The sequence below is a fragment of the Rheinheimera sp. 4Y26 genome (genome assembly GCF_025245835.1).
GTDB lineage: Bacteria > Pseudomonadota > Gammaproteobacteria > Enterobacterales > Alteromonadaceae > Pararheinheimera.
Map to the genome: position 1 here is coordinate 57,672 of NZ_JAOBWS010000002.1, position 57,671 is coordinate 115,342.

Sequence of the window (57,671 nt, forward strand, 5' to 3'; positions counted from 1 at the left end):
GCTGGCGCTCGGCCATTACCTGCATAGTCCATAACATAGGTTCGGCCAGGCTGGTGTATAAACTGCCCATATGATTATTCACACCCACAGCCTGAGGCACTTCGGCCAGAGCTTTTTGCAGCGCCTGTTGCACCTGTGTTTTTGACATTTGTCTTCTGAGTGCACCTTTGCCGAGCAAGTGATTTTGCGCCACAGCTTCCATCGGCATATGCAACATCACTTCTTTTTGCTGGGCTCTGGCCAGCTCCGCCATTTCTTTACCCTGCGGGGTAAAAGGCATCACGGCAAAAGTGAGCTGATAGGGCAGTTTGATCAATAAAGGATCGGCTTTCTGAAAGCCGATATCGTCAATAATAATGGCAACTTTGGGCGGTAAAGTCTGGGCTTTGGCAGCCACACAGAAAAACGCCAACAGGCAGAAAAAACGGAATTTACGCACAGAAGGTTATTTCACCGCCAAAAGGCTGCAAGGCTGCAGCAAACTAAATGATACGGGGCCTATTATGCCTGACTAAGGGGCCCGCAACCAGCGTAAAGGATTGACCGCAGACCCTTTTTGCCGGATTTCAAAATAAAGTCCGGCGGCATTTTGTCCACCGCTCTGACCGACCAGCGCCAGGGTATCGCCTGATTTCACCACTTCACCCGGTGTTTTTAACAAAGTCTGATTATTGCCATACAAACTCATCAGGCCGTTGCCGTGATCGACCACTGTAACCCAGCCATAACCTTTGAGCCAATCGGCGTAAATCACCTGACCGTCGGCTACAGCTTTTACTGCTGTGCCTGTTGGCGCTTGAATAATCACACCGCTGGCGGTCATGCCGCCGCCTTGCTGCGCACCAAACTGCTGGCTAATTGCGCCTTTCACCGGCCAGGGTAAAGAGCCGGTTTTGCCGCTGTGCTTTAACCGGCGATTGGCGGCCTGAGCTTTCAGTTTGGCAATAGTGGCTTGCAGGCTTTGTTCGTTACTCTTTAAGTATTCCAGCTGTTGTTTTTGATCCTGCAATAACGCCTGCAGTTGTTGGACCGAAGCATGCTGATTTTTGCGGGCTGCAGCCAGTTCCTGCTGCTGTGCTGTCAGCTGCGCCAGGCGCTGTTCCTGCTCCAGCCTGTTGCTGTCGGCTTGTTGCTTCAGTGTGGCCAGTTCATCTACAGTGGTTTTCAGCGCCGTCAGCTGCTGCATTCTGGCGTTATTAAAATATTGGTAATAGGTGAGCAAACGCTCGAGTTTGCTGGCATCCTGCTGATTTAACAGCAGCTGAGTGTAATCGTGGCCACCGACCTGATAAGCGGCTTTGACCTGAGCAGCCAGCAATTGTTGCTGCTGTTGCCGTTGTTGTTCCAGTTGCTGCTGCTGTTGTTCCAGCTGCTGCTGTTGTTGCTGTAAAGTCTGCAGTTTGTCCTGTTCTGCTCTGACAGCCTGACTGGCTTCAGCCAGCACCTGGTCGGCTTTTTTCAGCTCAGCTTCAGCCCGCTTCAGCGCCTGACGCTGGTCGCGGCGCTGACGTTCGGTTTGTTTAATTTCCTGCTGCAACGACTCCAGCTCTTTACGGGCACTGGCGGTGCTTTGTTGTGCCCAGGCTGTGCTGCCATACACTGTGCTGAGCAGAATCAGGCTCAGCAGCAGTGGTACAGAAAATAACGAACGCACCGGCATACTCAATTGAGTTTAAACAACAATTTGCCGGTCATTTCGGCCGGAACCGGCATGCCCATCAATTGCAGCATGGTTGGCGCTATATCACTTAAAATGCCGCCTTCAACTGCTGTGGCACTGCGGCCAACATAAATTAATGGCACCGGGTCGCTGGTGTGCGCTGTATGCGCCTGGCCCGATTCATGGTCAACCATTTGTTCGGCATTGCCATGGTCGGCTGTGATAATACATTCACCCCCCACCTCGGCGAGTGCTTCAACCACCCGGCCGATACAGTGATCAACGGCTTCCACAGCTTTAATAGCGGCGGATAAAATGCCGGTATGGCCGACCATGTCGCCGTTGGGGTAGTTACAAATAATGACGTCATATTTGCCACTGTGAATGGCTTCTACCAGTTTGTCGGTGAGCAAAGTGGAGTTCATCTCAGGTTGCAAATCATAGGTGGCGACCGCAGGGGATGGCACCAGAATCCGCTTTTCCCCTGGGAAGACTTCTTCTCTGCCACCACTGAAAAAGAAGGTGACGTGTGCGTATTTTTCGGTTTCTGAAATCCGCAGCTGGGTTTTCTGATGCTTAGCCAGCCATTCACCCAACACGTTATTCAGACTGGTTGGTGGATAAGCAACAGGGGCTTTGATATCGGCAGCATATTCGGTCAGCTGGACAAAAGCGGCCAATTGCGGCTGGCGGTTTCTGACAAAACCATCAAAATTGCTGTCGGTGAAAGTGCGGCTGAACTGACGGGCACGGTCGGCGCGGAAGTTCATAAAAATCAGCGCATCACCATCCTGCAGCAGCACAGGTTTGCCATCTTTGCCCAGAATCACACTGGCTTTCACAAATTCGTCGTTTTCATCACGCTGGTAGGCTGCATTTAATGCACTGATGGCATCGTTAAACTGATAATCGGCCTTACCATCTACAATCAAATCATAAGCTTGCTGTACCCTGTCCCAGCGTTTGTCGCGGTCCATGGCATAATAACGGCCAATCACAGAGGCAATCTGACCCAAACCAAGCTCAGTAAATTTTGCGGCCACTCTTTTGAGTGAGGCTTCGGCACTGCGTGGTGGCGTGTCGCGGCCATCTAAAAAGGCGTGCAGGTAAATGGCTTTGGCGCCTTCGCGCGCGGCCAGTTCTATCATGGCAATCAGATGATCTTCATGGCTGTGCACGCCACCTGGTGATAACAAGCCCATTAAATGCACGGATTTGCCGGCCTGAGCCGCGCTGCGCACTGCGTTCACCAGCACTGCATTCTGATAAAAATCACCATCCTGAATGGCTTTAGTGATGCGGGTAAAATCCTGGTAAACCACCCGGCCTGAGCCCAGATTGACATGGCCCACTTCGGAATTGCCCATTTGGCCGTCTGGTAAACCAACGTCCATGCCAGAGCCGGAAATCAGGCTGTGCGGATAATCGCGCCACAGTCTGTCCATCACCGGGGTGTTTGCCTGAACTATGGCGTTGTCTGTTGGATCTTCACGATAACCCCAACCATCTAAAATCAGAAGTACCAAAGGTTTCAGCGACTTTGCCATTACAACTCCACGTCTTGTTGCTTGATCATCATTTTGAATTCATCTTACCGAAATTTAGCTGCGACTCCAATCGTCCTTGTTCAGATATTGTGCAACCGGGGGCAAAGAGTGGCAATTTCAGTCCGGCGCGGCAGGTGCAGGGCTGTTTTTGGCCCTGAAAGCCGTTATACTCGGCGCCAAATCATCGGATAACGGAAGCTAAATTGATGCAACAGTACCTCGAATTTGCCGGTAATCATCCTTATCTCAGCCTGGCTTGGGCAGGTATTTTAATTGCGCTGCTGGTCAGCTGGGTGCAGTCTTTAGTATCAAAAATTCAGTTTGTGACCCCCACAGAACTCACCATTAAAGTGAACAGAGAAGATGCGCAGCTGGTGGATATCCGCAGCGCTGACGATTTTAAAAAGGGTCATATTACCGGTGCACGCAATATGCCACTGGCACAATTTGCCAGCCAGATAACCACCCTTGAAAAAAATAAAGACGCACCCATTATTGTCATCTGTCAGGCCGGCATGTCGGCTCAGGGCGCAGCAAAACAGCTGATCCAGGCTGGTTTTAGCAAGGTTGCTGTACTGCGTGGTGGCATGGGCAAATGGCAAGAAGCTAATTTACCTGTGGTGAAAAAATAACAGGATTTGCAGTAATGAACCAAGCCAGTGTCACTATTTACACTAAAGCCTATTGCCCGTATTGTGTTCGCGCAAAAGCATTATTAACCGCTAAAGCTGTGCAGTTTCAGGAATTCAAAATTGATGAACAGCCAGAGCTTCGCCCGGAAATGATCAATAAAGCCGGTGGCCGCACTACAGTGCCGCAGATCTTTATTGATGAACAACATATTGGTGGCTGTGACGATCTCCACGCGCTTGAAGCGCAGGGAAAACTGGACACTCTGCTTTTTAAATAACAACAATCAATTCAGCTAGGACACATCATGGCCGACGAACAAAACAATGTAGCTGCAGACGCGCAGCAGGCTCAGTTTGCAATTCAGCGTATTTACGTGAAAGACGTTTCATTTGAAGCGCCAAATTCTCCGGCAATTTTCCGCAAAGAGTGGACGCCGGAAGTGAAGTTAGACCTGGACACCCGCAGCGAAAAACTGGATGACAATACTTTTGAAGTGGTGTTGTCGCTGACAGTCACAGCAACTATCGGTCAGGAAACGGCGTTTTTATGTGAAGTGCAACAAGCCGGTATTTTTTCAGTACCAGCATTAAATGATGCTCAAATGGCGCACATGCTGGCAGCATTCTGCCCGAACATTCTGTTCCCGTATGCCCGTGAAGCAGTATCAAGCCTGGTCAACCGTGGTACTTTCCCACAACTGAACCTGGCACCGGTAAACTTCGACGCCCTGTTTGCACAATATATGCAGCAGCGCCAGGCTGAAGCGCAAGCTCAGCTGCCAAACTAATACAGCTTTTGTTATGTCTGCGGCTATCACAGTTTTAGGCGCCGGTTCATACGGCACAGCGCTGGCTATTTGTCTGGCGCGTAATGGTCACCAGACCCTGTTGTGGGGCCGCAGTAAACAAGATATTGCTGCGATGCAACAAGATCGGATCAACCATAAGTATCTGCCGGATATCAAACTGCCGGATACTTTAGCGGTAACATCCGATCTGCCATCGGCCGTTGCAGCCAGCCAGAACGTGCTGGTGGTGGTGCCGAGTCATGCTTTTGCTGACACCTTAAAACAAATTAAACCTTATTTGTTACCACACGCCCGTGTGGCCTGGGCAACCAAAGGTTTAGAACCCGATACCGGTCGTCTGTTGCAGGATGTCGCCCGCGATATTCTCGGAGATGAGGTGTCGCTGGCGGTCTTGTCAGGCCCGACTTTTGCCAAAGAGCTGGCGCAAGGTTTACCAACGGCAATTTCGCTGTCGTCCACTGATCCTGAATTTATCACTGTGCTGTCGGATTTATTGCATTGTGGCCGTACTTTCCGGGTTTATACCAATCCGGATTTTATTGGTGTGCAGCTGGGCGGGGCAGTGAAAAACGTTATTGCGATAGGCGCCGGCATGGCCGACGGTATTGGTTTTGGTGCCAATGCCCGCACTGCGCTGATCACCCGGGGTTTGGCAGAAATGTGCCGCTTGGGTTGTGCCTTGGGTGCTCAAAAAGAAACCTTTATGGGCATGGCCGGTTTAGGCGATTTGGTTTTAACCTGTACCGACAACCAATCCCGTAACAGACGTTTTGGTTTGTTGCTGGGGCAAGGTGCTGGTGTGGAAGAGGCAATGACTTCGATTGGCCAGGTGGTGGAAGGTTACCGCAATGCCAAAGAAGTATTTAATCTGGCTACCCGCGTTGGTGTCGAGATGCCCATTACCGAGCAAATTTATCAGGTGTTATATCAGGGTAAAGATGCCCGCGCAGCTGCTATTGACTTGCTTGGCAGGGAAAAACGCGACGAATAAAAAAATCAGCCGTTGTACGGATGATTTTAAAGCAATAAAAAACCGGCTATTTAGCCGGTTTTTTGTGTCTGCTGCTCAATCATTAAAATCTTGCTGATTTGCCCTGCATTCTGCGCCTGGCCAAATAACAGGCCGGTGCCAAGCTGACATCCCATCACATGCAATAAATAGCCTTGCATTTCGTTATCAATCTGCAGCGCAGACACTCTGAGCTGTTGTGATGCTGCCAGACGGATCAGGCAACTGCACAAATGGCGTTTTTGGTCGTCATTTTCCAGTTCAGCTACGGTACTTGCCGCCAGAATAACGCCGGTCCAGTAGGGTTGTTGTAATAAAAACAGCGGGGTCTGGCCGCTGCCGAAATTCAACCACCATAACGAAAAACCGGCTTTGGCCAGTGCTTCCATTTGCTTATGGGCAAGGCCTGGTTGCTCCAGATAATAAGTTTCGTCGATCATCAGCGAAAACAACGCCGGATCCAGCGTCCATTCCTGCAGATGATGCAGCAGATAAGCCACTAAATCGGGTTGTTGTAATTGCAAAGCTGATAATTCCAGCCGGATGCCAGGCACCGTCACGCCTTGCTGGCGCCATTGCCACAGTTGCTGGCACAGTTGCTGAAATTGCCAACGTTCAATCGCCAATAACTGATGGCTTTGTGCGGCCACAGCGGCAAAATCCTCTAACCACAATAAACCCCTTTTGGGCGAATGCCAGGCCAGTTGCACTGTTAAAGCAGTCAGCAGATGTTGCTCCAACTGATAACAGGGTAAATAACAAAGTTCAAACTGATACTGGCGCAACGCTTGTTCCAGTTCATCCGCGGTTTGCCAGTCGGCAGGAGCAGCCAGGCCCGGTTGTTGCCAGAAAGTAATAGGTTGTTGTTGCTGCATGCCTTGTTGCAGTGCCCAGTTGGCATGTTGCAACAAAGCATCGCTGTCAGTACCGGATTGTGGATACACTGCAAGGCCAATATAACACTGCAGTGATACTTCAAAGTCGGTTAAAGGGCAGGGGTTTTGTAAACAGAGCTGCAGCTGCCGTGCCAGCTGCCACAACGCCAGTTCAGTTTGTTGCTGGCAATGTTCAGGTTTAAAAATAAGCGCAAAACGTCGTTCGGAAAATTGCCCCAATACGGCGGCTGGCGGTAAATGTTGTTGCAGTTGTTCGGCGACCCAACATTCGAGGATCAGTGCCTGCTGATTACCAAATTGTTGTCTTATTTGGTTCAGCTCAGTCAGCTCCAGCAGTGCCACGGCGCAATGGCGCTGGCTGGCCTGACACTGTTGTAACACGGGTTCCAGTTGCGCCAGCCATAAAGTCCGGTTTGATAATCCTGTTAACGCGTCGTGGGTGCTGAGTTGTTGCAGCTGCGCCTGTTGTTGTTGCTCTGCGCTGATGTCATGTTGCACCACCAGATAAAAGGTTGATTTGTTGTGTAATAACCTGGTGATCCAAAGTTGCATGGCTTTAGGTTCGGTCTCGGTACTGAGCCAGACCATGCCGTGCCAGTGCGATTGATGCTGTAATTCAGCGCTGATATCCGGCCAGGCTGACTGCTGACAATATTTACTTTGATAATATTGTGGTTTGGAGCCAGGTAGCCAATTTAACTGTTGGGCTGCCGGGTTCGCCTGCAGCAATTGAAAGTCTGTGTCGGCCAGCCAGACTACACAGGGGCAACTGCTGAAAAAACTGTCCAGCGACAGATGTTGCACCGGACTGCGCTGCAGTTGAGCGCGGCGTTGGATCAACACCCAGGCCAGCAGCAGAACTAAACCCAAACCAGGGACAGATAATACAAAAGAGCTGGCAAACTCTGTGTAGCTGCTGTGTAACATCATGGCTTCCTTGCTTACATATGTCCCGAAATTATTGGTGAAGCCTGGCCAAATTACCAGCAGTCTGGCTTTTTTATCCTTGGGCTTTTTTGTGTCCGTATTATAAATTTCGGTATACTGCCGTTTTTATCTGATTGTTTCTGAACAAGCTGAAGTTCAGAAGCTGCCATGCCAGGCGCTGGCAAAAGCGGAAGTTACCTTTATGTTTCATATCGCATTATTTGAACCGAAAATTGCACCAAATTGTGGCAACATTATCAGGCTGGCCGCCAATAACGGTTGTGCTTTGCATTTAATCGAACCTTTAGGTTTTGATTTTGAAGAAAAAAAACTGCGCCGTGCCGGACTGGATTATCATGATTTAGCCAGAGTAAGCCGCCACGCCAATTACGACGCATTTTTACAGGCGATGAATGGCAGGCGTATTATCGCCTGCACCACTAAAGGCAGCCGTCCTCATACCGAAGTGGCGTATCAGGCTGGTGATGTATTGTTGTTTGGCTCCGAAACTCATGGTTTGCCAGACGCAGTGCGTAATGCCATAGCGCCTGAGTTTCGTATCCGAATCCCGATGATGGCCGATGCCCGCAGTTTAAATCTGGCCAATGCAGTGGCCATTATCAGTTATGAAGCCTGGCGGCAGCAGGGGTTTGCCGGCGCAGTTTAACCACAGGAGTGTGTCATGAGTCATGCGAATTATCAGTTGTGGGTGCGCCGTTCCGGCTATCTGACCCTGCTGACGGCTTTGGTGATTGTGGCGTTAAAACTGACTGCCGCTATTATGACCAACGCCGCTTCGGCACTGGCATCTTTTATGGATGCTTTGCTGGATGTGCTGGTGTCGACGCTGAATTTTATTGCATTACGTTATGCGCTCAAGCCTGCTGATCAGGAGCATCGTTTTGGTCATGGCAAAGCCGAAGCCATTATGGCGTTGTTTCAGGCCGCCTTTTTAACCGGCGCTGCTGTGTTGTTGTTATATCAGGGCGTCAGCCGTTATTTTAGTCCTGAACCTGTGGGTGCCCTCAATAGCGGCATTCTTCTGACGTTCATTTGCACAGCTCTCACCCTGATGCTGGTGCTGGTACAGCGCTGGATCATCAAAAAAACCAGCTCTTTGGCGGTCAAAGCTGACTCTGCACATTACAGCGGTGATGTGCTGTTGAACCTGTCTGTGATAGCGGCGCTGTGGCTGGTGAATAATTCTGTACTCTGGGCTGATGCGGTGATGACGGCGCTGATAGCGCTGTATTTGTTATGGACAGCCTGGCAGCTGGCACTGGAGAGTTTACGGCATTTACTTGATGAAGAGCTGACCGACGCTGAGCGCACCCAAATTGTCGACGTCCTGCATCAACTGCCGGAAGTCTATGGTGTGGATCAGCTGAAAACCCGTCAGGCCGGTTTAACAGTCTTTGTACAGCTGAGGTTACTGTTGTCCGATCAGCTATCGTTGTTACACGCGCATGACATTGTGGATCAGGCCGAACATAAAGTGGCAGCCTTATTCCGTGATGCCGATGTGATTATCCATGCCGATCCGGTTTCTGTGGTGCCTGTGCCTGAATATCCAAAACCCCGGACAAAAACTGATTCACAGCGCTGAACCACTGGCTGCGGACCTCATCCGTTTCTGTGAGTAATTCATGCCGGGCGCCCTGAATTGTCAGGGCGTCCGGCAGTGGCTGTTGCCGGCGCCAATGCTGCCACAATAACAGCTGCTGGCGGTTATCTACCACAGTATCTTCTGCACCTTGCAATAGTAAACAAGGCATAGCCGGCGCCGGTCCGCTGTGAAGCTTTTCGCAAGCCGCTAAAGCTTCAGCCAGCCAGTGCCAGCTGACACCACCCAGCTGATATGCTGGATATTGCTGATATAAATCACGAAACCATTGGTAGCGCTCAGCACTGTGGCTTAAGTCATTGCCCTCAAAAGCTTTGTGCTGGTAAGGCCCCTGACCTGGCACATACCAGGGCTGCTCGCTGCATAGCCGGTTCAACCCACGCATAAAATTGGCCATGGCTGCTGCAATACCTGCCGGTATCGGGTTGGTGTGAATGCCCCACATCGGTGAGCTGAAAATAGCCGCCTGAATCAGGCCTGGTCTTTGTTGCTGTAAATACGCGGCCAGAATGGCGCCACCCATCGAATGGGCAACGGCCAGCAGGGGTAAGCTGCAGCAACCTGGTATGATTTCTTCAATAAACAGCTGTAAATCAGCAACATAATCGGAAAAATCTTTGACATAACCGCGCTGTGGGTCAGCCAATAAACGCTCTGAAGCACCCTGACCCCGATGATCCAGCACAAACACCTGATAACCCGAATGCAGCGCATCGGCAATAAACTCGGCATATTTATGGCCAGCTTCGATGCGGCCCGGTACCAACACTAAAGCGGCAGTGGCCTGTGCCGGTTGCCAGCTGCTGTAGTGCAGTCGACAGCCGCCCGTGCCGGTAAAATAATGGTGTTGACCTTGTTGCCACAGTTGCTGCAAAGCGACAGTGGCGGTGCCTGAACTGAAATCAGCCTGAGTTAAACCAGGCTTCAGCATTGGGAATAACGTCAAACCGGACTGCTCCTGTTGGCGAAAGTGAATTCTATACATAAACCGCCGCTATCCGGCAGGCTGGCGCTGATGCTGCCGCCATGTTGTTTTGCCGCTTGTGCTGCAATGGCAAGACCCAGGCCTGTACCGCCTGTTGCGCTGTTGCGGCTGTCAGACACCCGGTAAAAAGGCGCAAAAATCTGCGTCAGGCAATCTGGTGGAATACCCGGGCCCTGATCGCAGATGCGAAGTTTGGTCTGGTTTTGCTCTTGTAACAGGCGTAGCTGAATGTTGCCGCCTGGCGGGCTGTATTTAATGGCATTACGCAGCACATTTTCAATAGCACGGGCCAGCAGCCTGCTGTCACATTGCAGCAGGCAGCGCGCCGGGCTGTCGCGGTGCAGGCTTAACTGTTTTTCGTCGGCATCCAGCCTGTTTACTTCAAAAATTTCTTCAATCAGTTCAACGAGGTCCAGCTCCTGCAATTGCAACTGATACTGACCGGCATCCAACCGGCTGAAAGTGAGTAACTCTTCCAGTAAAGCGTCGATCCGCTCCAGCTCCTGTTGTAACCTTGGTAATTGCTGGCCGCCGCCCTGACGTTGCTCCAGGGCGATGGCAAGCTGCGCCCGGGTTAAAGGTGAGCGTAGCTCGTGCGACACATCTCTTAATAATCTTTGTTGGTTTTGCAATAAATCACTGATTTTACTCGCCATAAGATTAAAACCGCGGCCAAGCTCGCCTATTTCATCCTGCCGGCGGGCCGGTGCTTCGGCACGGGCCTGTAAATCGCCGGCGGCAAAGTCGAGACTTTTTTGTTGCAACAGCCGAAGCGGTTTGGTGATGCTAAGCGCCAGCACAATACTGGCCAGTGCTGACACTGCAAATAACAGCAGCGGTAACAAATACTTAGGCAGTGCCATTAAATCAAAGCCCGGGTTTTGTGGCCTGGCGCGTTGTTGATACAGCGCCAGTGTTCTGCCGTTAAAATTCACCAGAAAGGGCCCGGCCAACAGCGTATTGCGATGCAGCAATAATCTGGGTTTATCCAGTTGCGACAACTCGGTCAGCCAGTTTTGATCAAAGTTACGCGGCAAAATTTCGCTGTTCAGCACCTGATTGGTGTCGGGGTCCACCACCAGCCAGCGGTTGTGATCACGCCGGTTAATGCGTTTTGACAATTCTTCAATTGAATCCGCTTTTTGCAGCGATTTCAGCAAAGGTTGTAATTGATGGCTGATGTCGTGCGGCAGCCGGCGGATTTCGGTGTTGTCATTAAGCCCTTTGGCCAATAACCAGGCACCGGCCATCGTCAGCAATAACACCAGCCAGAACCAGGCAAAAATCCGTACCGCAAGATAACGGAGTGGATTCAGTGCTGCGAAGGTCATGCTTGCTCCAGAAATAAATAACCACTGCCACGCAACGTCTGAATTTTTTCACCGGCATCGGCCACACTGAGTTTTTTGCGGATATTGCTGATATGCACATCCAGGCTGCGGTCGTACAGTTGCAGTGTGCGGCCCAGTACTTCTTTACTTAAGTCTTCTTTGGTAATAACGCTGCCGGCATGGCTCATCAGGTAATCCAGCAGCTGAAACTCAGTCGCGGTCAGCACCACAACACTGCCTGCGCAGTGCACCTGGCGGTTTTGCCGGTTTAGCTGCACATTATTCAGCTCCAGCAGATTGTGTTGCTGCGGCGCAGCAGGTTGTTGGGCAAGTTCGACCCGCCGCAGGATGGCGCGCACCCGGGCACTTAGTTCTCTGGGATTAAAAGGTTTGGCCAGATAATCATCGGCGCCAAGTTCCAGCCCGACAATACGGTCGATGTCATCACCACGCGCTGTTAACATCAGCACAGGGCAATAACTCGATTGCCGTAGCTGGCGCAGCAAAGATAAACCATCCAGCCCAGGCAGCATCACATCGAGCAAAATCAGCTGATACTGGCCGCTTTGCGCCCGAAGCAAACCGGCCGGGCCGTCGGCTGCTCTGTCCAGATGAAAACCATCCAGCGTCAGGTAATCGATCACCAGCTGACTCAGCTCATCGTCATCATCAATCAGCAGGATTTTTGGGGTCATGGCTTATCCTCAAGGCTGGCTCAGGTGCAGTTTATCGCTGTGACACAAAGCGACAATGCTCTTTACACAACCTTTACCCTGGCTTGGCGTTGCTTTGCATAACACAGAGTATGCTTGTTTCATCGCTGCTGAGTCCAGCGCAATCAATGTAAAACAACCCCAGAGTCATGGAGCTTAAAATGAAAAAATTCAATCTGTTAGCTTTAGTTTTGTCCTCAGTTCTTGTGGCTGGTGCCAGCACTGCAGTTTTGGCTGGTGATCGCCATGGTGGTCACGGTAGCCATTTATTGGCCGATGGCAAAATGTTTAAAGGGCTGGATTTAACCGACGCACAAAAAACGCAGGTGGATGCGCTGTTAAAAGCCCACCGCGAACAAATGCTGAATAAAGCTGAACGTTATGCCATGCATGAAGAGCTGCAGTCGGTGTTAAACAGTGACACTTTTGATGAAGCCGGTGTGCGGGTCATTCTGGAAAAACAGCAGGCGAAAAAACTGGAGCAGGAAGTCGCGCAGCTGAAGTTACAACACCAAATCCGGGCTTTATTAACGCCGGAGCAAAAAGCCAAACTGGATGAACGTAAAGCGAAAATGCGCCAGCGTATGCAGGAAAAAATGGCAGAGCACCAGGGCAAAGCAGGCACTGAATAAACAAAGCCGCAGTTCGCGTTTTGAAAAGCGCATACAACAAAGCCGGATTATTCCGGCTTTGTGTTGTCTGGCTGGCAGCTATTACGCAGAATTACGCCGATATAGCGGTGAAAAGCTAAAAAAATCATCAGTCTGGAAAAATAATTGGAGTAATCACTTTAAACAGCGATACACAAAGATCGGCGTAAATGCGCTGGAGGCCGGGCTTTTATATCAGCAGTTACTTAACCATCTCAGATTTTTATCTAAAAAATATTTAAACAACACAGTGTTATTTCTTGTGTTTTGTTAACAAATTTACCCAAAAGCTTTGGTTGTGTTCAGCCTTTTTTACTCTATCTTGGAACCCTGACGGGCTGTGCCTGACTGCTGTAACAGGTAATTCCCGAACATAATCAATAACAAGATGGGGATAGACGATGAAACTTTTATATTCGCTGGCGGCTTTAGCAGCCTTCAGCTTCCAGGCGCAGGCTGCGGTGGCCGGTTATCCGGTGGTGCTGATCCACGGTTTTCAACCAGACCAATTAAAAACAAAACCAGCAGCGGCCGATGTCACCCGCAATGGTGAGTCTTACTGGCAGAACTACTGGAATGCCAGAGCTGATGTGCGGATTGACTGGCCATCCCATGAGCGTATCAAAGGCAAAATTGCCACCGACTATGTCTGGCCCAAACTGAAACAATTATCACTGAATAACACCTGTAAAAACGGCTGCATTATTGTCAGTCACTCGACCGGCGATTTAGTCAGCCGTTATCTGATTGACAATCAGGCGCTCTGGCTGCAAAACGCCGGCTTAACACCGTTAAATATTGTTGCGACCTTTGACTTTGCCGGTGCCGGCGGTGGTTCAGAGCTGGCTGATTTAGCGGTGAATGTCGCGACAGGCGGCGGTTTAATTGATGCTGCACTCAAAGCCGCTTTGTCTTTGTGGCTGGGCGAAATTCCAAATGCTACCAATGTGGGGGTGTTGCAGGATTTAAGAGTCAATAGCGCCAGGCAGCTCGCGCCAATGCCAGGTAGCCGGGTGCCGCGGTTACGTTTTGCCGGTGCCTCTTCTGCCTTTTTAGGCCTGACCAGCCCGTTTTTACCAGGTAATGACGACGGTGTAGTGGCGCCGCATTCCAGTTGTGGTGCTTCAGCAGCAGCATCTTTTGACAGCTGCTCAGGCTCAGTGGCTTTTGATGGCAAACTGACCAGCCAGACCGGTGTCAGCAACTTTATGCCTTATCACTATCCGATGCTGATGAGCCAGGACTACAGCCACAGCAATCTGATTGACGCGGCCAGGCGCGGTAATGTTACGGCAGTGTACAGCAGCAGAACTTATCTGAACGGCAAGGCGCTGAGTTTTACTACTTATGATGAAAGCCGTGGCTGGTGGATCTTTGCCTCGAAGTACCGGGTGGTCAAAGGGTCGGAAACTTACAGTATGTCTGACTTGTTATACCGCACTGCCAATCAGGGTTAATGATGAGAGGGCGTCATAGCTGGGCATTTATTGCACTGACAATACTGGCAGGCGTCTGTTGGTGGTGGTTGAGCCGACCAGAGGTTCAGCCGCAGCCACAGCTTCAAAGCGAAGCTGTGGCAGAACCGCCTCCAGCTCAGGCGGAAGCTTCAGCGGGCATTACAACGCAGGGTACTGAGGTGGTTGAAGTGAAAGAACAACTGCCGGAGGAGCTGCAACAAAGTTTTGCACTGGTGGCACAAAGTTATGCAGCTGAAGTGGCAACGCCGGCTTATTCAAGGCCGCTGAGCAGTGCTGACACTCAGTTGTTGGCGCCCAATCAGTTTTTTGCCCAGACCATTCCACTGACAGAAGGCGGTAGTATTCGCCTCGAAGCCAGTCAATACAGGTTCAGTTACCCGGAGCCGGTGCAGGTCAGCCTCATCAGCCAGGGTATTGAATTAAATAGCGTGCAGGTGCAATTGCTGTCGCAGCACAACGGCGAGCTGTTAGCCAGTCAGGCTCTGACAGGGCAGGACGGCCGTTATGATGCGGTATTAACGCCACAGGCCCCTGATCAAGGGCAAGGCTGGGATGGTGAGCTCGAAGTGCGTTTTGTGTTTGACGCCCGGGGTGAAACACAGCAGCTGCAAACTGCCATTGAATACAGCCAGCCGGTGGCCGAAATTACTGCTGTCGACAGTCCTTCGCCTGTTGGTGCCGATTTGGTGATCCCGCTGCAGTTAACCGTCAAACAAGCGGGCTTTTACCGGCTTCGCGCCAACTTATTCACTGAGGATGGCCGACCACTGGCACAGCTCACCGCGACGGACAAACTGAGCAGCGGCGCACAACAATTAAAACTAAAGGTGCATAAGTCGGTACTGGCAGGACGCAGTGGCCCTTATTGGCTCAGGACCTTTGTGCTGGAGCAAATGTCGGCGTCACCCTCAGAGCCAACCCGTTATGGCAAAAGTGCAAAGCCTGAATATCAGGTGGAGTATATGTCGCTGGATTCGTTGTCGGATGAACCGGCACAGCTTTCGGACGAAGAGCGGCAACGGCTGGAGCTATTACAAAAACTGGCTGGAAAACAATAAGCTGCAGCTTTTTTGCAAAGGCTGCGTCTTATTTTCTTCCGGGTTTTATTCAAGGTATTCATCAGCGCTCTGGTCAGAGCTTAACTTGCTGCAAAGAACAGGCGCCAGAAGTGAGCAGCTTAAGTTGCAGGCCTAATTCGCCGGCATAAGTTGCCCTCTGCAGTTGGCGCCAAACCTTATTCCATATCCAACTCTTTTAGTTTACGCGTTAATGTATTGCGGCCCCAGCCAAGGCGTTTGGCAGCGTCCTGTTTATGACCATGGGTAAACTGCAAAGCTTGTTTGAGCACAATACGTTCAAATTCCGGGCCGGCTTCTGACAAAATATCTTCTTCACCGGCATTTAGTTTTTGTTGCACCCAGGCGGCCAGCAACTCTTGCCAGCTATGATGCTGCTCACCATTGGCGGCACTGTACACTTTGGGCGCGGCGGTCAGTTCAGGTGGTAAATCTGATAATAATACCTGCTTGCCGCTGGCCATCACTGTTAACCAACGGCAGGTATTTTCCAGCTGGCGCACATTGCCGGGCCAGTCGAGTTGACTGATGTATTTTTCAGTGTCACTTGCCAGGCTTTTGGCTTCTACATTCAGCTCTTTGGCGGCTTGTTGTAAAAAGTGTTGCGCCAGCTTTGGAATATCCTGTTTGCGATCTTTCAGTGCCGGGATATGAATGCGGATCACGTTGAGGCGGTGGAATAAATCTTCCCGGAATTTTCCTTCCGCCACCAGTTGCTCCAGATTCTGGTGGGTGGCGGCAATAATACGCACATCCACATTGACGCCCTGATGACCGCCGACCCGGTAAAACTGACCATCGGCCAGCACCCTTAATAACCGGGTTTGTACATCCAGCGGCATATCACCAATTTCATCGAGGAATAAAGTACCGCCATCGGCCTGTTCAAAACGGCCTTTACGCAGATTGGCGGCACCGGTAAAAGCACCTTTTTCATGGCCAAACAGCTCAGATTCAATCAGATCTTTTGGAATGGCGGCCATATTGAGCGCAATAAAAGGCTGCTCTGATCTTGGGCTGTGTTTGTGCAGCGCATGTGCCACCAGCTCTTTGCCGGTGCCGCTTTGACCATTAATTAACACGCTGATGCTGGAACGCGACAAACGGCCTATGGCACGAAACACCTCCTGCATCGCCGGTGCTTCACCAATAATTTCAGTGAGTTGTGTGCTTGCAACTTGCTGTTGTTTTGGTTTTTTGGCGCTGGCGTGCTCCAAAGCACGGCTTATAAGCGCCACAGCTTCGTTAATATCAAAAGGTTTGGGCAAATATTCAAAAGCGCCCCTTTTAAAAGCATTGACCGCACTGTCTAAGTCGGAGTGCGCTGTCATAATAATCACCGGCAACTCGGGGGCAAGCTGTTGCAGTTTGGACAGTAACGCCATGCCATCAGTGCCCGGCATGCGGATATCGGATACCACCACAGCCGGTTGATCATATTCCAGACGCTGTAACATTAAATCCGCTGAGGCATAACTTTCACAGGCAATGCCGGCGCGGGCCAGCGCTTTTTCCAATACCCAACGGATTGAGTTGTCATCATCAATAATCCAGACATCCTGATGCATGCTTAAGCTCCTGCGTGATGGGCCGTGCTGTTGATCGGCAGATATAAAGTAAATTCGGTGCGCCCGGGCCAGCTGTCACAATCAATCCAGCCGCCATGTTGGTGGATCAGGGTTTGGGCTATGGATAAACCAAGGCCGGTACCACCCGGTTTACCGCTGACCATAGGGTAAAACAGCGTGTCTTTAATCTCAGGTGGAATACCTGGGCCGTTGTCGATCACTTTGATGGTGGCCACTAAACGGTGGCGGCGGCCATGAATGGTATGCTGATGCAAAATACGGCTTTGCAAAGTGATATCGCCGCCTTGTGTCAGTGCTTGCTGCGCGTTACGCACTATATTCAGCAGCGCTTGTTCAATCAGCTCCGGATCGAGTAAAAAATCCGGAATGCTGGGGTCGTAATCGCGGCAAAATTGCACGTCAGAAGGGTTATCCATTTGTGCCAGCTGACAGACCCGCTCGATGATCTGATGTAAATTGGCCAGACTACGTTGTGGCGGTTTATAAGGGCCAAGCAGCCGGTCCACTAAATTTCTGAGCCGGTCGGCCTGAGCGATAATCAGCTGGGTATATTCTTTTTGCTCATCATTGAGCGATTCTTCAAGCAACTGTGCTGCGCCACGCAATCCACCCAAAGGGTTTTTAATTTCATGGGCCAGACCACGAATAAGCTCCCTTGCCGCTAAATGCTGATGCTGCTGCAAACTTTCCATACTGATTTTGCGTTGTTGATCAACTTGCTTCAGTTCCACCAACACTGAAGCTTGTTCTGTCTCCAGGCTGCTGGCGGTAATGTCCAGCAGAATATGACGGCCGTCGGGCAATACGGTATGCACATCGCTGATGCCAAAACCTTGTTTGGTCGACAATGTGCTGAGCAAACGGCTGGCATGCAGTTCGCTGAATTGGAACAGGGCAGGAAAATATTGATTCAGCAGCCGTTTTTCACCAATGCTGAGTAATGCACAGCAGGCGGTATTAAAATATTGCACCTGTAACTGAGCATCCAACACCATAATGGCGGTGGTCAGGTGATTGGCATAATCAATGCCGGCTAAATTTAATGCTGGTTGAGTCAAGCTGCTGGCCCTCTGCACCACTTTAGTGCATCAAAACCGGCAGTGTAGCGGTTGCGGGCTGAAAATTCAGCCCTGATGCACTATTTTGGTGAAATTATCGAAGCTCTATGTAAATAGAAGGTCGTGGTAGGACTAGTTGCAATAACCTTGCCGCTTTCGTTCAGGAGTTCCAGCATTAATTGATGTTCGCCGCGCTCCACATCATGCAGAATAAAATTGGCATTGCCGGTTGGGCCCGCCACCTGCTTGCCATCCAGATAAAGTTTGACCCTCAGGCCAGTGGCAAACATAGGTTTGATCTGCCCTGACACATACACAGTACCGCTGTTTTCGCGCACTGTGCCTTGTTGTTCCGGCTTGGAAATGGCCACTTCAAATTTGGTATCTTCCTGCACCACAGGGGCTGGTAGCGGCGCGGACGAAGCAGGTGCCATGATGGTGGCATTGTCTTTGACTGTGACCTGAGTAGCGCCCGGGCTTGGACTGTCAGAAAATACCAGATTGTTGTTTTTGTCTTTTGTTACAAAAACCTTTTTGTCATCTGCCGCCGACAAAGCCAATGAAGTGATTAACAACAACCAAACTGCTTTTTTCATTTTATACCTATAACAACAAGTGAGTCGTTTAGTAATTTTTTGTTTACTCTATCGTGCTTTATTGCATTTGACCAGAACAAAAAGCCCGCAAATGCGGGCTTTTTATGGTACGACTTATTGTCATATGTGAAGAGGTTTCGCGACTGCGATTTTCCTCTTAAACGCTGTAATACAGTTCGTATTCCAGTGGGTGTACAGCCATAGAAACCCGTTTGGCTTCAGCACGTTTTAATGCGATATAAGCATCGATCATCGCGTCTGACATCACGCCGCCTTTGGTGAAGATAGCGCGTGATTTGTCCAGGTTGTCCAGCGCTTCGTCTAAAGAACCACAGACCTGAGGGATCAGTGCTTCTTCTTCCGGTGGCAGGTCATACAAGTCTTTATCCATGGCATCGCCTGGGTGGATCTTGTTCTGGATACCATCCAGACCGGCCATCAGCTGCGCCACAAAAGCCAGGTACGGGTTGGCCGCCGGATCCGGGAAACGCACTTCAATACGACGCGCCTTGGCACTTGGTACCAGTGGGATACGCACAGAAGCAGAACGGTTACGGGCTGAATAAGCCAGCATCACCGGCGCTTCATAGTGTGGCACCAGACGCTTGTACGAGTTGGTTGACGGGTTAGTAAAAGCGTTGATTGCTTTGGCGTGTTTGATAATACCGCCAATGTAATACAAGGCCATTTCTGACAGACCGGCATATTTATCACCGGCAAACAGGTTGACGCCGTCTTTGGCCAAAGACTGGTGGCAGTGCATGCCTGAACCGTTGTCACCGACAATTGGTTTTGGCATAAAAGTTACAGTCTTGCCGTACATGTTGGCCACGTTATGCACTACATATTTCAGCTGCTGAATTTCGTCGGCTTTTTTGGTTAAAGTGGCAAAGCGGGTGGCGATTTCGTTCTGACCAGCGGTTGCAACTTCATGGTGATGCGCTTCAACGACCTGACCCATTTCTTCCAGCACCATACACATGGCGCTACGGATGTCGTGGTGTTGGTCTACCGGTGGTACCGGGAAATAACCACCTTTAACACCAGGACGGTGCGCCAGGTTGCCACCTTCATAACCTTTGTCTGAGTTCCAGGCAGCTTCTGTTGAGTCAATTTTGAACATAGCGCCAGACATGTCGTTTTTAAACTTCACGTCGTCAAACATAAACCACTCTGGTTCAGGTCCGAACAATACGGTGTCGGCAATACCCGTTGATTTTAAGTATTCTTCTGCGCGTTTAGCGATAGAACGCGGGCAACGGTCATAACCTTGCATAGTGCTTGGTTCAATCACGTCACAGCTGATCAGAATAGTGGTTTCTTCAAAAAACGGGTCCAGCACCATAGAAGATGCGTCTGGCATCAGGATCATGTCCGAGTCGTTGATACCTTTCCAGCCAGCAATTGAAGAACCGTCAAACATTTTGCCGTCTTCAAAAAAGTCTTCATTAATCTGGCTGGCAGGAATAGTGACATGCTGCTCTTTACCCTTGGTATCAGTAAAACGTAAATCAACAAACTTCACGTCGTTTTCTTTCATAAAACTCAGAACGTTCGATGCAGACATGCAATCCTCCGGATGAATCGGGTTATCAATCAGGCTGTTTTCAGGTTTTCGGTTGAACCGATAAGTTGCGCTAACAAAGCCAGTTTTATGCCAATAATATAACTATTTGATTTATATGATTATATCATGAGGCGGTATCCAGCTGTGATTTAGTTGTGCACCAATGAGGTGCATTGATGCATCAGGCTGGTGCGCAGTTAACATCCTTTGCACCAAATTTGATGCAGCGCTAACGATAGCAACTTTCATCGGGCTGTCACGCTTTGGCGGTAAAAATTCAACAAAATGAAAAATAACGCTCAAAGCTTGCACTGATGTTTTTCTTTCTGGCAAAAAAAAGAGTAGAATACGCGCCCTTAATTTCAGAGAAACTTACGTTGTAGACCCCTGGCTGATATTCCGTCGGCTGGCGCTACAGAGGATATAAATGATGAGCGTAAACGCTTCAGCTATCGAAAAACTGCGTAATGTCGCCATTATCGCGCACGTTGACCACGGCAAAACCACCCTGGTTGACAAATTACTGCAACAGTCAGGCACTTTTGATGCCCGCGCCAAACTGCAGGAACGTGTAATGGACTCTAACGCGCAGGAATCCGAGCGCGGTATTACTATTTTGGCAAAAAATACCTCAGTACGCTGGAACGGTTACCACATCAACATTCTGGACACACCAGGCCACGCCGACTTCGGTGGTGAGGTTGAGCGTGTTCTGTCAATGGCAGACTCAGTATTACTGCTGGTTGACGCCGTAGAAGGCCCAATGCCACAAACCCGTTTTGTGACGCAAAAAGCCTTTGCTCACGGTTTAAAACCAATTGTTGTTGTAAACAAAATTGACCGTCCTGGTGCACGTCCGGATTGGGTGATTGATCAGGTATTTGACCTGTTTGATAACCTGGGTGCCACTGACGAGCAGCTGGATTTCCCTATTGTTTACGCATCAGCTATCAATGGCTGGGCAACATTAGATTACAACGAGCCAAAGGACAACATTGACGATCTGTTTGCCGCTATTATTAAGCACGTTGCACCACCAAAAGTAGAACTGGACGGTGACACTCAGCTGCAGGTTTCTCAGCTGGACTACTCAAGCTACCTCGGCATTATCGGTATCGGCCGTATCAAACGTGGTTCGTTAAAACCAAACCAACAAGTGACTATTCTGGGCGCTGACGGCAGCAAGCGGAATGGTAAAGTGGGTCAGGTATTCAGCTACTTAGGTTTAGAGCGTATCGACACGCCGGAAGCCACTGCAGGCGACATCGTTGCTTTCACCGGTTTGGGCGATCTGAAAATTTCTGACACTATCTGTGCACCAACCACACTGGAAGCTTTACCAGCCTTACAGGTTGACGAGCCAACAGTAACTATGACTTTCCAGGTCAACACCTCACCATTTGCCGGTAAAGAAGGTAAGTTTGTCACTTCACGTCAAATTCTTGAGCGTTTAACCCACGAGCTGAAACACAACGTGGCGCTGCGGGTTGAAGAAACTGAAGACGGTGACAAGTTCAAAGTGTCTGGCCGTGGTGAACTGCACTTAGGCGTATTAATTGAAAACATGCGCCGTGAAGGTTTTGAACTGGCGGTATCCCGTCCTGAAGTGATCATGAAAGTGATCGACGGTCAGAAGATGGAACCAATGGAAAACGTGACCATTGACGTGGAAGAGCAGCACCAGGGCTCTATCATGGAAAAAATGGGTGAACGTAAAGCCGAAATGACCAATATGCAACCAGACGGCAAAGGCCGCATCCGGATGGACTTCCTGATGCCAAGCCGTGGTCTGATTGGTTTCCGTACTGAGTTTATGACGTTAACTTCAGGCACTGGCCTGATGTATAACAGCTTCGACCATTACGGCCCTTATAAAGGTGGTTCTATCGGTCAGCGTATGAATGGTGTACTGATTTCAAACGCCATGGGTAAAGCTGCCGGTTATGCCATTTTCTCGCTGCAGGAACGTGGCCGGATGTTTATCGGTCATGCCGAAGAAGTGTACGAAGGCCAGGTGATCGGCATTCATAGCCGTAGCAACGACTTGACAGTGAACTGCTTAAAAGGCAAACAGCTGACAAACGTACGTGCTTCAGGTACTGACGAAGCCATCAACTTAGTGCCGCCAATCCGTTACACCCTGGAACAGGCACTGGAATTTATTGATGACGACGAGCTGGTGGAAGTAACACCACAGTCGATCCGTATCCGTAAACGTCACCTGACTGAAAACGATCGTAAACGCGCCAGCCGCGCTGAAGGTTAAGCAGCGTTTAGCCTGACACAAAAAAGACCGGCTTTTGCCGGTCTTTTTTTTGGCTGTTTTTCGCTGGCTAGCTGTACAAAGCAGACAAAAATGATGGCAAGTCGGTACAGAGCTGTGTATTGTTCGGCTGTTTAACGGCAAGAGGCAGCTAAGTTTGCAGGAGCAGCATGACGTCGCGGCGCGCTTTTTATAAAGACAAAACAGTGTTGGTGGTGGACGATTCAGATCAGATCCGCAGTTACGTGAAGAGCATGTTATTGCTGATTGGGTTTGATGATGCTGTGCTGGCGAGGGACGCCGATATGGCATTGAGTTACTGCCGCCGGATGTCTTTTGATTTTATTCTGTGTGATTTCCACCTGGGGCAGGGCCGTAATGGCTATCAGCTGCTGGAAGTGCTGCGTACGGAAAAATTACTTAAAGCCGATTGTTGTTTTCTGGTGGTCAGCGCCGAGCGCCAACGCCAGGCAGTGCATGGCATGATTGAATTTCAGCCCGCCGATTATCTGCTCAAACCTTTTAGTTATGCTGAGCTTGAACGTCGTATTTCCAGAGCCTATCACACCCGCCATACACTGCAGCTGGCCTATCAGGCGATTAGTAGCCAGGACTATGAAGACGCCATTCTCGCCTGTGACCATGTCATTGAATATAAGAGCCAATATGTGATGCATGCCAGCAGGCTTAAAGCTGAACTGTTATTAAAACTGGAACGTTTTGACGAAGCTGAACATTTATATCTGTGGGCACTGACCGTCCGTGAATTTGGCTGGGCCAAACTGGGGCTGGCCGTCACTTATGGTTATCAGGGCCGGGCCGGTGAAGCCGAAGCTTTGCTACTGGAATTGTCACAGCAGGCGGAAACCAAAGTAGAAGCGATGGACTGGCTAACCCGGTTATATATCAGCCAGAGCAAAGCCAAAGAAGCGCTGGATATTGTCGAACAGGTGGCGCGTTATTCACCAAAAAATTATTTACGTCAGCATGTAATGGCGCATTTAGCCGTGATCGACAATCAGAAACAGCTGGCAGCGAATATTCACCAGAAGTTGCTGAGTTCAGCCCGTTATTCAATGCATGACACTGCAGACAATATGCTCAATTACGCCAGAGCACTGTTGGAGGTGGCGCGGGATCAGCAGGGCAAAGAGCAGCAGGAAACCTTTGGTAAAATTGATAACTTTATCAGCACCATTAAAAAACGCTTTCACCCGGCTAGTTTTGAACATGACAGACTGGTACTGGAAGCGCGGATGTTGTTCCTGCAAGGCAAAACGCAAAAAGGCCTGGTGCTGCTGGAAAGTAGCGAGCAGTTGTCGCTGGAAAAAACCTTATCTGTGGCTGGTATGCTCGACAGAGCCAGGGCGTATTTTGAAAGTGACAATCTGGCGATGTGTGAACACTATATGGCGGCTATCGCCACAGTAGCACACGACGATGATCTGTATTGCAGTGCGCTGAACCTGATGATGCAACACGAAAAACAAAAGCAGCAGCAGTTACGGCAGCAAGCAGAGGTCGAGGGCCAGAGTCATTATTCCAAAGCTATCGACTATTTCCGTTATGCGCTGGAACAAACGCCGGGCAACGTCAACATTGCGTTAAACCTGTTGCAAGCTATTAGCGCCCGTGAGCAACTGAATGCGGATTTAACAGCACTGGCACAACATTGTGTCGAAATTATTGAAAGTGGCTGGTTGCCGGCAGAACAACAAAAACGCTACCAGGTGATTTTAAGCCACATCGAGCTGCCCGCCGCTGACTGACCCTGTACTGGTAATTGTGGGCGGCATTTTGTAAACTTGCCGCCAATTCTAAGACAGGAAACCGCTTATGTTATCTGCATTTAACCGGGTTGTGCTGCTTTTTTCGGCTGCAACATTATTCAGCTGCACACCCGCCGATCCTATCCAGAAGTTTTCCGGTCCGGCACAGGGCTCCACTTACAATATCAGTTTTTGGTCAGAACAACCGGTGGACGCCGCTGCATTAAAAAAGCAGGTTGAAGCCGAGCTTGAACGGATTGATCTGGCTATGTCCAATTACCGGCCTGACTCGGTGATTGAAAAATTTAACCAGCAACAAAGTACTGAAGCAGTGGAAGTCGGCACTGAATTGGTGCAACTGGTAGAACAGGCCCGTTTTGTGTCGTCACAAAGCCAGGGTTGTTACGACTTAACCGTCAAACCTTTATTTGAACTCTGGGGTTTTAAAGCCGACAAGTTTAATCAGCCGACCGCACAACAGCTTGCCGACACGCTGGCGCTGATCGGCATGGAAAAAATTCAGCAGCGCAGCCCTTCGATGCTGGCCAAACAGGTGCCCCAGCTGCGCGTCGATGTGTCCTCGATAGCGCAGGGCTGGACAGTGGCACAGCTTGCCAAAATTCTGGAGCAGGCCGGGGTGCAGAATTATCTGGTTGAAGTAGGTGGTGAGTTGCAGGTTAAAGGCAAAAAACCACAACAGCAGGCCTGGAAAGTGGCGATAGAAAAGCCGTTGCCTGGTTCACAAACCCTGCAAAAAGTCATTACGGTGCAGCAGTCTGAGCCTATGGCGGTGATGACTTCCGGCACCTATCGTCATTATTTTGATGCTGATGGTAAAAGATATAGCCATGTGCTGGATGCGCGTATTGGTGCGCCGGTCAAACACAATACAGTCTCTACTACTGTGCTGATTGAAAACCCGACTTTGGGGGATGCCTGGTCCACTGCCTTTTTGTGTATGGGCAGTCAGGATGGCAAGGCAGTGGCAGACCGCCTGGGTATGAAAGTGTTGTTTATTGACCAGATTGATGATGAACTGGTTGAGATCAGCAGCGAAGCGCTGAGCAATACCAAAACAGTAACCATGCAATAACGCAATCAGGCGGCAGGCAATGTTGCAAGGTGGCGCGGGCTGCAGCAAAAGTCGGATGACGGAACGGGATGTCTGAGGTGAAACTGAGCAAAATCACTGCAGTGCTGCAGCAGAGCTGGCGGCTGGTGCAGCTTTATCTGCAGCGCTGTCAGCATGATCAGGTGGGCATGATCGGCGGTTATCTGGCTTATATCTCGTTATTGTCGCTGGTACCACTGTTGGCCGTAGCCTTTTCTGTGTTAAACGCCTTTCCGATGTTTGCCGGTCTGCGCCAACAAATCGAAAGTTTTTTATACGCCAATATAGTGCCGTCGCGCGGTGTTGAAATTCAGACCTATATCAATGGTTTTGTTGAAAATATCGGTCAGATGACCACTGTTGGTGTGATGTTCCTGGTGGTGGTGGCTTTAATGCTGATCCACAACATCGACAAAACCCTGAATAAGATCTGGCGGGTGCAAAAACGGCCCAGAGTGATGATTTCATTATCTATTTACTGGATGATTTTAACTCTGGGGCCGATTTTACTCGGCAGCTCAATCGCATTAACCTCCTATTTAGTGTCTTTTACCCATCTGGCCGATAACTACACGCCTTGGTTATCCACTTTGATGTTGCGACTGGCACCTTATGCTTTTTCGTTGCTGGCATTTTTTATGTTGTATCAGCTGGTGCCGAATATCAAAGTGCGGTATAGCCATGCGCTGTGGGGCGCGCTCTTTAGCTCAGTGTTATTTGAAATGCTGAAAAAAGGTTTTGCGTTATATATTCAGCATTTTCCGTCTTATCAGGCAATTTATGGTGCGCTGGCGCTGGTGCCGATTTTATTTGTCTGGGTCTATTTATCCTGGCTGGTGGTGTTATTAGGCGCTGAACTGACGGCTTTGTTACAGGAGCTGGAGCACAGGCAACTAACAGCACAACGTCATCATCAACAGCAGGCACAAGTTTCGGAGTCAACTGATGTATCGCACTGAACCAGTGGAAACTTATCAGACGTTTTTTCTCGACCGGCCTGATGGCCATCGTATATACGTGGAACAAAGCGGTAATCCACAGGGCATTCCGGTGCTGATGTGTCACGGCGGTCCGGGTGGCGGCAGTTCACCTTTTCAGCGCACTTTATTTGATGCCAGTCGTTATCGCATTGTGTTATTTGACCAGCGCGGTTGTGGCCAGTCCACCCCTTTTGCCAGCCTTGAAGCCAATACCACAGCCACCCTTTGTGAAGATATGGAAGCAATACGGCAGCATTTACAGATTGAGCGCTGGGTGGTGGCCGGCGGCTCCTGGGGCAGCACACTGGCACTTTATTATGGTCAGCAGCACCCAGAGCGGTGTTTGGGTTTTATTTTGCGTGGCATTTTTCTGGCAAGGCCACAGGATATTGACTGGTTATACCGGCCGGGCGGTGGCGCCAGTCAGTTATTTCCCGATTATTTTGCCGATTTTATGGCGCCTATCGCCGGCATGGCGGGGCTTGATGTACTGGTGGCATACCAGCAGTTATTACAGCACCCGGATGCTGCTGTGCAGCTTGCTGCAGCACAGGCCTGGAGTTTGTGGGAAGCCAGAGTGGCGACTTTATTACCCAATCAGAATATGCGCGCCGGCGCAGTGGAAGCTGAATCGGCACTGCCGCTTGCCCGCATCGAAAACCACTATTTTTTACATCACTGTTTTATGGCCCCCGATCAGCTGCTCAGAGATTTAAACCGGGTTCGCCATTTGCCCTGTTATATAGTGCACGGCCGTTATGACATTGTGTGCAAAATGGAAAATGCCTGGACTTTGTCACAGCAGTGGCCGGGTTCAGTGCTGAAAATAGTGCAGGATGCCGGACATTCCGCCAGTGAGGCCGGCATTTGCCGGGCTTTATATCAGATGTCTTTGTTGTTGGCCGACCGTTTAACTGCTCAGGAAGTATAAATGATTGCGTTGTTACAAAGGGTGCGTCGCGCCAGCGTAGAGGTTGAAGGGCAGTTGGTAGGGGATATTGGCACCGGTCTGCTGGTGTTGCTTGGGGTTGAGGCCGGCGACGATTTGCAGAAAATGCAAAAACTGGCAGATAAAGTGCTGAAATACCGCGTTTTTAACGACGAAAACGGCAAAATGAACCTGAATGTACAACAAAAAGGTGGTGCTTTGCTGGTGGTGTCACAGTTTACCCTGGCGGCAGATACCAATTCAGGCTTGCGACCCAGTTTTACGCCGGCTGCTTTGCCATCAGTGGCTGAACCTTTATATCTGGCATTTGCCGGCTATTGCAAAGCCCAGGGGCTACAGGTGGCCACAGGCCAGTTTGGTGCCGATATGCAGGTGAGTCTGGTCAATGATGGCCCTGTGACCTTTTGGTTGCAGGTGTAAGTTATTGTTATTCAGCGCGCAGCTGTAGAATTTTATTCAGATAGCCTTCCACCTCAAAGATCTGCAGCCGGTAATTGACCTTGTTGGCAAAAGATTGCACTAATGGCAAAAACTCCGGTGCCGGCAGGTTCAGCAATATCACGCCAGGTGGACTTTGCAATTGCATTAATTGATGTAATAACCAGGCCCAGTCTGCGGGCCAGGGGTACAGGTCAACAAAAATCACTTCATAACACAGCTGCTTTGCCAGTGCCTGCAGACAAAATTGTTGGGCTGTTGTGCACAGTAGTTGTTCGGTTTTTACCGGTAGAAAAAATTGCTGATAAACCTCAACGATAATGGCGTTTTGTTCCACAGTACTGAGTTGCCGCTCCGGCCAGCGGCTGGTTACAGCGCGGCTGAATTCACCGGCGCCAAGGCCGAGTTGTAATAAATGCCGCCAGCATAGAGATTCCAGTAACTGCAGCAGCAATTTCAGATGAGGGTAGGTTACAGCAGCGGGGTTTTGCAGTTGCATCTGGCCCTGACGCTGACCATTTAACAACAGATAACGGCAGCCGTGATCCTGCAGCACCTGAATGCTCAGCTCTGGCTGTGCCTGATGTGCCGGCAAGCGCCGCCAGTACAGTATGGCTTGAGTTTCATTGTTGCTTTGCTCCACAATGCCCCCAAATTGCTTGGACAGCTGAACGCCGTACTGGCGAATAAAGCTGTTTTTATAGAAGGAAAAACCGATGAAATGGCAGCTTATCGCGCCGCAGACTGAAGCTCAATGGCAGGCCTATTTTCAACTGCGTTATCAGGTGCTCAGGGCGCCCTGGTTACAACCACCCGGCTCTGAGCGGGATGAGCTGGAAGATAAAGCAATACACCGGATGATCATAAGCTCAGGCGGTGAAGTTCTGGCCGTCGGGCGTTTGCATCTGGTGGATGCAGAAAAAGCCCAGGTGCGTTATATGGCGGTGGCCGAGCAGGCGAGAGGGCAGGGACTCGGGCTTTTACTGCTACAGGAGCTGGAACAACAAGCGGTAGCGCAGGGTGCCAGTTTGTTGATCCTTAATGCCAGAGAAAGTGCCATCGGGTTTTACCAGCAAGCCGGTTATCAACATGGCGCTGAGCAACCACCGCTCTATGGTATTGCCCATCAGCAGATGTGGAAAACCCTGCGTGTAGCGGGTAACCCGCAGAGTTATCAACAAAGCTGCGACACCTTAGTGGCGCTGTGGCATCAAACTATTCCGCTGTCGGCTTATATGCAGCTTGGTATTGAAAAATTTGATGGCAGCACACTTTATTGTCAGGCGGCATTAGCGCCTAATCAGAACCTGCACCACACCATGTTTGCCGGCAGCATTTATGCGCTGGGCACCCTGACTGGATGGGGACTGGTGTATCTGCAATTGCAGAGTCTGGGATTAGACGGTGACATAGTGCTGGCCGATGGTCGTATCCGCTATCTGGCACCACTGAAAAATCAGCCCAGGGCCAGAGTGAGTTTGTTGCAGGTGCGCGGCAGTCTGCAGGCCTTGGCTCAGGGCAAAAAAGTCCGGCAAAGCCTGAGTGTCGAATTGCTGGATGCTGATCAGGTGGTGGCGGAATTTGAAGGCCGTTTTGTGGTGTTGCCAAAACATGGGAACTGATTTGATGCGCGGTAAAATTGTGATCGTCGGCTGTGGCTGGTTGGGGCAGCAATTAGGCGTCAGCCTGGCCAGGGTTGGTTATCAGCTGTATGGCAGCCGTCAGTCAGAGCAGGCTTTGTTGCAGTTACCGGTAGAAATCACGCCTATGCTGCTGCAGCTGCCGCAGCTTTGTTTAAGCAAAGCACAACAACAAATCTGGCAGGATGCCTGGGTTATTTGTGCTTTGCCACCCTCGGCTAAAACACGCAGTGAGGAAGACTATCTGTTGCTGTTACGTAACGTTGCTCAGCTTGCAAATCAGGCCGGGGTGCGTGGCTTGATCCATTGCTCCAGTACCGGTGTTTATCAAGGGTTGGCAGGAGAAGTAAGCGAAAAATCAGTGTTGGCGGACGATGCCAAATCGAGGTTTTTGCGCCTGGCAGAACAGGAATTACAGCAGGTAAACCCTTGTGTTACGTTACGTCTGGCCGGTTTGATTGGCCCTGGTCGTCACCCTGCCAGATTCTGCAGCGGACGTGTATTGCAAGGTGCTGAGTTGCCGGTGAATATGGTGCATGCGGCCGATATTGCCGCTTTTATCATCCAGTTACTGCAACAGCAGCCTGCGACCGATTGTTTTAATTTGTGCAGCCCTGAACATCCAACCAAACAACAGTTTTATACCGCCGCAACCCAAAGTCAGGGCTTAGCTGCACCGCAATTTGCATCAGGCAGTGAGGTGGCAAGAGTGGTTTCAGCCGCTTATAGCCAAAGTGTGCCCGGTTTTTGTTATAGGTTTTCATCACCGGTACATGCGCTGCCATATTGTTGATCTTTATGATTTATCAGTTTTTTATCATGTAGTAATAAAGTCTCGATCTTCACACCAAAGCATACTGTCAGCCTATTCTGATCTGGGTGGTAGTATGTCAAATCAATGGATGCTAGGCCTGACTCTTGTGGTGCTGCTGGGACTTTTTAGCGGATCTGCCTATGTATTGTTGCAGGAGCAAGTCAGATGGGACTGGCTTGGCAGCCTTTGGCGGGCAGACTGGATTTGGTGGGTTTTTATGCTGGCTACGGCGCTTGCGGTATTGCTGAATTTATTGTTATTTGTGGCGACACCTTCTGTCATAAATATACTAAAACGCAAGCCTTTTCAGTCCGATGCTGAGAGGCAGTTGCAGTTCTTGACTGCACAGCAGCTGTTTTTCCGCCAATATGCCGGCTTATTACAACCGCTCAGTGGCAGCAGTGGCAGCAGCGAGCTTTATCTGTATAACGATGGCGGCTACCGGTTCTTGTTGCAGCTTTACCCTTGTCTGAATACTGAACCCGGACTTGATCAGTTGTGTCAGCTGTTCCAGCTGATGTTAATCCATCAGTGTGATGGCGCTTTAGTCATTTCATTACAGCCGATGACAGCACAAGCCAAAATATTTGCCCGTGAGGCCAATATCCGGGCCACTGATTTTTCGAGCCTGGCCCGGCAACTTGGCAGTGACGATTTTAGTACGGCAATCTGCTGAGAAGCTGACAATATCAAGTTTTCGTCAGGTTTTTTTTGTCTCTATTTTGGCAATATGCAGAGGCGTTATCGATGAAAGGAACAACATAAATCCAGGGTTGGATAAAAAACGTTTCCTGCCTGGCTGGACTCAGTCCAGCCTTTTTCTTTTGAATCGCTGAATTTTACGTGATCGGTGTTTTTGCCGTTTTGACTGGTGTGAGCAACTACCTGTCATGTAAATCTGCGTTAAATCTAATCTTTAAAACTCAGCCGGTTTTTTATTTTGTTGCCTGGAATAAGCTGCCGCATACTGTATTTGGCATCAAAAAGTTGCTGGTACCATTGCTGCTCCCGATGTTCGAACAACCAGCTGATGGAAAAATAACCGGCAGCAGAGTTGTTGTTGTGGCAGAGAACAACGGGTAGCAATCAGTATCAGGTGATGACACAAAATAGACAGCAACACATGGGGTGCGGTATCTGATAAAGCTGGGGTTGAGCAGAAGCCTGAATGTTATCTGGCAGTTTTTATGCTGTGCAGCCAGGTTGAATTTAACACCTGGCTGTCTGATGAGATAACAACCACCTTCAGCCGACGTGCTGTATTCCATCTCTGCCCAAATGAACCCGCGTTGTTTTGTTACCAGCTTAAATTTTAAAGGTTTGAATGGACTGCTGCAGTGTGTCGGCGCTTTGTGCCACCGCATCACTGTGATTTAAAGTCCGGCTGGCTTTGTCGCTACTTTGTTGCGCCAGTTCGACCATCCGGCTCATATTCTGCCCAATGGCAGAGCCGAGTTGCAGCTGATTGTCGGTGGCATCGGCAATCACTGCACTAATACCATGCATCTGGGTAATCGCCTGATTAATTCCCGTTAATGACGCCACCAGTTCGCTGTTATGGCCAACACAGGTATCAGCAGCAGTTTTACCTCTGCTAATCGCCTGCACAGCGGCGGTACTTTGTTGTTGCAAGGTTTGAATCATCTGGCGGATTTCATCAGTGGCACCCTGACTGCGTACAGCCAGCGAGCGCACTTCATCCGCCACAACGGCAAAACCACGGCCTTGTTCACCGGCTCGGGCCGCTTCAATAGCGGCGTTCAGTGCCAGTAAGTTGGTCTGTTCGGCAATGCTGCGGATGGTGGCCAGAATGCTGCCGATATTATTGGACTGATCATTTACTTTCAGCATGATATCGGCCGTTTCAGTGAGTTGGCTGGCCAGGCTGGTGATCAGGTTGCTGTTTTGGCCTGAGATGGTGTCAATCAGTTGGCTCTGGCTTAATGCATGTTGCATTTCACTGACCGCCAGTTGCGCCTGACTGGCAATTTGATGGGTATTTTCTTCCAGCTGCATTGTGGTGTGATTCACCGCAGCAATTTGTTGCTGTTGCTGCGCCAGTGCCTGGTGAATTTCATTCACTTCGCTGCGTGACAAAGCTGAGCTTTGTTGCAGTTCACTGGCGTTGGCGCTGATGCCATAAATAAGCTCACGCAGCGCCAGGATCAGGCTATTCACTTTGGCTGACAAAGCGCCAAATTCGTCATCCTGTTCAATTTTCAGCTGACGGGTTAAATCACCGGCCGCCACTTCACCCAGCACCTTGTTAATGCTGCCCAGCGGTCGCAACATGGCATTAATAGTAAAGTAAGCGGCGGCGCCGGCCAGTGCAATCAACACCAGCATCAGCACAAAGGTGCGGGCTGTGCCAAAACTTAAGGTGTCTGACATTTCCGCCTGCAGGCTGTTAAATTGTTGGCCTGCACCTGTCAGTACCTGATCCAGCGCTGTGACCGCCTGAGTTACCGCCTGCTCGGAAGCCGCCAGTTGTGCTCTGGCTTCAGCCAGTGCTTTCAGTTGTTGCTGTTTTTGCACCACCAGGCTGTCGGCGGCCGCAATGCGGTTTTTAAAATCGCCAAGCTGGGCGTTAAAATCGTCCCACAGCTGCTGCGCACCCACCTCGGCGACCAGATTATTGATGTAATCCAGATTGCCCTGCATATCACTAAGCGCAAACTCAATGTTTTGCTGGCTTTCGCTCAGTTGCGACAGGTCGGTATAAGCACCGGTTTCGCGTAAGGTTTGCATCAGTGCCAATAATTGGCCATCAACCCGTCCGGCAGCGCCGGCTATCAGTTCCATCTGTTGTTTTTTTCCGGCAACTTCCAGATAAGAGATATCGAGCAAAGTCGCGCCGGCATCGTCAATCAGTTGTACCAGGGTGGCAAGCTCAGCTGCGGCGGTTCTCGCCTGTTGCAGGCTTTGTTGTTTAGCCTGAAACATTAAAGTCACGGCGGCTACATAATTGTTGTAGTCTTTGCCGGCTTGCTGCAATGGTTTATTCAGCTGCGGAACTTGTTGTAATAACTGTTGCAGTGCTTTGAAACTCTGCTGATATTGCTGTTCTGCCTGATTAAAATCGGCCTGATATTTACTGATGTCTTTTTCCTGTTCGGCGGTAAAACCAAGGGCGGATAGTTTGGCGAGTTTCAGTAATTGGATCTGGGCATTGTTACTTTGTTGCTGCGCTGGCACTGCAATCTCGTTCACTCTGCCGCTGGCGTCAGACACCACGGCAAAACTCCAGAGTGACGACAAACTGGCGATTAACAACAACAAGGCAATAAAGCCAAAGCCAATGCTCACTTTGTGCGCAACAGTTAGTTTCATGTGTCTGTTTACCCTGATCTTGATCTTTATCGTTATGTTTTTATGAGCGGCATTGCCATTTTGGTCAAAAACCGGCCTCGGAAATTAACAGAGTTACCAACGCTGGTCTAGCCAGTTGATTAGAAAAACTGCAAACAGCAGCAGTGTCTTGTGGGCTAAAACCAGATTTTTTGTTCAGATTGACGAAGTTAGAAACAAGCATAGCCTGAGCGCCGGTTTTTTAAACCCGGTGATCTGAAGAAATGGGAACAGATTGATTGCCGTACCGGTTTTTGTTTAAGGCCGCCAGAGCTTAAGGAAAGAGTATTCAGCAGTGCTTCAGCGGCTAAAACGGCCGCCATGGCTGAATGTTCCGGTTAATTTTTGTGGTTAGGTTTGATATTCAGATGACCACCCAGCCGGTAACGGCTGCCGGCTGAAGTCAGATAAGCAAAACTCACAGCGCCACCACGACTGAAAGTGCGGCGGGTTAACCGCAGGCAAGGTTCAGTTTTTTGAATTTTCAAATACTTACAGGTGAAGTCATCGGGCAAAACAGCTTCAACCAGGTGGTCGGCTTCAGTTAAAGGTGCCACTGCACTTAAATATTCGTGCGGGGTTTGTTGCACAAAATCCTGCTTTAAATAATCAGGAATTTGTTGTGGATTGACATAACGCGCTTCTAATTGCAGCGGTTGCTGGTTGTCATAATGCACTATTAATGAAAAAAATACCGGGTCGTTGCGGTTTAATCCCAAAGCTGTGGCGACCACTGCCGGGCAGGGTAGCTCAGTTAATTGCACCAGTTCAGCAGAGTGAAAATGACCACGCGCCTGAATATCGTCGGCAATATTGCGGATTTCCAGCAGCGCCGATTGTGATTTCGCACTGGCGACAAAACTGCCAACCCCCTGAGTGCGGTATAACACCCCTTGTTCTGTCAGTTCCTGCAAGGCGCGCCTGGCGGTCATCCGGCTAACGCCAAACTGGGTGCATAATTCGTTCTCTGAGGGAACCCTGCTGTGCTCAGGCCAGCTGCCTGATTCTATCTGACTGAAAATAAACTCTTTAATAGCAGCGAATTTTGGTGGATTGCGCTCCTGGTTATTTTGCATCGCGGCAGCCTTATATTGCGTCGTCTTGATTCAGTGCTCTGGTAACGGAAAAAATAACTGCTGTTGATTGTATATACAAGAGCTTCAGGTTAGATTATTTGCTGTTAAATGAATGATGAGCGCAGCAGCATATGACGTACTGCCTGGCTTTTGTTTATGGTTCTGTGCTATGGAGTTTTTATGTCTGCACCCCATCAGTTTGATGCCATCTGGCACAATGTTCAGCTTGCCACTATGACTGACAATGGCCAGCCTTACGGCACTATCAGCGACGGCGCTTTGGCTGTTAAAGACGGCATCATTGCCTGGTGTGGCCCTAAAGCTGAGCTGCCACCTTGTGATTTACTCAGCACTCCTTTGTATGACGGTCAGGGCCAATGGTTATTGCCGGGATTTATCGATTGTCATACCCATCTGGTGTATGCCGGCAGCCGTGCCAATGAATTTGAAATGCGGTTAAATGGTGCCAGTTACCAGGATATCGCGGCAGCAGGAGGCGGCATAAAATCAACTGTCGCCGCCACCCGCGCCGCCTCTCATGAAGAATTGTTTGTGCTTGGCAAAGACCGCCTGAATGCACTGCTGAGCCAGGGGGTGACTACTGTTGAAATCAAATCAGGTTATGGTCTGGACCTGGCGAGTGAGCAAAAAATTCTTGAAGTGGCCAAACTGCTGGACGAACATCATCCCATCGCTATTGAAAAAACCTTTTTAGGCGCCCATGCCTTGCCTGCTGAATACGCCAACAACAGTGACGGTTATATCAAACTGGTGGTTGAGACTATGCTGCCGGCGTTACATCAGCTTGGTCTGGTCGATGCGGTGGATGTGTTTTGTGAAGGTATTGGTTTTTCAGTGGCACAAAGCCGGTTGTTATTTGAAAAAGCGCAAAGTCTGGGCTTGCCGGTCAAAGCACATGCTGAGCAATTATCGGCTTTGGGTGGCGCTTCGCTGGTGGCTGAATTTGCCGGTTTGTCGGCCGATCATATTGAATATCTGACGGAAAATGACGTGAAGGCGATGGCTGCTGCCGGTACTGTTGCAGTGCTGTTGCCTGGCGCTTTTTATTTCCTGCGTGAAACCAAAATGCCGCCTGTTGGTTTATTGCGCCAGTATCAGGTGCCGATCGCGATTTCAACCGACTTAAACCCGGGCACTTCGCCGCTTTGCAACCTGCCGCTAATGCTGAATATGGCCTGTACTCTGTTTAAGTTAACACCGGAAGAGGCGCTGAAGGGGATAACAGTACATGCCGCCAAAGCGCTGGGTAAAACAGACAGAGGTGTGCTGGCGACCGGTAAAAAAGCCGATTTTGCCCTTTATGCTATCAGTCAGCCGGCAGAACTTTGTTACCAGTTTGGGGTTTCTCAGCTTAAGCAGTTGATTGTTAATGGTAAAATTACAGCAATGCCGCGCTGAGCGCGGCTTTACAAAATAAGCAAACAGAGTAAGCTGAAAGTATCAGCGTCTGATGAGAAGTAAATTTTGAAATTTGTCTGGCTGCTCCTTGCCTTTTTTGCTGCGCCGGCCTGGGCTTTGTCCGGCTTAACTGCTTATGCCGACTGGTTATTGCCGCTGTTGCTGCTGACATCCTTGCTGTTGTTATTTTTGCTGCTCAGAAGTCAGCGTCATAATCGTAGTCTGCAGGCTTATATCAAGACTGTGCAGCAACTGCCGGATCCATTCAGGATGCTGCATGACGAAATCACCGGTTATCCGAATAAACTGGCATTTGAGCAGCAAATCAAACTCTTACTGCAACGGGATCCTTCGCAACACTATTCGTTATTATTATTAAAAATCAAAGATTTTGAGCATATCAACAAAGCGCTTGGCCGCAGTAACGCCAACCTGTTATTAACCCAAATTGCCGCCCGCATCAATCAGCAGCTGGTCAATGATCCCGATGTGCTGAAACTGGAATGGCAAAGCCAGCACGCAGCTGTTGCCCACTTGGGCGGCGTTGATTTTGCAGCCTGGGTGCATGCCGGGCGTAAACAGCATCAGGCCGAATATCTGGCACAGCGTATTGAACAACAAGTGCCTGAGCCTTTGCTCATTCATGGTTGTGCTATCGAATACCGGATTGCCAGTGGCGTGGCGCATTATCCACAACACGGTACCCTGCTTAATGAACTGATGGACAAAGCTTATCAGGCTCTGCAATTCCACCTGTACCGTTTTAGTGAAACCCAGGTGTTTCACCCGCAAATGCAGAGTTACACCGACGACAAACTGCTGATGATGTCGCAGCTCAGCGACGCCATAGTACAGCACCAGTTACAGCTGGACGTGCAGCCGCAGCTGGATTTACATAGCTCACAAGTCGTCGCCGCTGAAGTGTTATTGCGCTGGCAACATCCGGACAAAGGTTTGTTATTACCCAAAGACTTTCTGCCGATGGCCGAAGAAATGGGCATGATTTATCCGTTAACCCAATGGGTGTTAGCGCAGGCGATAACAACGCTGCAGCAGCTGCGCCAGCAGGGGTTTGAGATTGCGCTGGCGGTGAATCTGGCCAGCAGCGATTTAATGCAGATGGAGCTGGTAGAGCAACTTCAACAGATGCTTGAAGATGCTGAGGTGCCGCCGGAACAGCTGATCCTGGAAATTAAAGAACAGGCTTTGCTGAGTGATCCGGAAAAAGCCTTATTGGTGCTGCAACGTTTGCATCAGTTGGGTGTCGCGCTGGCACTGGATGATTTTGGCACTGGTTTGTCGTCTTTGGGCTATATCCGCCAGTTGCCGGTGCAGCAGGTGAAGGTAGACTGTTCTTTTATTGCCGGTTTGCATCGTTCCGACACCCAGGCTGCAGTCACTGGCGCTATTTTGGATGTGGCAAAAAATCTGCAGCTTATTGTAGTGGCTGAAGGAATTGAAGAGCAGGCGGTGGCGGATCGGCTGGTAAAAATGGGCTGTCAGCGTGGCCAGGGCTTTTTATACTCCAGACCTTTTGCGCTGCACGGTTTACCATCCTGGTTAAAACAGTGGTTTCACCAGAAAAACCAATAACTGTTCTGCCGGTTAAAAAACAAATAAAGCGCTGATTTTCAGCGCTTTATTTGTTTCTTGCCTGTATAAAAGCCAGCACTAAGGCGGTTAGAACCTGACCTGCTTCTGACATACCGGCAGCAAGACCGGCCGGATGTTGGGCCGGTGCAGCTTCTGCCAGATGCAGATAACGGCTTTGTGGCAGTTTTGCCAGCTGATACACATACTGCTCGGCTTCACGCACCGACACGCCACAGTTGGTGAAGGCGCTGACCGGCATCATGCTGATACTGTCGGTGTCCAGTTCAATGCCAACAGGGGTTTGCTGCTGATCGACAAACCGGATGGCCTCTGCCACTGCCTCGTCAAAAGTACAGCGCTGATGCAGGTATAAATCCTGATAACTGCAATAAGCAGCGCCGGCTTGCTGCAACTGGGCAAGGGCAGTGGCTGAGTTTTTCAGCTCATGCAGCCCCAATACAAAATAGCGGTTTAAATAACCCAAAGCCGACGCATAACTAAAGCCATTACCGCTGTGGCGGCCTTCCTGTAAACGAAAATCGCAGTGTGGGTCCAGATTCACCGCATTGACCTGAGAGCCGCTGCTTTGCGCTAAAGCTTTCAGCAGTGGCAACGCATTGTTATGGCCACCGCCTATCACCAGCGGGGTTAAACCTGCGTCGAAAATAGCGCGCAGCACAGGCGTGGTTCTTTCATCTATTTGGGCACATAAGCTGCGCAAAGTCGCCAGCTGTTCTGCATCCTGGCTTTGCAGTGCGACGCTTTGTTGTTGTAAGTCCTGCAGCTTTATTTCACCCAGCAGCAGAATTTGCCGGCCATCGACAAAGGGATTAGCCTGCAGATTCACAAAACGTTTTAAAAATGCCTGAAAACCTAAGTCGGCGCCGCCATTGCCAAAATTGGCACGCGGACCAATATCTTCCGGAATACCCAGCAGCACATAACGCACACCTGCAGCTTTGGCCAGACGCAGCGCGTCGGCTAAAGGTAAAGTGGCATCGGCAAATTGCAGGGTTTCGCCCAAACGGGTTTCACCACTGCGCTGTTGTTGAAAGGCCGCCAAAGTGGCGGCCTGATAGCGGATGAGCAGTTCTTTCATTGAACTTCCGGTTGTTTTAGTCTGTTATTCAATATCAAGGGGTTCGGCAGACAGAATAATGCCTGTGCTGTCGGCGTACAGGTGATCACCTGGCAGGAAAGTGACACCGGCAAAATTAACAGGCACGTCGACTTCACCAAAACCCTGATCATCAGCGCCCACCGGAATGGCATTCACCGCCTGAATGCCAATATCAAAGTCTTCCAGCGTGTCGACATCGCGCACACTGCCGTATAACACCACACCTTCCCAGCCATTTTCGGCGGCCATGACGGCAAGTTCAGCATCTAACAAGGCACGGCGGGCTGAACCGCCGCCATCCACCAGCAATACTTTGCCAACCCCGGGCTCAGACAGAACTTGCCGGATCAGACCATTGTCTTCAAAACACTTAATGGTCTGGATCATGCCGCCGAACGAGCGGCGTCCGCCATAATTGGCAAACAGCGGTTCGACCACGTCAATCATGTCAGCATACAAGTCACATAATTCGGAAGTATTGTATTGCATTGCTTGGTCCGCCTGATAAGTCATTGATCCAGTGCACAGTATAAACTTATCGGAGCGAAGCTCAAGCTTGTTGTCGGCCAGAGCGTGCTGCAAATTATGCGGGTGCCTGAGTGCAAATCCGCATTTGCTGTGGTAGTTTTTATCCATAACTGAAAATAAATTAGGTGAAGTGGGTTGAGCACTGAACTGATTCTGGCCAGATTGTCGCTGTTTTTGATTCAGGCTGGATTGGCACTGGTGCTGAGTCTGGTACTCTGGCATTTTTACCGTATTTATCAGCGGCACTATCTGAAATCCTGGTCAGTCGCATTTTTTGTACTGGCGCTTTATGTCATTAGCCTCAGCTGTTACTCCTACTTTGCTACCGAGCTGGTCAGCGCATTTTATTTACGGCAAATATTTGAATTTATTTATATTTTCACTTGTTATTCCTTTGCTATCTGGGTGTTGGTTGGGGTGCGTGAAGCTGTGACCTCGGAGCGTATCGCCTCCCGTACTGTGAATCAGCTGCTCTGGCTGGTTGGCCTGATTGCATTATTTTCAGTGTTGTTATTTGCCTTTGATACCGAGCTAAGTCCCTGGAAACATTATCTGCAGGTTAACCTGAGGTTGTTTTTTATTGGCGCCGCTTTGTTTGTGGCCGGCATCTGGTTGTTTTCACTGCAACGAAAAATTTTTGTCACTAAGCTGGTGGCCAGCAGCATTGTACTCTGGGGTTTTCAGCTGGTGGTGGTGGCTATGCTGTCGGTCTGGTTTGGCACCGGTGACACGCTAAACCGGGTGATTCTGGTCAGCAAACATCTGGAACTATTTTGCCAAACCATTCTGGGGCTTGGGCTGATTATCTGGCTACAGGAAGATGAAAGAACCGCCAACCTGCAACTGACTGCCAAAACCCGTTACCTGGACAGCCATGATCATTTAACCGGAGCCCTGAACCGTGATGCTTTATTGCAGGAATTAAATCTGCTGATGCAACAGCAGCAGGAACCATTGCTGCTGGTGATGGTGGGGCTGGATAGGTTTAAAACCATCAACGAATCTGTGGGTTTAAAACAGGGTGACCGCATTTTGCGGGAAGTGAACCGCCGTTTTGAAGCCAGTATTTTAAAACCCCGTTTTATTGCCCGTACCGGCGGCGATATTTTTGCCCTGGTGTTGACTGAAGCTCACAGCGAAAAACAGCGGCAGTTTTCGCTGCAACATATTGAACAACAAATTGAAAAACCCTTTGCTTTTGAGACCGTGCAGCTAAAAATGACCGCCAGTATGGGCCTGGCAATGTATCCGGAGCATGCGGCCAACGCCGAAACTTTGCTGCAAAAAGCCAATATTGCCTTTCATCAGGCCAAAAGACAGCAGCAGCGCTGGGTGCAATATCACAGTGGAATGGAAGAAGAATCCGCCCGCTTGTTATTGCTGGAAAAAGAATTATTGCTGGCCATAGAGCAGCGCCAGTTTGTGTTGTATTTCCAACCACAGTGGAATTTGCGTGAGCAGCGTATTGACGCTTTTGAAGCCCTGGTACGCTGGCAACATCCAGAGCGGGGGTTAATCATGCCGGCGCAGTTTTTACCTGCGGCAGCCCAGCTCGGGCTCAGTCAACGGCTGGATTTAGCCTTACTGGAGCAGGCGGTTGCTACTCTTGGACGCTGGCGGCAACAACGTATTATGCTGCCGGTGGCGGTCAATATGTCGCCCATTCATTTTGAGCAGGAAGGTTTAAAGCTGAAAATTCAGCAGCTTTTAGAGCATTATCAGGTGCCTTCTTCCATGCTGGAGCTGGAAATTACCGAAGATACAGCCATGGGCGATATGGACAAAGGCCGTAACTATGTCACCGAGCTGCAGCAAATGGGCATTCGGGTGTCGATTGACGACTTTGGTACCGGCTATTCGTCTTTGGGTTATCTGCGCAAAATGCCGATCGACAAAATTAAAATTGACCGCAGTTTTATTACCGATATGGCTGGCAGTGATTCAGACATGATGATTGTCAAAACCATGATCACGCTGGCACACGGCCTTGGCAAACGTATTCTGGCCGAAGGGGTGGAGGATGAACATCAGCTTGGTTTGCTGCGCCATATGGCCTGCGATGCGGTACAGGGGTACCTGATTGCCAAACCTCTGCCCGAAGCCGAAGCGCTTGCCTTATTGGCGCGCAAAACATCAGGTTAAACACATTCATTTGTTTGTCATCTCAGGCGGCTAGGCTGACCTTAGTCTGAAGCTGAATGGATTGCCTGATGAAACTTGCAAGGCTTGCTGCTTTTGATCAGTTTTTTTTCAGCTGGTTGTTTCAGCGTTTTGGTAGCAGCACAGTAGCACCGCTGCGCCGGTATTGCTCCAGAACAGCCGATGGTCCTTCTTATGCGCTGCTGGCGTTGTTGTTGTGGCTGTTTCAGGGGGAGGCTGCGCTTGAGTTTATTCTGTTGCTTGCAGTGGCCTATGGTATTGAATTACCAAGTTATATCCTGCTGAAAAACCTGTTTCGCCGTGCCCGTCCGGCTGAGTTGTGGCAGGGGCATTTTCAGCCGCACATCCTGCCTTCTGATCGTTTTAGTTTACCTTCAGGCCATACCGCCGGCGCTTTTGTATTGCTTGGTGTGGTGGCCATAATAGCCCCATTCTGGTTGATTTTGGTTTTTCCCTGGGCGCTTTGTGTTGGTCTGAGCCGGATTTTGCTCGGTGTGCATTTCCCGGGGGATGTTTGTGCCGGTGCTGCCCTTGGTTTGCTGGCTGTACTGCTGGCGCAGACGGTTTTGTTTCTATAGTGTATACATTTACAGTTTTTTTGTTTTTATGCAGCAATATTAGCTTTTATTTCTTATACTTATGCCTTCATTTGTCCATCAGGAAATCTTGATATGCTGCGTAATTTTTCCATCAAACAACGGTTATTGCTTAATGGCCTGGCGGTAGGTCTGGCTATGTTGGTGATGTTGGCCCTGCTGATTTATCAGAGTGCGCAGCAAAGTGCGCTGGCGGAATTGCGACTGGATATCGACAATTTAAAAACCGATGTACTGACACTGCGCCGCCATGAAAAAGATTTTCTGATGCGTAAAGATTTGTCCTATCGCGATAAATACCAAAAGGCCCACACCGAACTTGAACAGCACAGCGAACATTTAAAACAAGGTTTACAGCAAGCTGGCATTGACACTGAGCCGCTGGAAGAATTCAGCCGTCAGACCGACAGTTATCAGCAGCAGTTCACAAAAGTGGTTGAGCTGTCCGAGCTGGTGGGGCTTGATCATCAAAGTGGTTTATATGGCAAATTAAGGGCCGCCGCCCATCAGCTGGAACAACAGTTTAAGCAGGTCAATAACGACACTTTATTGGTGAGTTTGCTGCAGCTTCGCCGGGCGGAAAAAGATTTTATGTTGCGGCTGGATTTAAAATATCTCGATGCTTTTGATCAAGAATTTAGCCGTTTTACCAGCCTGCTCAGCAACGCTGGCGTCTCATCTGAGTTAATGCAGGCTGCCGGTGCTTATCAGCAGGCATTTCATGCATTGGTGGCTGGTCAACAGGAAATTGGGTTAAACCAGGAACAAGGTGTGATGGCCAGTATGCGTGCTGCTATTCATCAAACGGAACAAAGTCTGGAGAATATGGGCGAGGCTGCACAAAAAGCGGTTGAAGCTGCGGTTACTACCACGAGAACCCTGGCTTTTGCACTTTTTGTACTGGTGTTGGTCGCCGTGATGGCACTGGTGCTGATGACCAGCCGCAGTATTCTGCAGCCTATTGCCAATGTCTGCCGCACTATCGGTCTTATTCGCAGTGATAACGATTTTCGCCAAAGGGTGGAAGTCAGTGGCAATGATGAAATGACCACTCTGGCCAAAGACTTTAACCAGATGTTGTCGGATATCCAGGATTTAGTACGCAGTGTGAATCAGGCGCTGGAAATGCTCGACAAGGCCACAGCTGAACTGGCGCAATCTACCTCAGACACCAGTCGAGGCATGAGTCAGCAGCAGATGGAATCTGACATGGTGGCCACAGCCGTGACTGAAATGGGCGCCACTATTGATGAAATTGCCGGCAATACCGAAAACACCGCCAGTAAAGCCGAAGCTACCAATAAAAATGCCAGCGACGGCATGAAAGAAGTAGAACAAACTGTGGCGCGTATTACCAGTTTATCCAATGAATTACAGCAGGCTGCCTCTGTGATGGCCGAACTGGAGAAAGACAGCGCTACTATCGGCTCGGTACTGGATGTGATCCGCGGTATTGCCGAACAAACTAATTTGCTGGCGCTGAACGCTGCGATTGAAGCTGCCCGCGCCGGCGAACAAGGCCGGGGTTTTGCTGTGGTGGCCGATGAAGTGCGAAGCTTAGCGCAACGTACTGCCGACTCAACCCGGCAAATTGAACAGATCATTGTTGGTTTACAAGGCCGCACCAAAACCATAGTTCAAACCATGCAAAGCTGTCGTGAGCAAGGCAGTTCCAGTGTGCAACAAGCCGGTATTGCCAGTCAGCTATTGGCCACTATTACCCATGATGTCAGCACCATTATGGATATGACCACTCAGATAGCTACCGCTATTGAAGAACAAAGCCATGTGGCTTCTGAAGTGAATAAAAATGTGGTGCGTATCCGCGATATTTCCCAGGAATCACTGGTGATAGCCACACACAACGCGCAAATCAGTGAAGAAGTGGCTGAGCAGGCAGCCCGTTTGCACCAAACCGTGGATAAATTCCGCGCTTAAGCACAACCTTTGATAGTGATTACATACACCGCAGCCTGGCTGCGGTTTTTTTTGCTGGTAATTAAGGCCGCAGGCGTTAGCATAGGCGCCCTCTGTTATCTGATTGGAAACAACACAAGTGTCTTCTGCTCCTTGGTCAAAATGGCAGTTATTGCTGGCCAGATTGGGTTTAAAAAATGCGGACAGCCAAAAACTTTCAGCGCTGCCGTTGTCACAAAGATTGACAGTTGCCTGTTGTGCTGCAGTGGCGCTTTATCTGGTGACCCAAATTAGCCTTCAGCTCAGTGCTAAAGATGCTGCCGTGGTACTGCTCGCCTCGATGGGGGCTTCGTCTGTGTTGTTATTTGCGCTGCCCAACAGCCCGCTGGCCAAACCCTGGTCTTTTCTGGCCGGACATTTTATTCCAGCTTGTATTGGTCTTGCCTGTTCGCATCTGTTCACCGATCTGGCGCTGATGGCCGCAGTCACTATAGGTCTGGTGCTGTTTTTTATGTACCTGTGTGAATGTATGCATCCGCCGGGCGGGGCCACAGCACTGGTGCCGGTGATTGCATCGCAGCAGGGCCTGCTGTCGCTGGATTTTTTGTGGTATCCGGTGGGTTTAAATATGCTGGTGATGTTCTGTGTGGCTTTGCTGCTCAATAAGCTGGTGTTAAAAAGAGCCATTTTAGCTGCGCCTACCCAGGCTTTTGACCCGGTGCATCAGCATCAGGACCCGCCGCCGTTAAAACGTCTTGGGGTGCAGCCTGATGATTTAATGTCGGCGCTTAATAATGCCGACACAGTGATGGATATCCGAGAGCAGGACCTGGAGTTGTTATATCAGCAGGCGCAGCAACATGCGTTTGCCAGACAACATCAGGATTTATTGTGTGCAGACATTATGTCGCGTGATTTGATCACAGTGACTGCCGACACACCACTTTTTAAAGCCTGGCAGTTATTGCGCCAGCATAAAATTCAGCTGCTGCCGGTGGTGGATGCACAGCAGCAGCTGCTGGGTGTTATTTCGCTGGTGGATTTCCTCAAAGAAATGCCGCTGCATGACTACGGGCTTTTTATTGGATTTTTCCGCAAGTTCTGGCAACAACAGTCAGATCACAAACAACAACAGCGGCCGGTGTCGTCTCTGATGCAGCAGCAGGTGGTGACTGTGACGGAGAAGCAGCAGGTGGTGGCCGTGGTGCCTTTGTTGTCCGATCTTGGCTTACATCATGTTCCGGTGTTGGATCAACAGCAGAGGCTGTGTGGCCTGATTAGTCAGTCCGATTTAATTGCCGCTTTGTATCAGTTACAGCTGCAACCATGCAGTGAAGGCAAAAACAGCGCTTAAAGCTGCCTGATATTCAGACTGGCTTCGCGGTTGCTATTGGCTGCCGCCAGCCGGTCCAGGTAGTCCTGCCATAAAGTTTCACGGTTCTGGTGCAACTCGCGTAAATAAGGCCAGCTGTAAATGCCGCTGTTATGGCCATCATCAAACACAATTTTGGCGGCATATAAACCCACAGGTAAAATCTGACTGATAGCGACCTGTTTTTTATGGCTGACCAGTCTGGGTTTGCCGTGGCCCCGCACTTCAGCAGAAGGTGACAATACCCGCAAAAACTCCGGGCTGAAGCTGGCACAAAGGCCATCAGCAAAATGCACCTCCAGTATTTTGCTTTGGCGGTGGTAATGTAATTTTGTCACCTGGTGCATCTGTTTTTCCTTTCCAAAAACAAGCCCGTCACAACGGGCTTGGCGACAATTTGCAGCTGGTTATGCCGCTTATAAAATAAAGCGGCTTAAATCTTCGTCCTGCACCACAGATTCCAGATGGGCATCAACATAAGCACCGTCTACCAGTATGGTCTGGCCGGTATGGTCGGCAGCTTCAAATGACACTTCTTCCAACAGCCGCTCCATCACCGTATATAACCGGCGGGCGCCAATGTTTTCTGTAGTTTCATTGACCTGCCAGGCCGCTTTGGCAATACGTTCAATACCATCTTTGCTAAAGCTTAACTTCACGCCTTCGGTCGCCAACATCGCAATGGTTTGTTCGGTTAACGAGGCTTTGGGCTCGGTCAGAATACGTTCAAAATCACTGGCTGACAGCGGTTGCAGTTCAACCCGGATCGGTAAACGTCCTTGTAATTCAGGGACTAAGTCAGAAGGTTTGGCCATCTGGAAAGCGCCTGAGGCAATAAACAGAATATGGTCGGTTTTGACCATACCGTGTTTGGTGTTGACGGTGCAGCCTTCGATGAGTGGCAGTAAATCCCGTTGCACCCCTTCACGGGAAACGTCCGGGCCTGAGGTTTCACCGCGTTTACAAATCTTGTCAATTTCATCAATAAAAACAATGCCGTTTTGTTCAACTGCTTCTAAAGCTTTGGCTTTGAGTTCTTCCGGATTCACCAGCTTGCCGGCTTCTTCTTCCACCAGTTGCTTAAACGCGTCTTTAATTTTCAGTTTGCGCTTTTTGGTTTTATCCGAGCCTAAATTCTGAAACATACTTTGCAGCTGTTGCGTCATTTCTTCCATGCCTGGTGGCGCCATAATTTCCACACCCATGGCAGGCATTGCTAAATCCAGCTCAATTTCTTTGTCATCCAGCTGACCCTCACGCAGTTTTTTGCGGAAAATCTGCCGGGTGTTGGCATCACTGTCTGAGCTTTCCACTTCACCCCAGTTATTGCGGGCGCGGGGTAATAACACATCCAGAATGCGCTCTTCAGCGGCTTCTTCAGCACGGAAACGGTTTTTTGCCACTTCTTGTTCGCGCACCATTTTTACTGCGCTGTCAGTGAGGTCACGGATAATACTTTCCACTTCTTTACCAACATAACCCACTTCAGTAAATTTAGTGGCTTCCACTTTAATAAAAGGCGCGTTGGCTAGTTTGGCGAGGCGTCTGGCAATTTCAGTTTTACCCACGCCTGTTGGGCCTATCATCAGAATGTTTTTTGGTGTGACTTCCTGACGCAGTGCCGGGTCGAGCTGCATGCGGCGCCAGCGGTTACGCAGGGCAATAGCCACAGCACGTTTGGCATCCTGCTGGCCAATAATATGACGGTCCAGCTCATGGACAATTTCTCTTGGGGTCATTTCAGACATAACGGACCTTCTTACAAATCTTCAATAGTGTGATGCTGGTTGGTGTAAATGCAGATATCACCAGCAATAGTCAGGCTTTTTTCGACGATGTCGCGTGGGCTCAGTTCGGTGTTGTCCAACAGTGCTTTGGCGGCAGCCTGAGCAAAAGGTCCACCACTGCCAATGGCAATTAAGTCTTGCTCCGGCTGAATGACATCACCATTACCGGTAATGATCAGCGAGCAGTTGGCATCGGCCACCGCCAATAATGCTTCGAGTTTTCGAAGCATACGGTCGGTGCGCCAGTCTTTGGCGAGTTCCACCGCAGCGCGCATTAAATGGCCCTGATGCATTTCCAGTTTGGCTTCAAAACGTTCAAATAAGGTAAAAGCGTCGGCTGTGCCACCGGCAAAACCAGCCAGCACTTTGCCATGATAAAGCCGTCGTACTTTGCGGGCGTTGCCTTTCATTACGGTATTACCAAGGGTCACCTGGCCGTCACCCCCTAAGGCAACCTGACCATTACGGCGTACAGAAACTATTGTGGTCATAATATCTCTTCTTAAACGGCTGTATTCAGCCTGAAAGCGGGCACTGTTTCAGGAAATAGGGGCATTTGGAGGGTTTTTCAAGTTACAGCAGCACAATAGCTTAGGTGGTCATACTGAAGAGGTAGAGCGGTGTTGCTGTGAGCCTGAGTGCAACAAGGCTGTACTCAGGCTTTTGATTAGAGTGGGATCCAGCAGTCGGCGACTTTTTGTCGTTTTAGCAGATTTTTATCGTTTTGCGCCTGACGGCGGCTGGCGTATGGGCCTATCACGACCCGGTATTTGCCTGACGATTCTTTAATGCTGGCGGTCAGGCCGGCAAAGGCAATTTTGGCTTTGGTTTGTTGGGCGGCATCCAGCGTTTTAAAAGCACCACAATACATAGTGGCCGGTTTTTTTGATTCCAACTCATCCGCTTTGACCTGAACCTCTTTAGTCTCCAGCTCTTCAATGTAGGTATAAGGTTCTTTCGACGGTTTTTGCGGCAGTTCGTCCAGCACTTCGGTTTTGGCGGGCTGAGCTGCGGCCGCTTCTGCTGCCAGTTGTTCTGCGCCCGGGCGATGAGAGATGTGCCACAGAAAATAACCAAACACGGCTAACAGCAATAACACAGCTGCAATCAATAACTTGGGAACCGGTTTCGGCGCATTGGCTTTTTTCCGGGTTCTTGGGGCTGGCCTTGCGGCCTTGACATAATCTTGCTGGGGCATAACAGGAAACTGCTTCACACTTTTTTACAGGCTATAGGGCATTCTACTGAAGTTAGACAAAAAAGAAACGACTGAAGTTTGTCTGCGGCCGCTGTTGCTGTTTTCCTGCACAGTGACGCCTGATTTTTAACAGGGTGTTTTTAACTGAAAGCATTTAACTTAAATCCAATGGGTCCACATCCAGTTGCCATTTAAGTTTGCGACTGAGCGCTGACTTTTGAATATGGGAAAGCAACATCTCCAGCAGCTGATGTAAAGCTTTACGATCCGGACTAAATAACTGCAGTTGCCAGCGATATTTACCGGCTTTACGTTCCAGCGGCGCTTTTACCGGCCCCAGCCACTGCACTCTTTGTACTGCTTGTACTGCTGTTTGTGTTGCTGCCTGCATCTGCCCGGCACAAATCTGCTGCAGTTCTGACAACCATAACTGACAAATGGCGCTGTCGAGACCTTCAGCACGAAACATCGCCATAAACTGATAAGGCGGCAGCTGGGTTTGTTGCCGCTCTCTGAGCGCACTGCGGGCAAAAGCACTGTAGCCATTCTGAATCACATCCTGCAGCAGCGGATGACCCGGATAATGAGTCTGCAGCAACACTTTTCCCGCTACATCACCGCGGCCGGCACGACCCGAGACTTGTGTTAACAGCTGTGCCAGCTGTTCGGCAGCACGAAAATCACTGCTATATAAAGCGCCGTCCACATCCACTATCACCACTAAAGTGACATTGGGAAAATGATGCCCTTTGGCCAGCATCTGAGTGCCGATAACAAGCTGGGGTACGCCACTTTGAATAGTGGCCAGATGCGCTTCCAGGCTGCCTTTACGCCTGATGCTGTCTCTGTCCAGCCGGGTTATAGGAAAATCCGGAATAAGTTTAGCCAGCTGTTCTTCCAGCTGCTCTGTGCCCTGACCTACAGGCGCCAACTGTGTACTGCCGCAAGCGCCACACTGGTGCGGCACTGGTCTGGTAGCTGCGCAGTGATGGCACACCAGCTGACGGCTTTGTTTATGGTAAGTGGTAAAGGCACTGCAATGCAGGCATTCGGTCAGCCAGCCACATTCGTGGCAAATCAGCGCTGGTGCAAATCCGCGGCGGTTTAAAAACATCATCACCTGATTGCCACGGCTCAGATGCTGACGCATTTGCGCCAGGGTGCCGTCGGCCAAGCCGTGTTTCAGCACCTGTTGTTTTAAATCAATCAGTTCTATTTGTGGCACCAGCTGACTGGTAGCGCGCTCCGGCAAAGGCAGATGGCTGAATTTTTTCTGCTGCACGTTATATAAAGATTCGAGGCTCGGCGTAGCAGAACCCAGCAGAATAGGGCACTGCTCTATGCTGGCGCGTTTCACCGCTAAGTCGCGGGCGTGATAACGAAAACCGTCCTGTTGTTTCAGCGATTGATCATGTTCTTCGTCGATGATCAATAAACCCAGATTTCGAAAGGGCAAAAACAACGCCGAGCGGGTGCCGATAGTAATAGCCGCATCACCACTCTGGCTGCGTTGCCAGGCACGTAATCTTTCGCTGTCGGTCATATTGGAATGCCAGCTTTGCATCGGCACGGCAAAACGTTTTTCAAACCGCGCCAGCGTTTGTGGTGTTAAACCAATTTCCGGCACCAGCACTAACACCTGCTGGCCTTTGGCAAGCACTGGCGCTATTGCCTGTAAATACACTTCGGTTTTACCTGAGCCTGTGACACCTTCCAGCAAAAAACGGCTAAAACTGCCAAGCGCCTGCACTACAGCTGTGACGGCCAGTGCCTGGGCCGGGTTCAGCTGCAGTGCTTTTTGTTTTTCTGTCTGGTGGACAAAAGGTGTAAAAGGTTCGCTGACCAGCTCAACCAGATTTTTCTCTAATAGCTGATTCAGCGTGGTTCTGCTGTGCTCAGCCAGCACTTCAGCTTCGGTTAAATCTGATGTTAATAAGGCCTGCCATAATGCCAGCTGTTTGGCGGAACGGCGAAACAGTTCAGGTTGCTGCTCTCGGCCGCAGTTTGTTAAGCGCACCAGTTTATGTTTTTCATTGTCGAGCAATCGGCCTTCACGCAATAAGGCGGGTAAAGCGCTGGTCAGCACATCTCCCAGCGGATGATGGTAATAGTCGCTGGCAAAACTGAGTAAATCCCTGAGTTTAGGCCCAAGCACAGGCACAGGATCGAGCAGGGCACTGACATTTTTTAAACTATTGCTGTCAAAACTATCAATGGGATTAATTTGCCAGACAATACCCACCAGCTGGCGTTTGCCAAAAGGCACCAACACCCTGGCACCGACCTTAACCCCTGTGGGATCGTCAGTTTCCAGTTGATAATCAAAATGTTGGCGCAGCGGCACCGGTAGGGCAACCCGAACAATCAGCACAATCAAATTCCGTCAATAAACCAACAGCAGTTTACAAAGCACGGCCTTGCCTGAACAGGGCTATTTTCCAGCCTTGGTGCGGCCTTGAGCTTTTTTTCCGAAGCCGGTTTTTTTTGTTGAATAAGCCCTGCTGATCTATTAAGCTACGCGCCCTAATTTAACTGAAATACGTATGGTGTTTGACAGCAAGACTGATCAGATTGCGATACGGCCCAACGAGGTAAGCCATGAAACCAGGTATCCACCCGGAATACAAAGAAATCACTGCAACCTGTACTTGCGGTAATTCATTCAAAACCAGTTCTGCTCTGTGCAAAGACATCCACCTGGACGTTTGCTCAGCTTGCCACCCGTTCTACACTGGTAAGCAAAAAGTTCTGGACGTAGGTGGTCGTGTTGACCGCTTCAAAAAACGTTTTGCAGTACTGGGCGCCAAATAATCCGGCTTCCTGTTTCAAAACAGCAAAAAGGCACTACGGTGCCTTTTTTGTTGCCCTCAATTTGTCACCCGCCCTCTGTTGTCTGCCAGCAGTTTGTCGTTGGCCTGGTGTTTTTACTGCTCACTTTGCTCTGGTTTTTATTTTTATGCGGTGCAACTGACGAAACTGAGTGAAAAAAAATTCTGCATAATGGCGGTGGCTTGTATGCAAAGTTTTTAGTCTTGTATATGCATATATCTGATTGATTTTAAATACATAAAATTGTTTGTGGTTATTGGTTTTTGCATAATTATCAACTTATCTTTGTTATCCATCTGGCCGTTTATGCATCTGTATTGCATGGTTAATAACAGCTCGTCTAACTGGTCATACCTCCATGCAAAATTCCGCTTGGTTTCACGGATAAAACTTGTTATAAAACTTAAGAACGCTGAAATTTGCACAAATTCTGTGCAGCACAAAGGGCGGGTTTTGTGGATTGTTGGCAAGTCACAACCTGCTGTGTTCATCAGCTGAAAGTGCGGCTGTTCCTACACCAGTGGTACGATCAGAAAGTTAATGATTTGATTCAGCGGGTCTGCTTATTAGAATGAGCGGCCTTTTGCGCGGCCCCTTCGCGCAACAAGGCAAAAAATGGCAAAAAACAAGTCAATACAACTAGATGCCCAAAGGGCTAAGCGTCAGGACACTCTTACCATGTCAGATTTCAAAGAACAAGCACTTCGGTATCATGCGCAGCCCAAGCCCGGCAAAATCAGTGTGGAGATCAGTAAACCGGCTGAAACGGTGAAAGATTTAGCACTGGCTTACAGCCCGGGCGTGGCAGAGCCGGTACGGGAAATAGCCGACAATATCGACAATGTTTACAAATACACAGCCAAAGGCAATCTGGTGGCCGTCATCAGTAACGGCACTGCTATTTTAGGCCTTGGTAACTTAGGACCTATGGCTTCTAAGCCAGTGATGGAAGGTAAAGCGTTGTTGTTTAAACGTTTTGCCAATCTGGACTCTATTGATATTGAAGTGACGCACCGCACCACCGAAGAATTTATTAACACTGTGGCCAATATTGCCGACACTTTTGGCGGTATTAACCTTGAAGATATCAAGTCGCCTGAATGTTTTGAAATTGAAAAAGAGCTGATCAAACGCTGCAATATCCCGGTGTTTCATGACGACCAGCACGGTACCGCCATTGTGACTGCAGCTGGCCTGCTGAATGCACTGGAAATTCAGGGTAAAGATATCCGTAAAGTGACCATCGTCTGTATGGGCGCCGGCGCTGCCGCTATTGCCTGTATGGAGCTGCTGATTAAATGTGGTGCCAAACGCGAATACATTTATATGCTCGACACTAAAGGTGTTATTCATACCCGTCGTGAAGACTTAAACCAATACAAAACCTTATTTGCCAATAACACCGACAAACGTACGCTGGAAGACGCTCTGGAAGGTGCTGATGTGTTTGTGGGCGTGTCAGGCCCTGATGTATTACCACCAGAAGCGCTGAAGTTAATGGCGGATAAACCGGTGATTTTTGCCTGCTCTAACCCGGATCCGGAAATTAAGCCTGAGCTGGCGCACGCTGTGCGTTCAGATTTAATTATGGCAACGGGTCGTTCGGATTATCCGAACCAGGTGAACAACGTATTGTGTTTCCCGTTTATTTTCCGTGGTGCGCTGGATGTACGCGCCAGTGTGATTAACGATGAAATGAAAATTGCGGCAGTGCAGGCCATTCGCAGTATTGCCAAAGAGCCGGTGCCGGAAGCAGTGTTGGTGGCGTCTCAGGTGAAAAGTCTGCAGTTTGGCAAAGAGTATATTATTCCAAAACCAATGGACCCAAGGCTGTTACCGCGGGTGGCCAAAGCTGTGGCTGATGCCGCAGTGGCCTCTGGCGTGGCTCGTATTCCGATGCCTGAAGCTTATATGCAGCAATAAATGCTGGGATAACACCAAAAAAGAAACCCGCCATTTGGCGGGTTTCTGCATTCTGTTGATTTGGTTTTATTGTATTGACTGACTCTTGAAATTTTTAGTGGTGAGTCAGATTATTCTTCGTCGGATTCAGCTTCCTGAATAACCGGAATAGGTTTGCCCATGCTGGTCAGAATGTTGCGCACTTCAACAGGGATCTGGTGTGGGTTGTCTTTGCGTAAGTCCTCATCGGCTGGCAGTGGCTGACCGGTAAAGGCATGCAAAAAAGCTTCACATAATAATTCGCTGTTAGTGGCATGACGTAAGTTATTGACCTGACGGCGTGTTCTTTCGTCAGTCAGCACTTTTAATACATTCAGCGGGATAGAAACGGTGATTTTTTTCACCTGCTCAGATTTTTTGCCGTGTTCGGCATACGGGTGAACGTATTCACCATTCCACTTAGCCATAGTTGTACCTTGATTGTTTTTTTAAGTTGCGTAGCGCATTTTGGGCCGGAATTTTACTTCTTTATACGACGGGACACAAACAATGCGCAAGAAATAATCATTGTAGACGTCTAAATGTTTTGACTTCTTATTTTTCACCAGTATACTTTTAGACGTCTAAACGCCTAAATATATCTGAGGTCATTATGTCAAACCGTCACTCCGCCACTATTACTGCCCGCGCCGGCATAGCCCAAGACCCGGCTTATGGGGCTGTGACACCGCCTTTGTACCTGACCTCCACTTATGAATTAAAAGCTTTTAAACAGCCTGGCAAATACGATTATTCGCGCTCCAATAACCCAACCCGCGACTTATTAGGCGACGCTTTGGCAGAATTAGAAGGTGGTGCCAAAGGTTTGGTCACCAGCACCGGCATGTCGGCTTGTTTATTGGCGCTGCAACTGTTAACACCCCAGGACACTCTGGTGATCCCACATGACTGTTATGGCGGCAGTTATCGTTTATTTGTCAATCTGGCCAACCGTAAACAGGCGTTTAAGGTGGTGATTGTCAATTTCCAGCGAGATAACTGGCCGGCGCTGGTGCAACAAGCCAAACCTAAAATGATTTGGCTGGAAACACCCAGCAACCCACTGTTGCAAATCACTGATGTTAAAGCGGTTTGTGATCTGGCAAAAAGCCTCAATGCTTTGGTGGTGGTGGACAATACCTTTTTATCGCCGGTGTTACAGCAGCCACTGCAACTGGGCGCCGACATTGTGGTGCATTCCACCACTAAATATTTAAACGGCCACAGCGATATTGTCGGTGGTGCGCTGATTGCCAAAGATCAGGCCATTGGCGATGAACTCAAGTGGTGGGCTAATTGTTTAGGGGTCACAGGGGGCGCTTTTGATGCTCACTTAACCTTGCGTGGCATCCGCACTTTATTACCAAGAATGAAGGCCCACCAGGAAAACGCGGCGCTGGTGGTGGAATTTCTGCAGCAGCAAACATTAGTAGCCAAAACTTATTACCCTGGGCTGAAAGACCATCCGGGCCATGCCATTGCCAAAGCCCAGCAAAATGGTTTTGGTGCTATGGTCAGCTTTGATTTAGCGGCAGACGAAGCTTATTTGCCGGTGTTTTTCAGCGCTTTACGTTGTTTTACCCTGGCGCAGTCTTTAGGCGGTATTGAAAGTCTCATCTGCCACCCAGGTTCGATGACGCACGCTTCGATGGACGCCGCCGCGCAAAAAACCGCCGGTATTGGCCCTACATTAATCCGCTTATCGGTTGGGATTGAAGATCCAAGAGATTTAATCGCTGATTTAGCCCAGGCTTTTGCCGCAGTGGCGCAAGCGATTCAAGCCGATGGCACACAGCAACCGGGCAGTACAACTGCCGCTAGCGGCACTGAGAGTTCGGTGGCAACAGCAGCGGCAAAGCAGCAAGTATCAAGCGGCCAGCATGTGGCAGAAGCTGAACAATCTTTTCGTTTAAATCCGGCTCTGGCCGCTTTCTGGTGAGTGTTATGACAGTATTATCGTCAGTTTCTTTAGTTCATTCAGCGGCCTCTGCGCTGGTGGTGCATAAATTTGGCGGCAGCAGTTTAGCTTCCAGCGAAAGATTCCATGCGGTGGCCGATATTCTGCTGGCGCAGCCGCAATCATCGGCTTTTGTGGTGGTGTCAGCGCCCGGTGATACGACAGACGCTTTATTAACCCTGCTGGATTGCGCTCCGGATACAGCTGAGTTTGAACTGAATTATCAGCAGTTGGTGCAACAGTTACGGTTGTTGGTCAGCCGCACTTTAACAGCTGCCACAACGCCAGTTGTCCTCAATGAGCTGAATCACTGGTTGGCAGCTATTCCGGCTTTGGCACTGGCAGGGCGTAATAATGACGTGCTGGCGACAGGTGAAAAACTGTCTGCTTTGCTGCTCAGCCATTTGCTGCAGGAGCGGGGTGTTGCCGCCAAGCCGATAGATGCCCGTGACTTTTTACAACTTTGTGGCCAGCAGGTGTTATGGCAGGAATCCGAAGCCGCGTTAAGGCCATTGTTAACTGATGGTTTTAATGTGGTGACTGGTTTTATTGCCCGGAACGAAGCAGGCGATAGCATCACATTGGGCCGCAATGGCAGCGATTATTCCGCCACTATTTTAGGCCGGCTGGTGCAGGCGCAGACCATTCATATCTGGACAGATGTGGACGCAATTTACAGTGCCGATCCACGCAAGGTGCCCTCAGCCCGCCCTTATCGTCAGGTACCCTGGGCGCAGGCTACTTTATTGGCAGAGCTGGGCAATCCTGTGCTGCATGCCAAAACCCTGAGCCCATTGCAGCAGCATGCTGCGGATTTAGTGGTGCGCAGCAGTTATGAGCCTGAACAACCAGGTTGTAAAGTCAGCCGTCAGGCCGCTATTGAAGTGCAGTTTGTCACTGATTTAACTGATGTGGTGCTGGTGACTTTACCAAAAGCAGTGACTTTAACTGCCAATGCGGTGGCGGCGCAGTTGCAGCTGACGGTATTTGCGGTGCCGGGCGATGCTAACTGCTGGGTAGTAGCGCAAAAAAATCTCGATATTTTATTAAGTTATCTTGGGCAACAACAGATTTACCCCAGAGTCAGCAGTGAGCAGTATCAGGCCGTTGCCTGGGTAAAACCAGCCGCTAAACAACAGCAGCAGTTGTCATTGCAGGCCGCGCATTGGCTGGAGCGGCAACAACCTGCTTTTTCGTTTGACAACAACGAGCTGGCGCTCTGGTTGTTTGCACCGGCATTAACTGCCCGCGAGCTCACCGAATTTCACCAGTTATTGCTGCCAACCCAGGTGCGGCTGAATGTAGTGGTGGCAGGTACCGGCAATGTCGGCGCCGAATTTTTGGCGTTATTAGCTAAACAACAACAGGCTTTTGCCGGACAAATTGAATTAAAACTGGCCGGCGTGCTGAATTCGCGTCAGGCCTGCTTTAGTGATGAGTTAACAGTACAAAACTGGCAGGCGCAGCTGGCGGCTGCTCCTTTGTATCAACAGCAGGATTTACTGGATTATTTAACCGCTTTGCCAAGCCCTAAGGTGCTGGTAGACATTACACCGAGCAAAACTTTTGCTGAAGCTTATGCTGGTTTTGTGCAAACCGGCTGTCATTTGATCAGTGCCAATAAACAAGGGGTGACTTTGCCACTGGCGCAATATCAGCAGATTGCCGCCACTGTGGCTGAGCAGCAGGTCAGCTGGCTGGCTAACACCACTGTAGGCGCCGGTTTGCCGGTGCAGCGTATTTTGCAGGAGCTGCAAAGTTCAGGGGATCATATTCAGCAAATCAGCGGTATTTTTTCCGGTACCTTGTCCTGGTTATTGTGTAAATACGACGGCAGTGCAGCTTTTTCTGACTTTGTGCTGCAGGCGCAGGCCGAAGGTTTAACAGAACCGGATCCACGCGACGATTTATCCGGCAAAGATGTACAACGCAAATTGCTGGTACTGGCGCGCGAACTGGGTTTAACACTGGATATCAATGATATAGCGCTGACGCCTTTATTACCGCTGGGGTTGGAGCAGGGCAGTTGGGATGAATTCTGGGTTAGGCGCAACGAGCTTGATAGCGCCTTGGCGCAAACTTTTACCCAAGCCACATCTGAGGGCAAGGTATTGCGTTATGTCGCAACTTTAACCGTGACACCACAAGGGCCAGTTGCCACTGTGCAGCTGCTGAGTGTACGACCTGAGCATCCACTGGCAGCAATTCAGGCTTGCGACAATGTGTTTGTGATTAAATCCAACTGGTATCAGAGCAATCCGCTGGTGCTAAAAGGCCCGGGTGCCGGCCGTTTGGTAACTGCTGGCGGTATTCATGCAGATCTGGCGATTTTGGCACGTCAGCAAATAGCAGCGGCCAAAGCGGCACGGCACAGTCAGGCGCAGGCTGCCGCCTGGGCCAACGAAAGGGCCTGAGCTTTAACGGCGGGTTTTGCTGCTGGCTGGTGCTGAACAGCCTGTTGTGTTGCAAAGCGCTTCATCATGGCGGCAAGCTGATTGCCGCTGTTTCTTTTTTGCCTTGTCTTAGTTTCTGAAAACGGCAAAGTCTTGCCGTTGACTTGAGCGGCCAGATCACAATGATCAAGCAAGATCCACCGCCTGTCTTTATCTGAATTTTTATAAGCGTTTGAATTGTAATGTTTTATGATTTTTTTTGAAAAAATGGCGGCGCCGGATTTTTGTCATTAGATCTTGGCGCGGTTGTTGCTAATAAGTATTCG

The 57,671-nt window shown here is 49.8% G+C and carries 50 protein-coding genes (1 of these 50 only partly in view); 28 read left to right on the forward strand and 22 right to left on the reverse strand.

Annotated features, from left to right (window positions below; all coding sequences use genetic code 11):
- From N3Z11_RS04135 to gpmM, 3 genes are all read right to left on the reverse strand, one after another.
- On the reverse strand, nucleotides 1-439 hold the start of the coding sequence (locus N3Z11_RS04135; protein WP_260655887.1) for a divergent polysaccharide deacetylase family protein. It extends 719 nt beyond the left edge of the window; only the first 439 of its 1,158 coding nucleotides appear in the window; its start codon is at nucleotides 437-439; its stop codon lies beyond the left edge, outside the window.
- A gap of 72 nt (nucleotides 440-511) precedes the next feature.
- Nucleotides 512-1,654 carry a murein hydrolase activator EnvC family protein gene (locus tag N3Z11_RS04140; protein ID WP_260655888.1) on the reverse strand — a complete coding sequence of 381 codons (1,143 nt, stop codon included), beginning with the start codon at nucleotides 1,652-1,654 and terminating at the stop codon, nucleotides 512-514.
- An 8-nt stretch (nucleotides 1,655-1,662) separates the two neighbouring features.
- A complete protein-coding gene (gene gpmM, locus N3Z11_RS04145; RefSeq protein WP_260655889.1) occupies nucleotides 1,663-3,207 on the reverse strand; it encodes a 2,3-bisphosphoglycerate-independent phosphoglycerate mutase in 1,545 nt (514 codons plus the stop codon).
- A gap of 206 nt (nucleotides 3,208-3,413) precedes the next feature.
- On the opposite strand from gpmM, the gene N3Z11_RS04150 reads away from it, so the two are divergent.
- The 4 genes from N3Z11_RS04150 to gpsA are packed head-to-tail and all read left to right on the forward strand — an operon-like array spanning nucleotide 3,414 to nucleotide 5,639.
- Nucleotides 3,414-3,839, forward strand: a complete 426-nt coding sequence (locus N3Z11_RS04150) for a rhodanese-like domain-containing protein (protein WP_260655890.1) — start codon at nucleotides 3,414-3,416, stop codon at nucleotides 3,837-3,839.
- A gap of 14 nt (nucleotides 3,840-3,853) precedes the next feature.
- Nucleotides 3,854-4,117 (forward strand): glutaredoxin 3, encoded by a 264-nt coding sequence (gene grxC / locus N3Z11_RS04155; RefSeq protein ID WP_260655891.1) that lies wholly within the window; start codon nucleotides 3,854-3,856, stop codon nucleotides 4,115-4,117.
- Between the two features lie 27 nt (nucleotides 4,118-4,144).
- Entirely contained in the window at nucleotides 4,145-4,627 is a 483-nt protein-coding gene (secB, locus tag N3Z11_RS04160; protein ID WP_260655892.1) for a protein-export chaperone SecB, read from the forward strand.
- A 13-nt stretch (nucleotides 4,628-4,640) separates the two neighbouring features.
- On the forward strand, nucleotides 4,641-5,639 hold the full coding sequence (gpsA, locus tag N3Z11_RS04165) for an NAD(P)H-dependent glycerol-3-phosphate dehydrogenase (protein ID WP_260655893.1): 999 nt from the start codon (nucleotides 4,641-4,643) through the stop codon (nucleotides 5,637-5,639).
- Between the two features lie 50 nt (nucleotides 5,640-5,689).
- Here gpsA and N3Z11_RS04170 read toward each other — a convergent pair whose 3' ends face one another.
- Entirely contained in the window at nucleotides 5,690-7,480 is a 1,791-nt protein-coding gene (locus N3Z11_RS04170; RefSeq protein ID WP_260655894.1) for a bifunctional diguanylate cyclase/phosphodiesterase, read from the reverse strand.
- A 202-nt stretch (nucleotides 7,481-7,682) separates the two neighbouring features.
- On the opposite strand from N3Z11_RS04170, the gene N3Z11_RS04175 reads away from it, so the two are divergent.
- Together N3Z11_RS04175 and N3Z11_RS04180 are read left to right on the forward strand one after the other, a co-directional pair.
- Nucleotides 7,683-8,147: a tRNA (cytidine(34)-2'-O)-methyltransferase gene (locus tag N3Z11_RS04175; protein ID WP_260655895.1), complete on the forward strand. Its 465-nt coding sequence runs from the start codon at nucleotides 7,683-7,685 to the stop codon at nucleotides 8,145-8,147.
- Between the two features lie 15 nt (nucleotides 8,148-8,162).
- On the forward strand, nucleotides 8,163-9,086 hold the full coding sequence (locus tag N3Z11_RS04180) for a cation diffusion facilitator family transporter (RefSeq protein WP_260655896.1): 924 nt from the start codon (nucleotides 8,163-8,165) through the stop codon (nucleotides 9,084-9,086).
- Here the strand turns inward: N3Z11_RS04180 and N3Z11_RS04185 are convergent.
- From N3Z11_RS04185 to N3Z11_RS04195, 3 genes are read right to left on the reverse strand one after another with little or no spacing between them, the layout of a single operon-like run.
- A complete protein-coding gene (locus N3Z11_RS04185) occupies nucleotides 9,007-10,050 on the reverse strand; it encodes an alpha/beta fold hydrolase (protein WP_260655897.1) in 1,044 nt (347 codons plus the stop codon). The genes N3Z11_RS04180 and N3Z11_RS04185 overlap by 80 nt on opposite strands.
- Nucleotides 10,047-11,420 carry an ATP-binding protein gene (locus tag N3Z11_RS04190; RefSeq protein ID WP_260655898.1) on the reverse strand — a complete coding sequence of 458 codons (1,374 nt, stop codon included), beginning with the start codon at nucleotides 11,418-11,420 and terminating at the stop codon, nucleotides 10,047-10,049. Before N3Z11_RS04190 ends, N3Z11_RS04185 begins: the two co-directional genes overlap by 4 nt.
- Entirely contained in the window at nucleotides 11,417-12,115 is a 699-nt protein-coding gene (locus tag N3Z11_RS04195) for a response regulator transcription factor (RefSeq protein WP_260655899.1), read from the reverse strand. Before N3Z11_RS04195 ends, N3Z11_RS04190 begins: the two co-directional genes overlap by 4 nt.
- Before the next feature lie 179 nt (nucleotides 12,116-12,294).
- Here N3Z11_RS04195 and N3Z11_RS04200 point away from each other — a divergent pair, with 179 nt between their 5' ends.
- From N3Z11_RS04200 to N3Z11_RS04210, 3 genes are all read left to right on the forward strand, one after another.
- Nucleotides 12,295-12,765 carry a Spy/CpxP family protein refolding chaperone gene (locus N3Z11_RS04200; RefSeq protein WP_260655900.1) on the forward strand — a complete coding sequence of 157 codons (471 nt, stop codon included), beginning with the start codon at nucleotides 12,295-12,297 and terminating at the stop codon, nucleotides 12,763-12,765.
- Between the two features lie 419 nt (nucleotides 12,766-13,184).
- Nucleotides 13,185-14,240, forward strand: coding sequence for a hypothetical protein (locus N3Z11_RS04205; RefSeq protein ID WP_260655901.1), 1,056 nt, complete (start codon nucleotides 13,185-13,187; stop codon nucleotides 14,238-14,240).
- 116 nt (nucleotides 14,241-14,356) lie between these two features.
- Entirely contained in the window at nucleotides 14,357-15,319 is a 963-nt protein-coding gene (locus N3Z11_RS04210) for a hypothetical protein (protein ID WP_260655902.1), read from the forward strand.
- 176 nt (nucleotides 15,320-15,495) lie between these two features.
- Here N3Z11_RS04210 and glnG read toward each other — a convergent pair whose 3' ends face one another.
- From glnG to glnA, 4 genes are all read right to left on the reverse strand, one after another.
- Nucleotides 15,496-16,905: a nitrogen regulation protein NR(I) gene (gene glnG / locus N3Z11_RS04215; protein ID WP_260655903.1), complete on the reverse strand. Its 1,410-nt coding sequence runs from the start codon at nucleotides 16,903-16,905 to the stop codon at nucleotides 15,496-15,498.
- A gap of 2 nt (nucleotides 16,906-16,907) precedes the next feature.
- Complete coding sequence (glnL, locus tag N3Z11_RS04220) at nucleotides 16,908-17,984, reverse strand: nitrogen regulation protein NR(II) (protein WP_260655904.1); 1,077 nt, start codon at nucleotides 17,982-17,984, stop codon at nucleotides 16,908-16,910.
- 80 nt (nucleotides 17,985-18,064) lie between these two features.
- Nucleotides 18,065-18,580: a DUF4124 domain-containing protein gene (locus N3Z11_RS04225; RefSeq protein ID WP_260655905.1), complete on the reverse strand. Its 516-nt coding sequence runs from the start codon at nucleotides 18,578-18,580 to the stop codon at nucleotides 18,065-18,067.
- A 157-nt stretch (nucleotides 18,581-18,737) separates the two neighbouring features.
- Nucleotides 18,738-20,147 carry a glutamate--ammonia ligase gene (gene glnA / locus N3Z11_RS04230; RefSeq protein WP_260655906.1) on the reverse strand — a complete coding sequence of 470 codons (1,410 nt, stop codon included), beginning with the start codon at nucleotides 20,145-20,147 and terminating at the stop codon, nucleotides 18,738-18,740.
- Nucleotides 20,148-20,577: 430 nt separating this feature from the next.
- Between glnA and typA the strand changes: the two genes are divergently transcribed.
- From typA to dtd, 6 genes are all read left to right on the forward strand, one after another.
- Nucleotides 20,578-22,413, forward strand: a complete 1,836-nt coding sequence (typA, locus tag N3Z11_RS04235) for a translational GTPase TypA (protein WP_260655907.1) — start codon at nucleotides 20,578-20,580, stop codon at nucleotides 22,411-22,413.
- Nucleotides 22,414-22,580: 167 nt separating this feature from the next.
- Nucleotides 22,581-24,179, forward strand: coding sequence for a response regulator (locus N3Z11_RS04240; RefSeq protein ID WP_260655908.1), 1,599 nt, complete (start codon nucleotides 22,581-22,583; stop codon nucleotides 24,177-24,179).
- Nucleotides 24,180-24,246: 67 nt separating this feature from the next.
- A complete protein-coding gene (locus tag N3Z11_RS04245) occupies nucleotides 24,247-25,272 on the forward strand; it encodes an FAD:protein FMN transferase (protein ID WP_260655909.1) in 1,026 nt (341 codons plus the stop codon).
- A 68-nt stretch (nucleotides 25,273-25,340) separates the two neighbouring features.
- Nucleotides 25,341-26,249, forward strand: coding sequence for a virulence factor BrkB family protein (locus tag N3Z11_RS04250; protein ID WP_260655910.1), 909 nt, complete (start codon nucleotides 25,341-25,343; stop codon nucleotides 26,247-26,249).
- On the forward strand, nucleotides 26,236-27,201 hold the full coding sequence (pip, locus tag N3Z11_RS04255; protein WP_260655911.1) for a prolyl aminopeptidase: 966 nt from the start codon (nucleotides 26,236-26,238) through the stop codon (nucleotides 27,199-27,201). Before N3Z11_RS04250 ends, pip begins: the two co-directional genes overlap by 14 nt.
- Nucleotides 27,202-27,639, forward strand: coding sequence for a D-aminoacyl-tRNA deacylase (gene dtd, locus N3Z11_RS04260; protein WP_260655912.1), 438 nt, complete (start codon nucleotides 27,202-27,204; stop codon nucleotides 27,637-27,639).
- A 7-nt stretch (nucleotides 27,640-27,646) separates the two neighbouring features.
- On the opposite strand, the gene N3Z11_RS04265 is transcribed toward dtd, so the two are convergent.
- The gene (locus N3Z11_RS04265) at nucleotides 27,647-28,300 is read right to left on the reverse strand and encodes a hypothetical protein (RefSeq protein WP_260655913.1); all 654 of its coding nucleotides are present in this window, start codon (nucleotides 28,298-28,300) and stop codon (nucleotides 27,647-27,649) included.
- 73 nt (nucleotides 28,301-28,373) lie between these two features.
- Between N3Z11_RS04265 and N3Z11_RS04270 the strand changes: the two genes are divergently transcribed.
- From N3Z11_RS04270 to N3Z11_RS04280, 3 genes are all read left to right on the forward strand, one after another.
- Nucleotides 28,374-29,279 carry a thioesterase domain-containing protein gene (locus N3Z11_RS04270; RefSeq protein WP_260655914.1) on the forward strand — a complete coding sequence of 302 codons (906 nt, stop codon included), beginning with the start codon at nucleotides 28,374-28,376 and terminating at the stop codon, nucleotides 29,277-29,279.
- A 4-nt stretch (nucleotides 29,280-29,283) separates the two neighbouring features.
- Nucleotides 29,284-30,090 carry a hypothetical protein gene (locus N3Z11_RS04275; RefSeq protein WP_260655915.1) on the forward strand — a complete coding sequence of 269 codons (807 nt, stop codon included), beginning with the start codon at nucleotides 29,284-29,286 and terminating at the stop codon, nucleotides 30,088-30,090.
- A 94-nt stretch (nucleotides 30,091-30,184) separates the two neighbouring features.
- On the forward strand, nucleotides 30,185-30,787 hold the full coding sequence (locus N3Z11_RS04280) for a hypothetical protein (protein WP_260655916.1): 603 nt from the start codon (nucleotides 30,185-30,187) through the stop codon (nucleotides 30,785-30,787).
- Between the two features lie 629 nt (nucleotides 30,788-31,416).
- On the opposite strand, the gene N3Z11_RS04285 is transcribed toward N3Z11_RS04280, so the two are convergent.
- Both N3Z11_RS04285 and hutC read right to left on the reverse strand, forming a co-directional pair.
- A complete protein-coding gene (locus N3Z11_RS04285) occupies nucleotides 31,417-33,441 on the reverse strand; it encodes a methyl-accepting chemotaxis protein (RefSeq protein ID WP_260655917.1) in 2,025 nt (674 codons plus the stop codon).
- A gap of 356 nt (nucleotides 33,442-33,797) precedes the next feature.
- Complete coding sequence (gene hutC / locus N3Z11_RS04290) at nucleotides 33,798-34,535, reverse strand: histidine utilization repressor (protein ID WP_260655918.1); 738 nt, start codon at nucleotides 34,533-34,535, stop codon at nucleotides 33,798-33,800.
- Nucleotides 34,536-34,715: 180 nt separating this feature from the next.
- On the opposite strand from hutC, the gene hutI reads away from it, so the two are divergent.
- Nucleotides 34,716-35,954: an imidazolonepropionase gene (gene hutI, locus N3Z11_RS04295; protein WP_260655919.1), complete on the forward strand. Its 1,239-nt coding sequence runs from the start codon at nucleotides 34,716-34,718 to the stop codon at nucleotides 35,952-35,954.
- A 66-nt stretch (nucleotides 35,955-36,020) separates the two neighbouring features.
- Nucleotides 36,021-37,547, forward strand: coding sequence for a putative bifunctional diguanylate cyclase/phosphodiesterase (locus N3Z11_RS04300; protein WP_260655920.1), 1,527 nt, complete (start codon nucleotides 36,021-36,023; stop codon nucleotides 37,545-37,547).
- A gap of 46 nt (nucleotides 37,548-37,593) precedes the next feature.
- Here the strand turns inward: N3Z11_RS04300 and N3Z11_RS04305 are convergent, their stop codons facing one another.
- Both N3Z11_RS04305 and rraA read right to left on the reverse strand, forming a co-directional pair.
- The gene (locus N3Z11_RS04305; protein ID WP_260655921.1) at nucleotides 37,594-38,646 is read right to left on the reverse strand and encodes a formimidoylglutamase; all 1,053 of its coding nucleotides are present in this window, start codon (nucleotides 38,644-38,646) and stop codon (nucleotides 37,594-37,596) included.
- Nucleotides 38,647-38,670: 24 nt separating this feature from the next.
- Nucleotides 38,671-39,156, reverse strand: a complete 486-nt coding sequence (gene rraA / locus N3Z11_RS04310) for a ribonuclease E activity regulator RraA (RefSeq protein WP_260655922.1) — start codon at nucleotides 39,154-39,156, stop codon at nucleotides 38,671-38,673.
- A 174-nt stretch (nucleotides 39,157-39,330) separates the two neighbouring features.
- Between rraA and N3Z11_RS04315 the strand changes: the two genes are divergently transcribed.
- From N3Z11_RS04315 to N3Z11_RS04330, 4 genes are all read left to right on the forward strand, one after another.
- The gene (locus N3Z11_RS04315) at nucleotides 39,331-41,337 is read left to right on the forward strand and encodes a putative bifunctional diguanylate cyclase/phosphodiesterase (protein WP_260655923.1); all 2,007 of its coding nucleotides are present in this window, start codon (nucleotides 39,331-39,333) and stop codon (nucleotides 41,335-41,337) included.
- A gap of 68 nt (nucleotides 41,338-41,405) precedes the next feature.
- Entirely contained in the window at nucleotides 41,406-41,933 is a 528-nt protein-coding gene (locus N3Z11_RS04320; RefSeq protein WP_260655924.1) for a phosphatase PAP2 family protein, read from the forward strand.
- A gap of 93 nt (nucleotides 41,934-42,026) precedes the next feature.
- Complete coding sequence (locus N3Z11_RS04325; protein WP_260655925.1) at nucleotides 42,027-43,889, forward strand: methyl-accepting chemotaxis protein; 1,863 nt, start codon at nucleotides 42,027-42,029, stop codon at nucleotides 43,887-43,889.
- Nucleotides 43,890-44,007: 118 nt separating this feature from the next.
- The gene (locus tag N3Z11_RS04330) at nucleotides 44,008-45,222 is read left to right on the forward strand and encodes an HPP family protein (RefSeq protein WP_260655926.1); all 1,215 of its coding nucleotides are present in this window, start codon (nucleotides 44,008-44,010) and stop codon (nucleotides 45,220-45,222) included.
- On the opposite strand, the gene N3Z11_RS04335 is transcribed toward N3Z11_RS04330, so the two are convergent.
- The 5 genes from N3Z11_RS04335 to priA all read right to left on the reverse strand — a co-directional run bounded on the left by N3Z11_RS04335 (nucleotide 45,219) and on the right by priA (nucleotide 50,596).
- Entirely contained in the window at nucleotides 45,219-45,587 is a 369-nt protein-coding gene (locus tag N3Z11_RS04335) for a gamma-butyrobetaine hydroxylase-like domain-containing protein (protein ID WP_260655927.1), read from the reverse strand. The genes N3Z11_RS04330 and N3Z11_RS04335 overlap by 4 nt on opposite strands.
- Before the next feature lie 69 nt (nucleotides 45,588-45,656).
- Nucleotides 45,657-46,988: an HslU--HslV peptidase ATPase subunit gene (gene hslU / locus N3Z11_RS04340; protein WP_260655928.1), complete on the reverse strand. Its 1,332-nt coding sequence runs from the start codon at nucleotides 46,986-46,988 to the stop codon at nucleotides 45,657-45,659.
- 11 nt (nucleotides 46,989-46,999) lie between these two features.
- The gene (gene hslV, locus N3Z11_RS04345) at nucleotides 47,000-47,518 is read right to left on the reverse strand and encodes an ATP-dependent protease subunit HslV (protein WP_260655929.1); all 519 of its coding nucleotides are present in this window, start codon (nucleotides 47,516-47,518) and stop codon (nucleotides 47,000-47,002) included.
- Nucleotides 47,519-47,694: 176 nt separating this feature from the next.
- Complete coding sequence (locus N3Z11_RS04350) at nucleotides 47,695-48,225, reverse strand: SPOR domain-containing protein (RefSeq protein ID WP_260655930.1); 531 nt, start codon at nucleotides 48,223-48,225, stop codon at nucleotides 47,695-47,697.
- A gap of 154 nt (nucleotides 48,226-48,379) precedes the next feature.
- Nucleotides 48,380-50,596, reverse strand: coding sequence for a primosomal protein N' (priA, locus tag N3Z11_RS04355; protein WP_260655931.1), 2,217 nt, complete (start codon nucleotides 50,594-50,596; stop codon nucleotides 48,380-48,382).
- Nucleotides 50,597-50,823: 227 nt separating this feature from the next.
- Between priA and rpmE the strand changes: the two genes are divergently transcribed.
- A complete protein-coding gene (gene rpmE / locus N3Z11_RS04360) occupies nucleotides 50,824-51,036 on the forward strand; it encodes a 50S ribosomal protein L31 (RefSeq protein ID WP_260655932.1) in 213 nt (70 codons plus the stop codon).
- A gap of 696 nt (nucleotides 51,037-51,732) precedes the next feature.
- Complete coding sequence (locus N3Z11_RS04365) at nucleotides 51,733-52,977, forward strand: malic enzyme-like NAD(P)-binding protein (RefSeq protein WP_260655933.1); 1,245 nt, start codon at nucleotides 51,733-51,735, stop codon at nucleotides 52,975-52,977.
- A 110-nt stretch (nucleotides 52,978-53,087) separates the two neighbouring features.
- Here the strand turns inward: N3Z11_RS04365 and metJ are convergent, their stop codons facing one another.
- Nucleotides 53,088-53,423: a met regulon transcriptional regulator MetJ gene (gene metJ / locus N3Z11_RS04370; RefSeq protein ID WP_260655934.1), complete on the reverse strand. Its 336-nt coding sequence runs from the start codon at nucleotides 53,421-53,423 to the stop codon at nucleotides 53,088-53,090.
- 185 nt (nucleotides 53,424-53,608) lie between these two features.
- On the opposite strand from metJ, the gene metB reads away from it, so the two are divergent.
- Both metB and metL read left to right on the forward strand, forming a co-directional pair.
- Nucleotides 53,609-54,934, forward strand: a complete 1,326-nt coding sequence (gene metB, locus N3Z11_RS04375) for a cystathionine gamma-synthase (protein ID WP_260655935.1) — start codon at nucleotides 53,609-53,611, stop codon at nucleotides 54,932-54,934.
- A gap of 5 nt (nucleotides 54,935-54,939) precedes the next feature.
- Nucleotides 54,940-57,366, forward strand: coding sequence for a bifunctional aspartate kinase/homoserine dehydrogenase II (metL, locus tag N3Z11_RS04380; protein WP_260655936.1), 2,427 nt, complete (start codon nucleotides 54,940-54,942; stop codon nucleotides 57,364-57,366).
- The last annotated feature ends 305 nt before the right edge of the window (nucleotides 57,367-57,671 follow it).

Coding starts and splice junctions, on each gene's coding strand:
- N3Z11_RS04280 (WP_260655916.1), top strand. CDS start 30,185: ATGTCAAATCAATGGATGCTAGGCCTGACTCTTGTGGTGCTGCTGGGA.
- gpsA (WP_260655893.1), top strand. CDS start 4,641: ATGTCTGCGGCTATCACAGTTTTAGGCGCCGGTTCATACGGCACAGCG.
- metJ (WP_260655934.1), bottom strand. CDS start 53,423: ATGGCTAAGTGGAATGGTGAATACGTTCACCCGTATGCCGAACACGGC.
- N3Z11_RS04200 (WP_260655900.1), top strand. CDS start 12,295: ATGAAAAAATTCAATCTGTTAGCTTTAGTTTTGTCCTCAGTTCTTGTG.
- metB (WP_260655935.1), top strand. CDS start 53,609: ATGTCAAACCGTCACTCCGCCACTATTACTGCCCGCGCCGGCATAGCC.
- N3Z11_RS04150 (WP_260655890.1), top strand. CDS start 3,414: ATGCAACAGTACCTCGAATTTGCCGGTAATCATCCTTATCTCAGCCTG.
- metL (WP_260655936.1), top strand. CDS start 54,940: ATGACAGTATTATCGTCAGTTTCTTTAGTTCATTCAGCGGCCTCTGCG.
- N3Z11_RS04285 (WP_260655917.1), bottom strand. CDS start 33,441: ATGAAACTAACTGTTGCGCACAAAGTGAGCATTGGCTTTGGCTTTATT.
- pip (WP_260655911.1), top strand. CDS start 26,236: ATGTATCGCACTGAACCAGTGGAAACTTATCAGACGTTTTTTCTCGAC.
- typA (WP_260655907.1), top strand. CDS start 20,578: ATGAGCGTAAACGCTTCAGCTATCGAAAAACTGCGTAATGTCGCCATT.
- N3Z11_RS04245 (WP_260655909.1), top strand. CDS start 24,247: ATGTTATCTGCATTTAACCGGGTTGTGCTGCTTTTTTCGGCTGCAACA.
- rraA (WP_260655922.1), bottom strand. CDS start 39,156: ATGCAATACAATACTTCCGAATTATGTGACTTGTATGCTGACATGATT.
- N3Z11_RS04305 (WP_260655921.1), bottom strand. CDS start 38,646: ATGAAAGAACTGCTCATCCGCTATCAGGCCGCCACTTTGGCGGCCTTT.
- hslV (WP_260655929.1), bottom strand. CDS start 47,518: ATGACCACAATAGTTTCTGTACGCCGTAATGGTCAGGTTGCCTTAGGG.
- N3Z11_RS04250 (WP_260655910.1), top strand. CDS start 25,341: ATGTCTGAGGTGAAACTGAGCAAAATCACTGCAGTGCTGCAGCAGAGC.
- N3Z11_RS04225 (WP_260655905.1), bottom strand. CDS start 18,580: ATGAAAAAAGCAGTTTGGTTGTTGTTAATCACTTCATTGGCTTTGTCG.
- N3Z11_RS04180 (WP_260655896.1), top strand. CDS start 8,163: ATGAGTCATGCGAATTATCAGTTGTGGGTGCGCCGTTCCGGCTATCTG.
- gpmM (WP_260655889.1), bottom strand. CDS start 3,207: ATGGCAAAGTCGCTGAAACCTTTGGTACTTCTGATTTTAGATGGTTGG.
- N3Z11_RS04240 (WP_260655908.1), top strand. CDS start 22,581: ATGACGTCGCGGCGCGCTTTTTATAAAGACAAAACAGTGTTGGTGGTG.
- N3Z11_RS04190 (WP_260655898.1), bottom strand. CDS start 11,420: ATGACCTTCGCAGCACTGAATCCACTCCGTTATCTTGCGGTACGGATT.
- grxC (WP_260655891.1), top strand. CDS start 3,854: ATGAACCAAGCCAGTGTCACTATTTACACTAAAGCCTATTGCCCGTAT.
- N3Z11_RS04335 (WP_260655927.1), bottom strand. CDS start 45,587: ATGCACCAGGTGACAAAATTACATTACCACCGCCAAAGCAAAATACTG.
- N3Z11_RS04350 (WP_260655930.1), bottom strand. CDS start 48,225: ATGCCCCAGCAAGATTATGTCAAGGCCGCAAGGCCAGCCCCAAGAACC.
- dtd (WP_260655912.1), top strand. CDS start 27,202: ATGATTGCGTTGTTACAAAGGGTGCGTCGCGCCAGCGTAGAGGTTGAA.
- hslU (WP_260655928.1), bottom strand. CDS start 46,988: ATGTCTGAAATGACCCCAAGAGAAATTGTCCATGAGCTGGACCGTCAT.
- N3Z11_RS04365 (WP_260655933.1), top strand. CDS start 51,733: ATGTCAGATTTCAAAGAACAAGCACTTCGGTATCATGCGCAGCCCAAG.
- hutC (WP_260655918.1), bottom strand. CDS start 34,535: ATGCAAAATAACCAGGAGCGCAATCCACCAAAATTCGCTGCTATTAAA.
- N3Z11_RS04205 (WP_260655901.1), top strand. CDS start 13,185: ATGAAACTTTTATATTCGCTGGCGGCTTTAGCAGCCTTCAGCTTCCAG.
- hutI (WP_260655919.1), top strand. CDS start 34,716: ATGTCTGCACCCCATCAGTTTGATGCCATCTGGCACAATGTTCAGCTT.
- N3Z11_RS04275 (WP_260655915.1), top strand. CDS start 29,284: ATGCGCGGTAAAATTGTGATCGTCGGCTGTGGCTGGTTGGGGCAGCAA.
- N3Z11_RS04325 (WP_260655925.1), top strand. CDS start 42,027: ATGCTGCGTAATTTTTCCATCAAACAACGGTTATTGCTTAATGGCCTG.
- N3Z11_RS04175 (WP_260655895.1), top strand. CDS start 7,683: ATGTTTCATATCGCATTATTTGAACCGAAAATTGCACCAAATTGTGGC.
- N3Z11_RS04270 (WP_260655914.1), top strand. CDS start 28,374: ATGAAATGGCAGCTTATCGCGCCGCAGACTGAAGCTCAATGGCAGGCC.
- N3Z11_RS04195 (WP_260655899.1), bottom strand. CDS start 12,115: ATGACCCCAAAAATCCTGCTGATTGATGATGACGATGAGCTGAGTCAG.
- rpmE (WP_260655932.1), top strand. CDS start 50,824: ATGAAACCAGGTATCCACCCGGAATACAAAGAAATCACTGCAACCTGT.
- N3Z11_RS04170 (WP_260655894.1), bottom strand. CDS start 7,480: ATGTTACACAGCAGCTACACAGAGTTTGCCAGCTCTTTTGTATTATCT.
- glnA (WP_260655906.1), bottom strand. CDS start 20,147: ATGTCTGCATCGAACGTTCTGAGTTTTATGAAAGAAAACGACGTGAAG.
- N3Z11_RS04320 (WP_260655924.1), top strand. CDS start 41,406: ATGAAACTTGCAAGGCTTGCTGCTTTTGATCAGTTTTTTTTCAGCTGG.
- secB (WP_260655892.1), top strand. CDS start 4,145: ATGGCCGACGAACAAAACAATGTAGCTGCAGACGCGCAGCAGGCTCAG.
- glnG (WP_260655903.1), bottom strand. CDS start 16,905: ATGCATCAGGATGTCTGGATTATTGATGATGACAACTCAATCCGTTGG.